The organism is Rosenbergiella collisarenosi (assembly GCF_018494085.1).
Taxonomy (GTDB): domain Bacteria; phylum Pseudomonadota; class Gammaproteobacteria; order Enterobacterales; family Enterobacteriaceae; genus Rosenbergiella; species Rosenbergiella collisarenosi.
This window is the reverse complement of record NZ_JABBFP010000003.1, coordinates 173,015-230,685: the sequence shown is the minus strand read 5'-3', so window position 1 is coordinate 230,685 and position 57,671 is coordinate 173,015. Positions and strand designations below refer to the sequence as shown.

The 57,671-nt window shown below is 46.8% G+C and carries 59 protein-coding genes, 1 tRNA gene, 1 pseudogene and 1 other annotated feature (2 of these 62 running past the window's edge); of the genes and pseudogenes, 33 read left to right on the top strand and 28 right to left on the bottom strand.

Annotated elements, in window-relative coordinates; genetic code table 11:
• A protein-coding gene (kdsA, locus tag HGT70_RS06815; RefSeq protein WP_214195371.1) for a 3-deoxy-8-phosphooctulonate synthase crosses the window boundary here: on the top strand, positions 1–660 show its 3' portion. It extends 195 nt beyond the left edge of the window; 660 of the gene's 855 nt are visible here — the last part of the coding sequence; its start codon lies off the left edge, out of view; its stop codon occupies positions 658–660.
• Between the two features lie 84 nt (positions 661–744).
• Here the strand turns inward: kdsA and chaA are convergent, their stop codons facing one another.
• Positions 745–1,836: a sodium-potassium/proton antiporter ChaA gene (gene chaA, locus HGT70_RS06810; RefSeq protein WP_214195370.1), complete on the bottom strand. Its 1,092-nt coding sequence runs from the start codon at positions 1,834–1,836 to the stop codon at positions 745–747.
• A 420-nt stretch (positions 1,837–2,256) separates the two neighbouring features.
• Between chaA and HGT70_RS06805 the strand changes: the two genes are divergently transcribed.
• The 3 genes from HGT70_RS06805 (at position 2,257) to HGT70_RS06795 (ending at position 5,074) form a co-directional block, all read left to right on the top strand.
• The gene (locus HGT70_RS06805; RefSeq protein WP_214195369.1) at positions 2,257–2,916 is read left to right on the top strand and encodes a gamma-glutamylcyclotransferase; all 660 of its coding nucleotides are present in this window, start codon (positions 2,257–2,259) and stop codon (positions 2,914–2,916) included.
• 101 nt (positions 2,917–3,017) lie between these two features.
• The gene (locus tag HGT70_RS06800) at positions 3,018–4,418 is read left to right on the top strand and encodes a YchO/YchP family invasin (protein WP_214195368.1); all 1,401 of its coding nucleotides are present in this window, start codon (positions 3,018–3,020) and stop codon (positions 4,416–4,418) included.
• A gap of 182 nt (positions 4,419–4,600) precedes the next feature.
• Positions 4,601–5,074 (top strand): Spy/CpxP family protein refolding chaperone, encoded by a 474-nt coding sequence (locus HGT70_RS06795; protein ID WP_071430312.1) that lies wholly within the window; start codon positions 4,601–4,603, stop codon positions 5,072–5,074.
• Between the two features lie 43 nt (positions 5,075–5,117).
• Here the strand turns inward: HGT70_RS06795 and nadE are convergent, their stop codons facing one another.
• Together nadE and HGT70_RS06785 are read right to left on the bottom strand one after the other, a co-directional pair.
• The gene (gene nadE, locus HGT70_RS06790) at positions 5,118–5,942 is read right to left on the bottom strand and encodes an ammonia-dependent NAD(+) synthetase (protein WP_214195367.1); all 825 of its coding nucleotides are present in this window, start codon (positions 5,940–5,942) and stop codon (positions 5,118–5,120) included.
• Between the two features lie 64 nt (positions 5,943–6,006).
• Positions 6,007–7,209, bottom strand: coding sequence for a multidrug effflux MFS transporter (locus HGT70_RS06785; protein WP_214195366.1), 1,203 nt, complete (start codon positions 7,207–7,209; stop codon positions 6,007–6,009).
• 186 nt (positions 7,210–7,395) lie between these two features.
• On the opposite strand from HGT70_RS06785, the gene osmE reads away from it, so the two are divergent.
• Entirely contained in the window at positions 7,396–7,737 is a 342-nt protein-coding gene (gene osmE, locus HGT70_RS06780; protein WP_071430307.1) for an osmotically-inducible lipoprotein OsmE, read from the top strand.
• Between the two features lie 257 nt (positions 7,738–7,994).
• On the opposite strand, the gene HGT70_RS06775 is transcribed toward osmE, so the two are convergent.
• The 4 genes from HGT70_RS06775 to hxpB form a co-directional block, all read right to left on the bottom strand.
• A complete protein-coding gene (locus HGT70_RS06775; protein ID WP_214195365.1) occupies positions 7,995–8,219 on the bottom strand; it encodes a hypothetical protein in 225 nt (74 codons plus the stop codon).
• A 298-nt stretch (positions 8,220–8,517) separates the two neighbouring features.
• On the bottom strand, positions 8,518–9,909 hold the full coding sequence (locus HGT70_RS06770) for an L-cystine transporter (protein ID WP_214195364.1): 1,392 nt from the start codon (positions 9,907–9,909) through the stop codon (positions 8,518–8,520).
• 119 nt (positions 9,910–10,028) lie between these two features.
• The gene (locus tag HGT70_RS06765; RefSeq protein WP_071430300.1) at positions 10,029–10,613 is read right to left on the bottom strand and encodes a metal-dependent hydrolase; all 585 of its coding nucleotides are present in this window, start codon (positions 10,611–10,613) and stop codon (positions 10,029–10,031) included.
• An 89-nt stretch (positions 10,614–10,702) separates the two neighbouring features.
• Positions 10,703–11,374, bottom strand: a complete 672-nt coding sequence (gene hxpB, locus HGT70_RS06760; protein WP_071430298.1) for a hexitol phosphatase HxpB — start codon at positions 11,372–11,374, stop codon at positions 10,703–10,705.
• Positions 11,375–11,484: 110 nt separating this feature from the next.
• Between hxpB and HGT70_RS06755 the strand changes: the two genes are divergently transcribed.
• The 3 genes from HGT70_RS06755 to HGT70_RS06745 all read left to right on the top strand — a co-directional run bounded on the left by HGT70_RS06755 (position 11,485) and on the right by HGT70_RS06745 (position 13,661).
• Entirely contained in the window at positions 11,485–12,018 is a 534-nt protein-coding gene (locus HGT70_RS06755) for a YniB family protein (RefSeq protein WP_214195363.1), read from the top strand.
• Between the two features lie 239 nt (positions 12,019–12,257).
• Positions 12,258–13,019: a DUF481 domain-containing protein gene (locus HGT70_RS06750; RefSeq protein ID WP_071430293.1), complete on the top strand. Its 762-nt coding sequence runs from the start codon at positions 12,258–12,260 to the stop codon at positions 13,017–13,019.
• Between the two features lie 123 nt (positions 13,020–13,142).
• Entirely contained in the window at positions 13,143–13,661 is a 519-nt protein-coding gene (locus HGT70_RS06745) for a hypothetical protein (RefSeq protein ID WP_157725296.1), read from the top strand.
• A gap of 28 nt (positions 13,662–13,689) precedes the next feature.
• Here the strand turns inward: HGT70_RS06745 and hmpA are convergent, their stop codons facing one another.
• A complete protein-coding gene (hmpA, locus tag HGT70_RS06740) occupies positions 13,690–14,919 on the bottom strand; it encodes an NO-inducible flavohemoprotein (protein WP_214195362.1) in 1,230 nt (409 codons plus the stop codon).
• Positions 14,920–15,137: 218 nt separating this feature from the next.
• Complete coding sequence (locus HGT70_RS06735; RefSeq protein WP_071430289.1) at positions 15,138–15,335, bottom strand: hypothetical protein; 198 nt, start codon at positions 15,333–15,335, stop codon at positions 15,138–15,140.
• Positions 15,336–15,687: 352 nt separating this feature from the next.
• Here HGT70_RS06735 and HGT70_RS06730 point away from each other — a divergent pair, with 352 nt between their 5' ends.
• The 8 genes from HGT70_RS06730 to HGT70_RS06695 all read left to right on the top strand — a co-directional run bounded on the left by HGT70_RS06730 (position 15,688) and on the right by HGT70_RS06695 (position 19,020).
• Positions 15,688–15,840 (top strand): hypothetical protein, encoded by a 153-nt coding sequence (locus tag HGT70_RS06730; protein WP_214195361.1) that lies wholly within the window; start codon positions 15,688–15,690, stop codon positions 15,838–15,840.
• Positions 15,841–16,039: 199 nt separating this feature from the next.
• On the top strand, positions 16,040–16,312 hold the full coding sequence (locus HGT70_RS06725) for a hypothetical protein (protein WP_244968852.1): 273 nt from the start codon (positions 16,040–16,042) through the stop codon (positions 16,310–16,312).
• Positions 16,313–16,417: 105 nt separating this feature from the next.
• Positions 16,418–16,663, top strand: coding sequence for an AbrB/MazE/SpoVT family DNA-binding domain-containing protein (locus HGT70_RS16835; RefSeq protein ID WP_214195360.1), 246 nt, complete (start codon positions 16,418–16,420; stop codon positions 16,661–16,663).
• 13 nt (positions 16,664–16,676) lie between these two features.
• Positions 16,677–17,024: a GNAT family N-acetyltransferase gene (locus HGT70_RS06715; protein ID WP_214195359.1), complete on the top strand. Its 348-nt coding sequence runs from the start codon at positions 16,677–16,679 to the stop codon at positions 17,022–17,024.
• A gap of 267 nt (positions 17,025–17,291) precedes the next feature.
• Complete coding sequence (locus tag HGT70_RS06710) at positions 17,292–17,630, top strand: type II toxin-antitoxin system RelE/ParE family toxin (RefSeq protein ID WP_214195358.1); 339 nt, start codon at positions 17,292–17,294, stop codon at positions 17,628–17,630.
• Positions 17,627–17,917: a NadS family protein gene (nadS, locus tag HGT70_RS06705; RefSeq protein WP_214195357.1), complete on the top strand. Its 291-nt coding sequence runs from the start codon at positions 17,627–17,629 to the stop codon at positions 17,915–17,917. The genes HGT70_RS06710 and nadS overlap by 4 nt, the downstream gene beginning before the upstream one ends.
• A gap of 468 nt (positions 17,918–18,385) precedes the next feature.
• A complete protein-coding gene (locus HGT70_RS06700) occupies positions 18,386–18,559 on the top strand; it encodes a hypothetical protein (RefSeq protein ID WP_214195356.1) in 174 nt (57 codons plus the stop codon).
• Positions 18,560–18,825: 266 nt separating this feature from the next.
• Complete coding sequence (locus tag HGT70_RS06695) at positions 18,826–19,020, top strand: hypothetical protein (protein WP_071430281.1); 195 nt, start codon at positions 18,826–18,828, stop codon at positions 19,018–19,020.
• A 505-nt stretch (positions 19,021–19,525) separates the two neighbouring features.
• On the opposite strand, the gene HGT70_RS06690 is transcribed toward HGT70_RS06695, so the two are convergent.
• The gene (locus HGT70_RS06690; RefSeq protein WP_214195355.1) at positions 19,526–20,110 is read right to left on the bottom strand and encodes a histidine phosphatase family protein; all 585 of its coding nucleotides are present in this window, start codon (positions 20,108–20,110) and stop codon (positions 19,526–19,528) included.
• Positions 20,111–20,321: 211 nt separating this feature from the next.
• On the opposite strand from HGT70_RS06690, the gene HGT70_RS06685 reads away from it, so the two are divergent.
• The 12 genes and pseudogenes from HGT70_RS06685 (at position 20,322) to HGT70_RS06630 (ending at position 32,375) form a co-directional block, all read left to right on the top strand.
• On the top strand, positions 20,322–20,813 hold the full coding sequence (locus HGT70_RS06685) for a hypothetical protein (protein WP_214195354.1): 492 nt from the start codon (positions 20,322–20,324) through the stop codon (positions 20,811–20,813).
• A 385-nt stretch (positions 20,814–21,198) separates the two neighbouring features.
• A complete protein-coding gene (locus HGT70_RS06680; RefSeq protein ID WP_214195353.1) occupies positions 21,199–21,405 on the top strand; it encodes a hypothetical protein in 207 nt (68 codons plus the stop codon).
• A 967-nt stretch (positions 21,406–22,372) separates the two neighbouring features.
• Positions 22,373–22,942: pseudogene (locus HGT70_RS06675) on the top strand (integrase core domain-containing protein); the annotation flags it as partial.
• A 289-nt stretch (positions 22,943–23,231) separates the two neighbouring features.
• A complete protein-coding gene (gene thrS, locus HGT70_RS06670; RefSeq protein ID WP_214195352.1) occupies positions 23,232–25,160 on the top strand; it encodes a threonine--tRNA ligase in 1,929 nt (642 codons plus the stop codon).
• Between the two features lie 3 nt (positions 25,161–25,163).
• Positions 25,164–25,706 carry a translation initiation factor IF-3 gene (infC, locus tag HGT70_RS06665; RefSeq protein WP_157725451.1) on the top strand — a complete coding sequence of 181 codons (543 nt, stop codon included), beginning with the start codon at positions 25,164–25,166 and terminating at the stop codon, positions 25,704–25,706.
• A gap of 90 nt (positions 25,707–25,796) precedes the next feature.
• Positions 25,797–25,994, top strand: coding sequence for a 50S ribosomal protein L35 (rpmI, locus tag HGT70_RS06660; protein ID WP_004157374.1), 198 nt, complete (start codon positions 25,797–25,799; stop codon positions 25,992–25,994).
• 44 nt (positions 25,995–26,038) lie between these two features.
• On the top strand, positions 26,039–26,395 hold the full coding sequence (gene rplT / locus HGT70_RS06655) for a 50S ribosomal protein L20 (protein ID WP_071430269.1): 357 nt from the start codon (positions 26,039–26,041) through the stop codon (positions 26,393–26,395).
• Between the two features lie 58 nt (positions 26,396–26,453).
• Positions 26,454–26,578 (top strand) — a sequence feature (Phe leader region).
• 71 nt (positions 26,579–26,649) lie between these two features.
• On the top strand, positions 26,650–27,633 hold the full coding sequence (pheS, locus tag HGT70_RS06650) for a phenylalanine--tRNA ligase subunit alpha (RefSeq protein ID WP_071430267.1): 984 nt from the start codon (positions 26,650–26,652) through the stop codon (positions 27,631–27,633).
• Positions 27,634–27,647: 14 nt separating this feature from the next.
• Entirely contained in the window at positions 27,648–30,035 is a 2,388-nt protein-coding gene (pheT, locus tag HGT70_RS06645) for a phenylalanine--tRNA ligase subunit beta (protein ID WP_214195351.1), read from the top strand.
• Between the two features lie 4 nt (positions 30,036–30,039).
• The gene (gene ihfA / locus HGT70_RS06640; protein ID WP_048912075.1) at positions 30,040–30,339 is read left to right on the top strand and encodes an integration host factor subunit alpha; all 300 of its coding nucleotides are present in this window, start codon (positions 30,040–30,042) and stop codon (positions 30,337–30,339) included.
• Between the two features lie 120 nt (positions 30,340–30,459).
• Positions 30,460–30,918, top strand: a complete 459-nt coding sequence (locus HGT70_RS06635) for a C40 family peptidase (protein ID WP_071434989.1) — start codon at positions 30,460–30,462, stop codon at positions 30,916–30,918.
• A gap of 20 nt (positions 30,919–30,938) precedes the next feature.
• The gene (locus HGT70_RS06630) at positions 30,939–32,375 is read left to right on the top strand and encodes a protein adenylyltransferase SelO (protein ID WP_214195350.1); all 1,437 of its coding nucleotides are present in this window, start codon (positions 30,939–30,941) and stop codon (positions 32,373–32,375) included.
• Here HGT70_RS06630 and HGT70_RS06625 read toward each other — a convergent pair.
• Together HGT70_RS06625 and ydiK are read right to left on the bottom strand one after the other, a co-directional pair.
• On the bottom strand, positions 32,359–33,420 hold the full coding sequence (locus HGT70_RS06625) for a 3-deoxy-7-phosphoheptulonate synthase (RefSeq protein ID WP_214195349.1): 1,062 nt from the start codon (positions 33,418–33,420) through the stop codon (positions 32,359–32,361). The genes HGT70_RS06630 and HGT70_RS06625 overlap by 17 nt on opposite strands.
• A gap of 236 nt (positions 33,421–33,656) precedes the next feature.
• Positions 33,657–34,802: an AI-2E family transporter YdiK gene (gene ydiK / locus HGT70_RS06620; protein ID WP_071430259.1), complete on the bottom strand. Its 1,146-nt coding sequence runs from the start codon at positions 34,800–34,802 to the stop codon at positions 33,657–33,659.
• 175 nt (positions 34,803–34,977) lie between these two features.
• Between ydiK and ydiJ the strand changes: the two genes are divergently transcribed.
• Positions 34,978–38,031 (top strand): D-2-hydroxyglutarate dehydrogenase YdiJ, encoded by a 3,054-nt coding sequence (ydiJ, locus tag HGT70_RS06615; protein ID WP_214195348.1) that lies wholly within the window; start codon positions 34,978–34,980, stop codon positions 38,029–38,031.
• Between the two features lie 7 nt (positions 38,032–38,038).
• Here the strand turns inward: ydiJ and HGT70_RS06610 are convergent, their stop codons facing one another.
• The 8 genes from HGT70_RS06610 to HGT70_RS06575 all read right to left on the bottom strand — a co-directional run bounded on the left by HGT70_RS06610 (position 38,039) and on the right by HGT70_RS06575 (position 47,631).
• Positions 38,039–38,452, bottom strand: a complete 414-nt coding sequence (locus tag HGT70_RS06610) for a hypothetical protein (RefSeq protein WP_071430255.1) — start codon at positions 38,450–38,452, stop codon at positions 38,039–38,041.
• A gap of 129 nt (positions 38,453–38,581) precedes the next feature.
• A complete protein-coding gene (locus HGT70_RS06605) occupies positions 38,582–38,818 on the bottom strand; it encodes a major outer membrane lipoprotein (protein ID WP_048912082.1) in 237 nt (78 codons plus the stop codon).
• A gap of 523 nt (positions 38,819–39,341) precedes the next feature.
• A complete protein-coding gene (gene pykF, locus HGT70_RS06600) occupies positions 39,342–40,754 on the bottom strand; it encodes a pyruvate kinase PykF (RefSeq protein WP_214195347.1) in 1,413 nt (470 codons plus the stop codon).
• Between the two features lie 446 nt (positions 40,755–41,200).
• Positions 41,201–42,490 carry a maltoporin gene (locus HGT70_RS06595; protein ID WP_425328682.1) on the bottom strand — a complete coding sequence of 430 codons (1,290 nt, stop codon included), beginning with the start codon at positions 42,488–42,490 and terminating at the stop codon, positions 41,201–41,203.
• A 94-nt stretch (positions 42,491–42,584) separates the two neighbouring features.
• On the bottom strand, positions 42,585–44,246 hold the full coding sequence (locus tag HGT70_RS06590) for an alpha,alpha-phosphotrehalase (protein WP_214195345.1): 1,662 nt from the start codon (positions 44,244–44,246) through the stop codon (positions 42,585–42,587).
• 37 nt (positions 44,247–44,283) lie between these two features.
• Positions 44,284–45,708, bottom strand: a complete 1,425-nt coding sequence (treB, locus tag HGT70_RS06585) for a PTS trehalose transporter subunit IIBC (RefSeq protein WP_214195344.1) — start codon at positions 45,706–45,708, stop codon at positions 44,284–44,286.
• Positions 45,709–46,056: 348 nt separating this feature from the next.
• Positions 46,057–46,133, bottom strand: a tRNA-Val gene (locus HGT70_RS06580).
• Positions 46,134–46,257: 124 nt separating this feature from the next.
• Positions 46,258–47,631 (bottom strand): MATE family efflux transporter, encoded by a 1,374-nt coding sequence (locus HGT70_RS06575; protein WP_214195343.1) that lies wholly within the window; start codon positions 47,629–47,631, stop codon positions 46,258–46,260.
• A 161-nt stretch (positions 47,632–47,792) separates the two neighbouring features.
• Here HGT70_RS06575 and HGT70_RS06570 point away from each other — a divergent pair, with 161 nt between their 5' ends.
• A complete protein-coding gene (locus HGT70_RS06570; RefSeq protein WP_214195342.1) occupies positions 47,793–48,407 on the top strand; it encodes a riboflavin synthase subunit alpha in 615 nt (204 codons plus the stop codon).
• 31 nt (positions 48,408–48,438) lie between these two features.
• On the opposite strand, the gene cfa is transcribed toward HGT70_RS06570, so the two are convergent.
• Positions 48,439–49,587, bottom strand: a complete 1,149-nt coding sequence (cfa, locus tag HGT70_RS06565) for a cyclopropane fatty acyl phospholipid synthase (protein ID WP_071430241.1) — start codon at positions 49,585–49,587, stop codon at positions 48,439–48,441.
• 210 nt (positions 49,588–49,797) lie between these two features.
• The gene (punC, locus tag HGT70_RS06560) at positions 49,798–50,967 is read right to left on the bottom strand and encodes a purine nucleoside transporter PunC (RefSeq protein ID WP_071434987.1); all 1,170 of its coding nucleotides are present in this window, start codon (positions 50,965–50,967) and stop codon (positions 49,798–49,800) included.
• 101 nt (positions 50,968–51,068) lie between these two features.
• Here punC and punR point away from each other — a divergent pair, with 101 nt between their 5' ends.
• A complete protein-coding gene (gene punR / locus HGT70_RS06555; RefSeq protein ID WP_214195341.1) occupies positions 51,069–51,989 on the top strand; it encodes a DNA-binding transcriptional activator PunR in 921 nt (306 codons plus the stop codon).
• Here punR and purR read toward each other — a convergent pair.
• Both purR and HGT70_RS06545 read right to left on the bottom strand, forming a co-directional pair.
• Positions 51,970–52,995, bottom strand: coding sequence for an HTH-type transcriptional repressor PurR (purR, locus tag HGT70_RS06550; protein ID WP_214195340.1), 1,026 nt, complete (start codon positions 52,993–52,995; stop codon positions 51,970–51,972). The two genes, punR and purR, sit on opposite strands and share 20 nt — an antisense overlap.
• Before the next feature lie 207 nt (positions 52,996–53,202).
• Positions 53,203–53,994 (bottom strand): C40 family peptidase, encoded by a 792-nt coding sequence (locus tag HGT70_RS06545; RefSeq protein ID WP_214195339.1) that lies wholly within the window; start codon positions 53,992–53,994, stop codon positions 53,203–53,205.
• Between the two features lie 345 nt (positions 53,995–54,339).
• On the opposite strand from HGT70_RS06545, the gene HGT70_RS06540 reads away from it, so the two are divergent.
• Positions 54,340–54,672, top strand: coding sequence for a Grx4 family monothiol glutaredoxin (locus tag HGT70_RS06540; protein ID WP_071430233.1), 333 nt, complete (start codon positions 54,340–54,342; stop codon positions 54,670–54,672).
• Between the two features lie 15 nt (positions 54,673–54,687).
• On the opposite strand, the gene rnt is transcribed toward HGT70_RS06540, so the two are convergent.
• The 3 genes from rnt to nemA all read right to left on the bottom strand — a co-directional run bounded on the left by rnt (position 54,688) and on the right by nemA (position 57,004).
• A complete protein-coding gene (gene rnt, locus HGT70_RS06535; protein WP_071430231.1) occupies positions 54,688–55,365 on the bottom strand; it encodes a ribonuclease T in 678 nt (225 codons plus the stop codon).
• A gap of 76 nt (positions 55,366–55,441) precedes the next feature.
• Entirely contained in the window at positions 55,442–55,852 is a 411-nt protein-coding gene (gene gloA / locus HGT70_RS06530) for a lactoylglutathione lyase (RefSeq protein ID WP_071430229.1), read from the bottom strand.
• A gap of 39 nt (positions 55,853–55,891) precedes the next feature.
• A complete protein-coding gene (gene nemA / locus HGT70_RS06525) occupies positions 55,892–57,004 on the bottom strand; it encodes an N-ethylmaleimide reductase (RefSeq protein ID WP_071430227.1) in 1,113 nt (370 codons plus the stop codon).
• 133 nt (positions 57,005–57,137) lie between these two features.
• On the opposite strand from nemA, the gene HGT70_RS06520 reads away from it, so the two are divergent.
• On the top strand, positions 57,138–57,377 hold the full coding sequence (locus HGT70_RS06520; protein ID WP_214195338.1) for a DUF1289 domain-containing protein: 240 nt from the start codon (positions 57,138–57,140) through the stop codon (positions 57,375–57,377).
• On the opposite strand, the gene HGT70_RS06515 is transcribed toward HGT70_RS06520, so the two are convergent.
• On the bottom strand, positions 57,369–57,671 hold the 3' portion of the coding sequence (locus HGT70_RS06515; RefSeq protein WP_071430225.1) for an FUSC family protein. Its footprint extends 1,713 nt past the window's final position; the window shows 303 of its 2,016 coding nt (coding positions 1,714–2,016); its start codon lies off the right edge, out of view; the stop codon is at positions 57,369–57,371. The genes HGT70_RS06520 and HGT70_RS06515 overlap by 9 nt on opposite strands.

Genomic DNA, 57,671 nt, shown 5'->3' with positions numbered 1-57,671 from the left:
ATCAATTCTTACCGTGGACCGGGTTTAGAGGAAGGGATGAAAATCTTCCAAGAGCTGAAGGCGACCTTCGGTGTGAAAATCATCACTGATGTTCACGAAGCAAGTCAAGCGCAGCCCGTTTCTGAAGTGGTAGACGTTATACAATTACCGGCATTTCTCGCTCGTCAGACCGACTTGGTAGAGGCGATGGCGAAAACTGGCGCAGTCATCAACGTTAAGAAACCACAATTTGTTAGCCCAGGACAAATGGGTAATATCGTCGATAAATTTGCTGAGGGCGGTAATGACAAGGTAATCCTTTGTGATCGCGGCAGTAATTTCGGTTACGATAATCTAGTTGTCGATATGCTCGGATTTAATGTGATGAAAAAGGTGACGAATAACTCCCCCGTTATCTTCGATGTGACACATGCGCTGCAGACTCGCGATCCGTTTGGTGCAGCTTCTGGCGGCCGCCGTGCGCAGGTTGCAGAACTAGCCCGTGCCGGTATGGCAGTAGGGATTGCGGGGTTATTTATCGAAGCGCACCCACAACCTGCTCAAGCACGATGCGACGGGCCGTCTGCCTTACCGCTAGATAAGTTAGAACCGTTTTTAGTACAGATGAAGGCGATTGATGACTTAGTGAAGTCTTTCCCAGCCTTAGACACCAGTAACTAATAAAAAAGGGCCTGAATAGGCCCTTTTTTATTTAACTATATTCCCTTCAAACTCATCGAGAGAGTTCACTTCTTGCTGGACAGATCAAAGCATGACCGTCATTAAATAGGCGACAAACAGTACTAAGTGCGCTACGCCATTGAGGACGTTGGTTCTCCCCGTTGAGAACGATATCTGGCTGAGGATTAATACGCTCGCCAAAACGACCATCTGTGGAGCATCCAGTCCAAAATGCAGTTCACTACCAGTCAGCGTCGCGAGGATAGTAATCACGGGTACCGTCAACGAGATTGTCGCAATCACCGAGCCAAAAAATAGGTTCATGGCACGCTGCACCTGATTTGCCAGGACCGCTTTAATTGCCCCCAAGCCTTCAGGCGAGAGGATCAGTAAGGCGATTAGGAAGCCAGTAAATTGTTGTGGGGCATGGAGGGCGTGAAGTAAGTTTTCCAAAACCGGAGCATTAAGTTTTGTCACGCTAATAACGGCGATCAGATGAATCACCAGCCAGACACTGTGCCAGCCGCTGCTATGTGCGGAAGGTTTGCCATGGTGGGGGTCACCATCGTCACTATCGTCTTCGTGTTCGTACACGAACAGACTTTGATGGGTTTTAGTCTGTATTAACAAGAAGACCCCATACATGACTGCGGATAGGGCAGCGATAAGGAGAGCCTGACCGGTAGTAAAGTTTCCGCCAGGGAGTGCATTTGGAAAAATCAATACGAGTACTGCGAGAGGAAAGATTGCGATCAGATACTGTTTTACACCCGCCAGATTGACATATTGTGTAGCAAATTTGCCTCCCCCTAGTAGCAAAGCAAAACCCACTAAGCCCCCGATCACAATCATGATAATGGAATAGAGCGTGTCACGCATTAAAGTCGGCTCTGCACCGCCGGTGGCCATTAGCGCTGAGATTAAGCTTACTTCTAAGATAACGACGGAGAGAGTAAGAACCAGTGAGCCATAGGGCTCTCCCAAGCGATGGGCCAGCACATCTGCGTGGCGAACGACACTGAAGGCACTAGATAAGATAGCAACGAGCGCGATGATGTTCATGCCGGTGGTCAATAATAGCCCCTCCGGTTGTCCAAATCCTATTAATAAACCGATGGCGAGAATAGGTAGCGCTAGGCTAAATTCCTTATGACGAGTCTTTTCGGTAGCTGGCATCAGATCTCCTTATGATGTGGGCGGCTTTACACTTTACCCATGAGTATTTCTACTAAGGGTTAACCTTAACTATAGCAAATAATTAATCCTGATCACTTTGTTTTACTTTGCTTTACTCTCCGGTTTAATACCAAAAAGTAAATTTATCATCACAACAATATGATTATAAAGGATTAAATTAATTTATTTTAGCACATATCTGTGTTTTTGTTACCTCATTTTAAATTGATAACCTACAGTTATACGGGGTTAAGAGTGAATTAAGTTCCAGTGTGCCAATAATCACCTTTAGGTCGTTTAATGAACAAGTTTCTTTTTTATTACGAAACGATTATTTGCTGAAATTTAACATTATAGGCTTTCCACCTTAAGGTGACTTTGTCATGATAGTCGAGTAATGATTAACCACTGGGAGTTTTTGTGTTAACCCGAGAGTTCTTGAAAAACGCTGATTGCCAATCGTCGTTTGGACCGATAGAGGAATGCTTAGTGCTATCGGCTGAGCAACGAGCGGCTTCACTGCAAGATTTTCTTGCCCGTAAACCGAGTTCAGGGCCGTTATGGATTTTCGGTTATGGATCGTTGATGTGGAACCCGTTATTAGACTACGATCAAGTGGAAACTGCCTACTTAGCGGGCTGGTCGAGAGACTTCTGTCTCACATTAGTGGCGGGAAGAGGGACCTCGGCTAACCCCGGTCGTATGCTGGCGCTGGTGGAAGGCGGTCATACAGTAGGGCGTGCTTTTAAACTGAGCTGCGATAGTTGGGAGGCTGAGCTGGCTCTACTCTGGAAGAGAGAGATGATAACGGGCTGTTATCGACCACTGTGGCAAACCTTAACCTTGGAAAGTGGGCGAACTGTCGATGCACTAGTCTTCGTTGCGAATACTGAGCATACGCTATTTTGCGCGAACGAATGCCTTACCCATAAAGCGAAGGTTATTACAGCAGCTAAGGGGCCCCTAGGTAAAAACCTCTCTTATTTCGAAGAGATGATGGCGACGTTACAACGCTTCGGGATCGAGGAGCCCAGCATGCTCGCCCTAACCGAGCAACTCGTAAAGTTATCGCGCGAATAGAAAAGCAAAACTTCGGAATACGACGATATTGTGATACACATCTCAACTTATATACTTAAGGAGCTGATCGAGGAGCGATAGCCAAAGAGGGGATACTTATATTGTTAGATTCAAAGCGTAATTTTACATCTTTAATCACGGTAGTTGCCGTGCTTTCTCCGTCACTGGTGGTGCTCAATGCAAAGGGTAGCATGCTTCATCCTGATGCGTCGAGTCCCTCTTACGCCAGTACTCTCCCCGATTTGGGATCTGCACAATCGTCAGGTAACCCGGTCGATCAGCGACTCACTGATATCGCGACGAGCTTAGGTAAGTCATTACAGAGCACCGATGACACGACAAGTACTGGCCGCAGTGCGAGTGAGTGGGCGTTCAATCGCGTGCGCGATAAACTCACTGAGAAAGTCGATAATACTGGCGAGCATCTTCTTTCCCCCCTAGGTCAGGCTAATTTAAACCTAAACGTGGATATGGAGGGTAAATTTACCGGTTCGACAGGCTCGCTATTTACTCCGCTACTCGATAATGGTCATCGCCTCACTTTCAGCCAACTCTCCGTTAACGAGAGCACGCTAGGAACGGTCGGGAGCGCAGGGGTGGGGCAGCGCTTTTCTAACGACCGCTGGCTATTTGGTTATAACGCCTTTTTGGACCACCTCTTTACCAATGATCAGCAACGCGGCTCGGTAGGTACCGAACTGTGGAGCCATTTTTTGCGCTTCTCAGCCAATTACTATACGCCGCTCTCCGGTTGGCGTAATACGACGGCGAATCAAGCGCAGCGTATGGCTCGCGGTTATGATATTACTAGCCAAGGTTATTTACCCTTCTATCAACAACTGGGTGTCACGCTTTCTTGGCAACAATATCTTGGCGATGGGATCGATATTTTCAATGACGGTAATTACTATAACAACCCCCGTAGCATGTCGGTAGGGGTTACCTATACGCCAGTCCCATTGGTGACGGTATCGGCTTCACATAAAGAAGGTTCAGGCGGAGAGAGCCAAGACGTATTTGGACTCAACCTTAACTATCATTTTGGCCAGTCTCTCGCTCAACAGTTATCGCCTTATGCGGTGGCTGATGCCCGCTCATTATTTGGCAGTCGTTATGATGTCGTCACGCGTAATAATTTACCAGTAATGAGCTACCGTAAACGCCAACGTTTTACTGTTTACCTGGCAACACCGCCATGGCAATTAAATGCCGGTGATTCGATTAACCTTGTGATACAGGCCACGCCTAATAAGGCAATTAAACAGGTGGTCTGGCAAGGTGATACGCGAGAACTTAGTTTAACGCCACCGAGTAATCCCCAACAATTGACGGGGTGGACGATTATATTACCACCTTGGAACGATACGCCTGGCGCGAAAAATGAGTACCATCTAGCGGTAACCGTCGATAATGGGAATCAACGGGTGACCTCTAATACTATTACGCTGAAATCAGAGCCGCCAGCACAGCAACCTGACTACTTTAATCAGGGGGAGGGGTAAGGTAATTTACACGTTCATTACAGAATAACGTCGTGGTCTTAGCAGTGATTGCAAAAACGAACGAGATGATAGGGATTTATTTTCAAGGGTTTACTGTACTGCGCGTTGCTTGACATTGGATCATTTACTCTTGTTTTCGTGTTCACGACATACTCGTGGTTGTATAAGTTAAGGAAACTAAAATGCGTAAAGTCACTTCATTACTCCTTGCGAGCTCGTTACTGATGGGTTCCGCGTCAATGGTTTATGCCGAGACGGCACCGTTAAGCACTACGCCAACCGAGCACCCGGCTATGCAAAAGCGTCCTCATGGTGGCCCAGAAATGATGTTGATGAAAGGGATCGTATTAACGGATGCCCAGAAACAGCAGATCCATTCGATTTTAGAAGCGGGGCGTAAAACGATGACTCCTCCTTCTAAAGCTGATCGCCAAGCGGCCTTCGACCTTATCACCGCTGAGCAGTTTGATTCGGCGAAGGCGCAATCGTTAGCCGATAACCGCGCAGCGCTGGATAAGCAGCGTATGGTAAATCGCTTACAAACGGATAATAAGATTTATAATTTATTAACCGCTGACCAGAAAAAACAGTATCAAACAAATTATGAAAAAATGAAGAGCGCGAGACACCCTGCACCTGATGCAGCGGCTAAGTAAGACGTCATAGAGGCTGCGGAGTTAATCTGCGCAGCCTTATTTTTTATTGCCAAAAATCGTCAAAAACGGTGATAGGCGGGCGACGCTTATGTTCCGTTTTCAGGTACCAGCCCTCGATAATCTCAGCGCGTTCTGCGGCAATTTTCTCTCCCTCTAAATAAGCATCAATATCCGCGTAGGTGACGCCTAGTGCGACTTCGTCTTGTAAGCCTGGCCGATCATCTTCTAAATCGGCAGTGGGTTGCTTCAAGTAGAGATGCTCTGGACAGCCTAAAGACGCGAGGATTTGTTTACCTTGTCGTTTATTCAGGCGGAATAATGGATTAATATCGCTGCCGCCATCACCGTATTTAGTAAAGAACCCTGTCACCGCTTCGGCAGCATGGTCGGTACCCACCACGACGCCTTTCGACATCCCAGCAATACTATATTGCGCCTTCATTCGCTCGCGAGCCTTCTCATTACCGCGCACGAAATCGGTAAGACTGATTCCGGCATCCCGTAACGCGCGCTCACTTGCTAAGATAGCCTCTTTGATATTTACGACCAATGTCTTATCGGGTTGGATAAAGGCGAGGGCATCCTGACAATCTTGCTCATCGGCCTGAGTCCCATAGGGGAGACGCACCGCAATAAACTGGTAATCATTATCGCCGGATTCTTCGCGCAGTTCATTGATGGCGAATTGGCAGATCTTACCGGTGAGTGTTGAATCTTGTCCGCCACTAATCCCTAACACTAAGGATTTTAGGCCGGGATACCGTTTCAAATAATTCTTTAGAAAATCAACACTACGTCTAACTTCCTCTTCGGGATTAATACTCGGTTTGACCCCTAAGGCTTCAATGATTTCTTGCTGTAAAGACATGGCAAAACCTCTGTGTAAGCGAGTGAGAGTTCTGACGCCCTTCGCGATGAGGGGCGCCGGAAAATTAGTGTTGTTTGGTGTTAGTCACCGGCTTTTTTGCCACAAAGAGAAACATGACAATCGCCAGCATAAAGCAACCAAAAATGGTAGCGCCCATTGCCAGTGCTGAAGAACCGCCGAGTCCAGTGATCGGTATCGCAATCGAGCCCAAGGTAAACATCGTGACACCGATTACTGCGGAAGCGCTTCCAGCGCGATGCCCTTGACTCTGCATTGCGAGCGACGAGGCGGTAGTAGAAATAATGGCATTACTAGCAATACTAAAGAATAGCGCAACTAAAAACGTCGTTAAGCTTGCATGTAAAAGTCCGCTGATCAGTAAACAGCTGGACGCGATAAATGCGATAACAAGGCCACAGCGTAAAATGGCATATTCACCAAATTTAGGGCAGAGGCGCGAGCTAATCTGTGAGGCGAGAATCAAGCCAACGCCGTTTAATGCGAAACAAAAGCTAAAGCTCTGGGGTGAGAGGCCATAGGTTTCCTGAAGCACAAAAGGGGAAGCGCCGATGTAAGCAAACATGCCGGACATCATAAAGCCTTGTGTCAGACAGAATCCCATAAATGGACGATGGCGAACGACGTCGATTAAGAGTTTCCACGCCGTAAAGACAGAGCCTTGGCTCCGTTTTTCAGGGACTAGACTTTCTTCGATTTTGGTTTTAGCAAGAATGATGAGTACGACGGTGATGCCCGCGAGGACGATAAAAATCCCACGCCAACTCATATAGCTCGTAAGTAGCCCGCCAATAATCGGCGCGAGGATCGGCGCTAGGCCATTGACCAACATAAGCATTGCGAAGAACCGCGTTAATTCATGACCGCTAAATCGGTCACGGGCAACGGCTCGTGATAATACCGCGCCGCCAGCTCCGCCGAGCCCTTGGAATAATCTCGCCGTCAATAGCTGTGGCAGAGTGTGTGCAAAGGCACAGGCGATGGAGGCGAGGAAGAGAATACATAACGAGATCAGTAAGGGTTTGTTTCGTCCATACTTATCACTAAGTGGACCGAAAAGAAGCTGACCCAACCCTAAGCCTAAGAGTCCTGCGGTAAGGCTAAGCTGCGCACTCGCGGTAGGTACCGCTAGATCGTTGGCCAATTGCGGCAGTGCCGGTAAATATAAGTCGATACAGAGCGGCCCCAGGCCGGCCATTAAACCAAGGGGGATGGCAAGCGCCATTCGGGGAGTATGAGTTATTGACATGGATCCTCAATCATAAGATTTGCTAACAAAGCGCCGTCAGAGCACTGTAGAGAAGAGGATAACGGCTTAGCCCGTAAAGATCTATGTTAACTATTTGTTTTGCTGGAAATCTATGTCTACACTTATTAGTGACTAATTTATCACGAATGATTCTAACTGAATGATTGATACTTGCAGAGGGACTTTATGAAGAAATTAACGGGTATGATTGTAAGCGGCTTGGCATTAGCGGTACTGAGCGGATGTACAACCTACCGTCAGGCAGAGAGCTACGTGACTCAACCGGTAGTTAAAAATGTTAAGAAAGGAATGACTCGTCAGCAAGTGCACCAAATCGCGGGCACACCGTCAACGGACATCACCATGGTGCATGCTCGTGGAACTTGCGAAACCTACGTTATCGGTAAAGGTACAGACAATAAGCCTGTAACCTATTTCGTGAGCTATAGCGGCAGTGATCGTGTCATGAACTATGGCTTCCAAAGCTGCCAAGAATACGATACTGATCCCCAAGTTGCCCAACAATAATATCGAATAGCTTGCGCCTTAGCAGGCTTACTAGAAGGGGTTCATAGTCCTTGTGAATCCTTTCTTTTCCACACAATACCTCCTATCTGCAAACCCTCTATATTGCTTGGAATAATTGACTCAAGCAGCACCAGTCTGTTTTAGTATAAGGCGCGTTAGCTGCGAACATAACGAGTTATTCAGGCTAAGAATCTTACATCAAAAAGTAGGTAGGGAAAGGATATAGAGGGGGAGAGTCTATACCCTTTCTTTCGATATTAATGTTTTTGTGCGGCCTTGTTATCGTCATTGGCCTGCTTTTTGTTAGCCTCATGATGGCCCACTGCGCAGCCCGCTGCCGCACCGAGTACGCCATGATGGTGGGCAACGTGACCTGCAACGGCCCCTACAGCTGCTCCTTTGATACATCCTTTTGCCTCAACCTGAGAGCTTACCGCCATTAGCATGCCTAGCGTCAAAACCAGCGTCGAAAACTTTTTCATCTCATTTCCCTCGATTATAATTAAAAATACGATTGTTTGTCTGAGTGTAGTCAAAAACACAACTATTGCTGTTGATGGTTATATAAATAGGATTATTCAGTGAGTATAGAAATGCTAGGAAGCTATCGCTCAATTTCATCCGCTAGGGAGTGGCATAGGGAATGGGTAGACGTTTGGGTTCTCTACCCAAGTACGGAGTGTTACTGCACCTATTCCTAACAAAAACGCCAGTCGTAATAACCGACTGGCGTTAATCACTAAGTTTTTCATTCTTAGTGAATGCTCTTTAATCTATCTCTTAGTGCAATGATTTTTCTTCGTGAGCGTCTCGCTCCATCACGCTTTGATCCGTCTGACCTAGCCAGCGGCTGGTTAACGTTCCTGCTGTCATGGAACCGTTGACGTTCAATGCCGTTCTGCCCATATCAATCAGCGGTTCAATTGAGATCAAGAGTGCGACTAAGGTCACCGGCAATCCTAGGGTCGGTAGTACAATCAGTGCAGCAAAGGTTGCTCCTCCCCCCACACCGGCTACGCCGACGGAGCTTAGTGTCACTAACCCCACCAGCGTTGCGATCCACATCGGCTCAAAGGGATTGATACCCATCGTCGGCGCGATCATCACCGCAAGCATAGCAGGGTATAACCCTGCGCAGCCATTTTGGCCAATCGTAGCACCAAAAGAGGCCGAGAAGCTGGCAATCGATTCAGGTGTCCCTAAGCGTTTTTGCTGAGCTTCAATACTTAAGGGGATCGAGGCTGCGCTCGAACGGCTGGTAAAGGCAAAGCTAATTACCGGCCAAACTTTACGGAAATAGCGTAGAGGGTTAATACCATTGATGGCTAGCAAGAGCGCATGTACGCCAAACATGATGAGTAATCCTAGGTATGAGGCAACGACAAAGGTCCCTAATTTCACGATGTCATGGTAATTCGATGTTGCCACTACTTTGGTCATCAGCGCCATAACGCCATAGGGAGTGAGTCGCATTATTAGACGAACTAATTTCATCACCCAAGCTTGTAGAATATCGATCGCTGCAAGCACCCGATGGCCTTTCTCCGGACTATCTTTTACTAGCTGAATAGCCGCTGCACCTAAAAATACCGCAAAAATCACAACGCTGATAATCGAAGTCGGGCTTGCACCGGTTAACTCGGCAAATGGATTTTTAGGAATAAAAGAGAGGATGAGTTGTGGCACGCTAAGATCGGCGACTTGTCCGACGTAGTGACTCTGAATCGCGTTCAGGCGTGCGGTTTCTTTCACCCCTTGCACTAAGCCTTGTGCATTAAGGTTAAATAACCCGGTGACGAACACGGCAACCAGCGCCGCAATCGCGGTCGTAAAGAGTAGAACAAAAATCGTAAGGAAACTGATTTTGCCTAAGGCGCTAGCGTTGTGTAAGCGGGCAACCGCGCTAAGAATGGACGCGAAGACTAATGGCATCACAACCATTTGCAGTAATTGCACATAACCGTTACCGACGATAGTAATCCAACTAATTGAGGTGGCGAGTGTCGGATTCTCTACGCCATATACAGCCTGTAAGCCAATCCCAAATAGTACGCCGATGATCAGCCCGCTGAAAACGCGTTTGGATAAACTCCATTTATCATTACCTATTGCGCAGAGCAACAGCAACAATAAAATGAAGATCCCTATATTAATGACTACCGACCATTCCATGAATACCCCTTATATCTTACCAACGTGTTGGTGTGACCGAGTGAAAAAGGCGCAAACTTTACCATGGCGACGTAATGAATCTCTTATAACTAGAAGATCTATTATATAACTTTACGACATTAATGGGTGACCCCTGAAAACAGGGGAGACCACTGTTGCCAAGTTTGATTGACCTGTTGTGAACCCAGAGCAATCCACTGCTTGGTAAGGTTTTCTGGGGTGAGTACGGCAAAGGTCAATAGCGCAATACAAAAATAGCGTTCCGGCTGTGGATGTTTAGATGAAGGAAGCAGAGGTAATCGGAATCTCCAGCGACAAGGCCAAAGGAGAGGAACGCCGGCTGGAGTGAGCATATCCGCAAGAATATGGCTCAAATAACCCAATACCATTCCTTGAATGACATCGTTAGGAATAAATAAATCAGCAGGTAGTTTGTTCACCAGTAGAAAAATACCCATCGCCACGGCGATCAAACTATGGGTGAAGCCGCGATGTCCGAATATGCGAGAAATCGGTATAGAAATCCAACGCAGGCGTTGGCCAAGTAGCGACTTAGGGTGGTCAATATCCGGGAGTAAGCTGGTGAGTAGACACGCCGGGATCAGATGCCACCAGTCGGCAGCACTGAGAATAGGGGTGAGATCATAGCGCTTTGCGGCAACGGCGGTCGCTAAAGCAAAGAGTAAGTGGCCTTCGGCGGTCATGAGTTAATACACTTAAAGCTGGAAATACGTCCAGTATAGATAAGTATACAGTGTTTGTGAATAGTGACGTTGTAACAAGAGGTATCGTTTTATTTACCCTGTAGTAGGTCGAGTGTTAAGGCGTTGAGGGACGGGAGCTTACTATCTGCTAATGCCCAGACTGGCCAGTCGGTCTGCTCAAGCGCGGGAACGGTAAAGACGCGCATCCGAGCAGCTTTTGCTGCAACCATGCCGTTGACCGAGTCTTCAATGGCTAAGCAGTTGAGGGGGTCGACACCTAAGGCCTTCGCCGCATTCAGATAAACCTGGGGATGAGGCTTGCTATAGGGGAGCATTTCAGCCGAAGAGAGCGTCACGAAGTAGGGATGAAGTTCAAACAGGCTGACTACGGTAGTAATCATGGACATTGGCGATGCCGAGGCGAGCCCAATTTTCATCCCGGATTGTTGGCAGAGCTGTAATGCGTGCTTTACGCCGGGGAGTAACGGACGTTCATCCTTAATTTTATCAATCACAAAATCAATGATTTGTTGAGTGATAAGCGTAGCGCTAGCGCTCTTATTACCTGCCACGTGTAGCCATAGCTTTACCACTTGATCGATACGAAGGCCGGTGGTATCCGGGAGGCGCTGCGAAATCGCCGGGTCGATGTCGTGAGCTTCAAAGACGACCTGTTCCGCTGTCTTCCAGTAAGGCTCTGAATTAATCAGGATCCCATCCATATCAAAAATAACGGCTTTCGTAGTATGAAGTGTCGGCATTGTGTCTCCTAAAGAGGGGTCGTTAATGATGGGTATTGTTTCAACTAAGATCGATTTGTCAAATCAGCTGTGTTATTTAATACCAATTAATCACATTGATAGGTGAAGTTATGACACTCACTCAGGCTCGAAACAACGCGACGATGAAAAAAGGCGTTGGATGGATTATTTTTATACTAAGCACGTTATCGACAGCGATCTCACTCCTTAACTATCTGAGCACCCAGCGCGATAAACTTGCAGGTGTGAATGCGGTGCTAGCAGACTTTGTGCGAGTCATCGTCGATATGATCCGCTTCAATACTCGGTTTCTCGATGTCTTTTGGCATCATTCACCGGTCCCTAATTTTAGCGACAGTACCAACGTAACGTTCTGGTTAATCTTTTTCCTGATTTTCTTTGGCATGGCGCTTAACGCTGCGGGTTCACGGCAATGGCGGCAATATCGTTATGTCAAAGAGCAACTTGAAGATCAACGTGTGGTTGATCGCGCACAAGGTGAGGGCAAAGCGGTAGAACATAACGCACCACGCGTGATGTTAACGGCCCAAAATCCTTTCAGACAATATTATCTGCTATATATTTTGCCGATAATTGTCGTGGTCATCGGCTATGTGCTGCTTCACTGGCTGACGCTAGTATGAGACTTATTTTCGGTTAAAGCGCTTTGCGGCGCTTTCCCGATTATACTCGGAAAAGTTATTCCTCTGATTTACACTTTACCCTCTTTTAATTTCTAAATTCATCGTTATGATACGCACCCAGCCAAGCCCTCCAACCGTAATAAGAAATCGGAGGCTTAACAGGCTACTTTTTATCTTTTACATTCAGGTATGCAGGCATTCTGCATTTTTGGACCCATTTCGTTAGTACAGGTCATTTAATGAAAGTTTTTAATAAAGTCGCATTCACGGTATTGTTGGGCTTAGGTGTATTGGGTCAGCAAGCATTGGCTGATACGGTTGTGTTCACTTCTATGGATAACCCTGCAACCGCTAAAAAGCCTTTCGATGGAAGTGCATCTGCAGGCTACCTTGCGCAGAGTGGCAACACCAAAAGCTCTAACTTCACCGCTCAGACCAATATGACTTGGTTTCAAGACACCATGGCTTATAGCCTTTATGGAAATGCCTCGAATACCTCTTCAAACGATGAGCGCTCTTCCGAGACTTATAGCATTGGTGGTCGTACCCGTCATAACTTAAATGCAGACGATTACCTGTTTGGCCAAGCAACATGGCTAAGCGATCGCCTAAATGGCTACGATAGTCGTGATACCGCAGTAGCTGGCTACGGTCGCCAAATTCTTAATGGTCCAGTGCATTCGCTGCGCGCAGAATTAGGTCCAGGTGTTCGTTACGACGATTATCATGAGGGGGGTCATAAAACGACTGCTCTGGCTTATGGTGCATTAAGCTACCAATGGCAGCTGACGGATACGACGAAATTCATTCAAGGTGTGTCAGTACTTAGCTCATTTGGTGAAGACACCACGGTGAACTCCGAAACAGGATTACAGGTCGCGATTAACTCGAACTTCTCACTGAAGCTTGCTTATAACGTGACTTGGAACAATAACCCGCCTTCTTCTGCTCCTGATCGTACGGATACCAAAACCTCGGTCATGCTCTCTTACACCATGTAAGGAAGACCCCCATATTGGTGCAATATGGGGGGTATTTATTGGCTCTAAGAACTAAAAAATCGGCGTGACGATGATTTACCACTATGCTTAAGTTAAATTTAACTTTTCTAGTAAGGAATCAGTGTGGATCCTGCAATGGGCAACACGCCGCCTGAAATCGATGAGCGCTCATCTGCTCTGTTTACGACAGCGCGCGAAAGACTGACGTTTTATAGGCAAGAGATACATCAAGAAATTTCGTCACTAGCACAACGGACCAATGCTTTTTTTACCGCTCAGTCATTCATGGTAATTGCCTACTGTTCGGCGATGAATAATACCAACCCACACTGGGGAAACTTGTACACTCTGTACATTCCCGTACTGCTGACTATTTTTGGCGTATTTAATTGTGTGAATTCCTATATTGAAATCAGCGCCGTGTATCGCGCGCTCGACCACTGGCAAGAGAAACAGGACTCCTTACTCAATTCCGATATCGTTATAGGCCAAGCCTTTGATGAGCGGCCTTTATTTACCCAGCAGTATTACGCAAATAAAGCGCACCGTTATTCTATTTTCTTCTCAAGACGCTCGACTATCTTACTCGCGATATTATGGTTGGTTTTAGGGGGCATCACGCTCTATTTCCACTTTTGGTGAGGCCCGCAGTCACAAGTATTGGACTCAACTAGGAGGCCGTCCCCCCCGTAGAGAATACTTCATAATGGATCTGGTCAATGGGAATACCAAGCTCCTGTAAATTATTATTGATGACCTCCACAAAGGGGACGGGTCCACAAATATAAAAGTCGGCATCGATTGGGAGCAAAGAAGGGGGGAGTTCACGTAGTATTAAGCGTCCAACTGCATGACCCAACGGGCAATCATGTCGTGCATGTTCTACAGTGACAAAGGTTTGCACTGCTGGGTGCTGCTCTGCGAGCGCTCGCACTTCTTCGCCTAATGCACAATGCTCAGCGTCGCGCGCGGCATGAATGAAAGTTACTGTCGGCGAAGTTGAGGGTAACTTCTGCTGTAGGTTATTTTCTAAAAGGCCTTCAAGCATCGCAACCATCGGAGTGATACCGATGCCCGCGCTAATGAGCACATTATGTTTATTAGGATCAGCAATGGTGAAGTTACCAGTCGGTGCGCTTAATTCGACACGATCGCCAACGTTTAACTGGTGATGCAGTGTTGTTGAAACATAACCTGCTTCGCGCTCCCCAACGCCCCCCGTTGCTTCTTTTACCGATATTCTAAAAAACTGACCATTAGGGGCAGTGGACAGACTGTACTGCCGCGGTTGTTTATAGCCAAGCGTCGCAATCTCTGTTCGTAACGTAATGAACTGCCCAGGAAGATAGTGGGGTAATGGCAAATGGTCAGTTGGGGTTAAGTAGAACGACGTCACCTCTGGCGTCTCGATGACTTTACGATCGAGAGTAAATTGTCGCCATCCAACCCAACTCCCTAAAGTCTGCTTATGCTGCTCATAAATTTTGCGTTCAGTCGCGATAAAAATCTCCGCGAGGTCCTGATAAGCACTGCCCCAAGCGCTAATCAATTCATCCTCCATTGAAATACCCAACACTTCACTCATCGAATGCAGCAGGTGTTCACCGACAATCGCATAATCCGGTGCTTGAATATTCAGACTCACATGCTTATGGCAGATTAATTCGATAACAGGTAACAGAGGGCGAGGGTCGTCAATATGTTCAGCATAAGCAAGGACCGCATTAGCTAATGCCTTAGCTTGGCGTCCGTCTCGCTGGTGGCCCATATTAAACGTCTCTTTCAATTGAGGTACATGGTTGAGCATGCGCTGATAAAAATAATCAGTTAGCGATTGACCACTAGCCTTAAGAGTTGGAATGGTCGCTTTTACCAGCGCTTTCTGTTGTGACGTAAGCATTATTGTTTTCTCCCTGAATCATCTTAATGATGTATTCTATATACATCTTTAAGATTAGCAAGAGTTCAAAGTGGTGATCAATAATGAGGAGAGTGAAACAGGTGATGTAAAGGGCAATTGAGCAGCTGAAGTTGATGCCTCTGTAAGTCTTCAGAGGCTATTGAATTTTGGGGGGCATTGGGCGTAAAGTAGGGAACCGCAAAGGCTAGCGGTGGTAGCTATTGCATCCAAGTTCCGGTCGGCTCCATATCGTCAGGGAAATCCATATAATGACTGACGAAGCCTTTTTTAATAATGCGGGTGTTGCCCTGGGGTTCAAATTCAAAGCGAGCTTCGATGATATTGTAGTGAACAAGATAAACGGCAAAGGTTTTCTTGTTTCTCGCATAAAATGGCCGCCCATCACGCCTTATCATAATTGACTCCTTTGATTTCCTCTGTGACCATCACATTGACGAATTGACAAGCGGGTAGTCTTCACCGCGCTGTGCAAGTTAATAACCTCATTATAGTGCAATCTAGAAAATTGTATAAATATCGGCCAAGGAAAGCCTTGTTTTCAATTTGTGTCGCTAGCGGTATCACTGCTTGCTCTAAGCAGGCTGTCAGCAAATGAATGGCGTAATGGGATCGGCGAATAGTAGCTTAGACCAGCTTAATTCTGCTTTGGAGCCGACATCTAGAGCTGTCAGCTGAAAAGAGATCGGTAAGGACTATCACGATAACGAAATAGCAACTAATAAAAAGTGGGTTGGCCAATGGGTAACTATGACCGGGAAAACCGCAGTCATTTCTGACGATCAATATGGCTATGTGGCTCAGTCAGTGATTCTTCAATTGAACAGCAACCATGATGCAGCGTTCCGGCTAAAGCCGACGGAAGAGAGCAAGGTGCTTAAATTAAAAAAGGCCAGCGTTTGACGATGAAAGGCCAAATAACCGGCTTTTCACAGACTACGGGCTGTTTAATCCATCTCGATAAGGGTTCAATTTAGTCGTAATGGTTTAAAGAGGGCTGAGCAATTCTGAAAGTATCGATTGTCTTAATCGTTCAGCTTTCACCCAAATAAAAAGGAAGACAAACCAGATCCAAAGCCTGGCAATTAAGGAGCGAGTGATTGTGGTACGACTTTATTACAATGCTGCCGATTATCGCGCCAAAGCAAGCGATGAATGGCACGATAAATGGATCAGCAAGAGTGGATTTATAGCTCGGTACTGGACTGATAAAGCCATTGCTCAATTCCTTGGCGAGCCTCAAAAAGCGGGTCCTATAATGGCCTGGACTCAGAAAGAAGTGAGGCAAGTCGAGCGAACCATAGGGTTTAAGCAATGGATGGTAAAACGCGGCGAGTGGCTTATAGTACGTGGGAAATTACCTGCTGGGGAATGAATACCTTCGCTATTTTCTGAAAATATATGTCTCGGAACAAATTTCGAGAGTGATTCACTCCAGATCTTTTTGTCATAACACAATCTATTACAGGTATTCAGAAGTATGACTAAGACAACGATAACAGCTTGCGGTGATTGTGCTACTTTGTGTCTGTCTGAATCCATCCTAAGCGCGTTAAATCTAAGGGTAGGGGATTCATTAGAAATTGAGGTTGATAACGGGAGAATCGTTCTCACGCCTAATAAAGAGCCGGTTTCACCGCTAGATAGATTGATGCACGGGGTAACTGAAGACAATATTCATCGGCACATAGACTTTGGACCTGTTGCAGGTAAATATATGGGATGAAAAGGAGCCAGCAGTGAAAAAATTTACGGTACGGCGCATTACAGAAAGCGTTCTCAGCGACTTTAGAGAATTGAGGCTGGAGGCTTTGCGGCTTTATCCGAACGCTTTTGGTGCATCCTATGACGAATGCACACTAGAGCCTCTGCCTTTTTTTGCCGAGCAGTTACGAAATAGTTATATTTTTGGCGGGTTTGATCTTCATAATACCTTACAAGGCATGATCGGCGTTAGCCGCAGCTCGTTACCAAAACTGAGCCACGTTGCAAATATTTGGGTAATGTATGTTCGCCCGGAGATGAGAGGTACCGGGCTGTCATCTGGACTCATGGAAGCGGCGCTTGAAGCCACCAGTTCAGCCTAAACCGTGAAACTCTCAGTGGTTACTACTAACCGGGCTGCGTATGCGCTCTATCGTTTCTTCGGGTTCACCAAGTGGGCAACGGACACCGCTGCGCTATGCATTGACGGGGTGTTTCATGACGAGTACCTCATGAGGCGGGACTCAGAGACCGATTCATAACACAACGCCTTATATCCAATGCTGACTTTTACAGTTTAACCAACACCCTCTCCCTTGTTGAAAGTCCTACCCTGTAAGAGTATAATTTAATCATACACTGTGCTAGTTATGGGGCGTACTCTGCTACACTTTATCGAAACACCGATTTTTCAACGCTTAATTGATGAACTTCTTACAGCTGAAGAGTATCAAAAATTTCAGGCGTACTTACTTTTAGACCCTAATATCGGATCAACGATTGCTCATACGGGAGGATGTCGAAAAATTCGATGGGCATTACCAGCTAAGGGTAAGAGCGGTGGAATTAGAGTGATTTACTACTACGTAGCGAGAGATGGGAAGATTCATTTGCTTTATGCCTATCCAAAATCAGAACAAGAAAACCTAACGGATAAGCAAAAAGCAGTGATGAAGCATTTCGCACAACAAATTGAGGCCAAAAAATGAAAGATGAAATGTTTGATGAGCTTATTGAAAGCATGAAGCAAGCCGTGTCCATTCGTCGAGGTGAGATTGACCCTAGCCGAGTTACGTCGTACTCGATACCAGATGTTAAAGCTATCAGGGATAGTGTTGGCATGAAGCAAAATGAATTTGCGCAAGCAGTTGGTGTCTCGCCGTCTCTAGTGCAGAGCTGGGAGCAGCATAAGCGGATTCCACATGGTTCTAACTTGAAGATGTTACGTGTTATTGAGAAGCACCCTGATGTTTTGCAAATGTTTATCCAAGCATAAACTCAGTAACGGTTTACACTTAGAAGCCTGCCTTGAGCGGGCCTTTTCGTGTTTAAATATTTTTTCCATCGCACAAAAAAAGAACCAGAAAAATTATATCAAATATGAATTTAAAAACTCCCATTTATGGGTTTTATCGTGCCAAACATCTTATAAATGAACCAGAAAATATCGAAATGGAATGTTCAAATCTAATTAGTGAACATATCTTCGAGATAATCGCTAAACTTCAATAGAATCCATCATTAAATTCCACCAGCCTCGACCTTTCACGATTTTGACCCACTAATTACTTAACGTAGAATGCCATTAATTCGTCATATCCTGGATAAGTACATAAGGACAAAAATTATGTCATTGGGAGAAAGTAAACGGTTTTTTAGTCGGCCACTTATGGCTTATGCCGTCATACAGTTGAGTACCTATCTAATAGCTTTTTAAGGCCTATAAGCGCTTAATAAGACCTATATGAGTGGCCCTTGGTGGCGCGTGGTCACTTTAGTTGTAATTGTTACCGGTCTGTATAGCGCGTTGTCGCCTGCGCTGCTCAGAGAAGAGAGTAAAGAGATACGAATTCATGGTGATAGGAACCCTATTTACTACGTTCCTGTGGCGGTAGTGTTGTTGGGGGGAGCCTGTTAATTAAAATGTACTACTTCTGGTCCCTTGAAGTCACTCGACATGACTTAAGTATAGGGCTGTTTGGATACCCTGTGGCAGTGCCTATGTTTAGCACGATGCTCTATTTGTTAGAGAAAGATGTCTAAATATAGGTGGGGAAAATATGACTTCGGATATTGTGTTCATCGTTATCGGCATTGTTTGTTTTTTATCTATGATCATGTAGTCGGTAAATCTGTGGCATTACTTTATCTCTTATTGGGTATAGGAGGGTTAGTTCTCTGAATATGGATTCTGAACCAACGACAGAAGAATATGAAAACGCGAAGAAAATAATGGCATGCAAAATAGTCGAAGAAAACATCAATAACGGATTTCTAGCTGCAAAGGCCAACAAGATGAAATGTGGCGATGTGATCAAGAATATCGATGTATCTGATTACGAGAAAGCTAAAGAGATTGCTGCCAGTAGCGATAAGTAACATCCCCTCAAAAGTAGCCAGTCGCACAAGAATACGCCCCAGAATGGCTTTAAGGCGTTTATCTGTATATGAGATACGTATAAAGGCATGGAACTCGCAATCTTCTCACTTGACCTTTTTGTTTGTAAAAAACGAGCTACAGGCCTGCTTACGGTTTAGTGTAGCGACAATCTATAAGCTCACCAGGTTATGGTGTCACAGTACACCTAGCGACTTTTTACATCCTCTTCAAACAAAAATGAAAAGCGGTCCGTTTCACTGATTATGTCTTCTCACGTTAGTTGGAAATCACTACATTCTTCTACATTTTTAAAGAAAGAAAGCCAGCCATAACGTATCTTGGCGATATTATCCTCGTTCAGGGAATAGGGCGCATTAGGCCAGGCTACTAAACGAAAACGGATCTGTAAGATATGCATAATTGCCCCCGCAGGTAAGAGAGCCTTTCATTCGGTAAAGGAAGTAAAAGGCGATAAGGAAAACTTGGCCACGATACGTTCTAGTTTTAGCGCAAGATATGTTGTGAGCAGTTATCCGGATGATGTTCTGTTAGATATGAGACAAATTCTTTCATTTCTGCCGAGGTAACGCTGGTGGTGAAGTTGGTTTCCTGCAGCCAAGAGAAGACCGAGAACCACATACCATGACCAAACACTAGGCTATGATCAACAATCTCACCCTGCGTGAATAACGAGATGAAATCGCGTACCTGAGAACAAAACTCGTTAAAGGATTGCCCACCCTGGCCAAAGTTCGCATCGGGATCACAAGCCTTCCAGTAACGCTTTGCGAGAGGCAAACGCTGAGCACCTGTCATACCTTCTACAATGTCAAAGCCGAAAACGTTGAACTCATTCAGACAGGGAAGTATGACCGACTGTAGTGAGAATTTATCAAGAATGGGAGCTGCCGTCTGATGGGTACGTATAAATTCAGACACATACACTTGGGTTGGTTTTTGAGAGAACTGTGTGGCCAGTTCAAGAGCCTGTTGTTGGCCTACAGGACTTAGTTCAATAGTAGAGTTTGGCTTACTCACCCCGCCTACATTAGCTTCACTTTGGGCGTGGCGTATAAATGTGATACTCATAAGTAGGAATCCTTAAAGGTGGCTTGAACCAGTGAGGTATCATTTTTCGGAAGGATAATTTTAGTCGAGCAATTCATGGTAACTTGGTCAAGGAACTCACCAAAGCGTTACTATTAATAGCATCGTTGCTAGAATCCATGGCAGTTCTACTGCACATCCCTTGGTAACAGTTCAAGATCTCCTTTCGGCCACCGGAATCATGGCGTCAACGATGAGTAAGTTACTTACTGAGCTAGATAAAAACGGTGTGATAAAAAGGGCTAGGATAGGTCGTAAATACGCAATTGAGCCTAGTATTCCGTTAATGATGACCAATCGCTCTGCGGTTGAAAAGGGCGCGAATAGAAGTAAAGCACTTTCTGGCTGTCAAGAAGCATTATTTAACCTCATCGTGACCAAAGCAAGAAAACTTAAAAGCATAACGCTAAAAGAGATATTCGAGGAAAGCCCTACAGGGCTTGATGTATTCATAGATGATCTATCGCGCTTAGAGATGCTGAACTACATCATTACTCACCGTAGTCATAAGGCTTGTCAATGCTTCACTATCCCTAACCACCATAAGTCGATGGACGTGTGGCCAACCACACCTTTTAAAGCATTTAGGTATTCAAATAAATACTGCTCAATAAAGCCTATTATTGTTTTACGAAATGCATCTCATGAAATATGGTTCAGCCCCACCTGTCGGCAAGTTAGATAAGAACACTACGGTCGCTCTGGGGAAAAAACATGTGCTGGTCAATAAAGGGCGAAGGGGGGGAACACCTATTTAGGTCGTATCCTAGCCATATTGCCGACATCGAGCCACCCCATTTAACTGTTGAGAACTTAGAGGTTTTGCGTCAGATGAGATCTATCATTGGCGAACGATTTATTGGCAAATATTCCAATATAGAGGACGTATTTAACAATGAGTTTCTTCGTGATCGTCATATATGCCCAAGAGAGCTGGCCGCAAGGTTGTATATGACGCAAGAAGGCCTGCATAAGCACCTGAAAACACTTAGACTGTTTAGTAAGATAAAAAAAACCGCAGAATATTACCCAGATTGGGACAAAACGCTCCTTTACTTTTAAGGTACAGAATGAAGCAGGAAAAAGTGGCTACCGGCCAATGGGCGTTTGACGAACATTTATTATCTCGGTTTCAACAGGTCGTTCATCGAGCAGGAATGAATAATGCACAGTTTGCAAATCACTTGGGCTTATCAAGGGGCTTTATTAGTGACGTGAGCCGTGGAACTCAGCGACCAGGCTTAACCTTTTTGCCCAACAGTTTGGGGTGTCATTAGATTGGCTGCTATATGGGGAAGTAGGGGGAGCTTGTATGTCCTCCAAAACGAGTGCCCTATACCAATTAATTTGTTCGTTTATCGAGTGTGCAAAGGCCAATAAGCAACAGCCTAGTCCGCCCTATAATATTCTCATCCCGGCAATTTCGTAGGGAGCGGGTGAAAAAGGCGAAGAGGACCCATTGCTAGTGTCATTAAAAAAGAACTATCCTTGCGAAGTACATAACGAATTTGCGTTTGAACCGTATCAAAAGATTATCCGGCTTGGCTATCCCTACTGGAATCTGGGTATGGCCATCGCTGAAGTCCAAGTATTTGTAGACAAAGAGTAGAGGCATGAGAATGAATACATTACAGATAAACTACTATGCTGGGGACTACTTCTAGGTACTGTAAACCTATGAGGTAGTTCTGTGAAAACAAAGAAATTAAAGTCTCATTTCCAATTTGGAAGAAGTAGTTCGACTCGCAAACGTTTCGAGAGGATTGATACGTATCCTCAGCTGAGGAACCATATTTTCCGTTACTTCAGCACCTTCTCTGAGAAAAAAGCGACCCTAGGCCATATAGCGGATTACCCTGAATACGGGATACGTTTTAGAGCTTGCCGGGGAAAAAATATTATCGATCACTATGATGACATTCCCACCGACATCCTTAAATTGAGTCGTAACTGGAAGCATAACAGCCGTAGAAAGAAACAATATTACCGTTAATATTTTGCTCCGACCGGGGCATTATCCACCCTATAAATGCGGACTAAATGCCGAGAACAATCACCACACACTCATTTTGTGACAGCGTGACGTGATTCGTACTTTCCAATTAGCCTACAGGCTAATTTTAGCTTGAAGGGAATTAGCCTGTAGGCACTTATTAATATAAGTGGGAGGTCACATGTTTAGTGTTGTTTATCACCTCTAAGCTCAGGAAGAAGCCACCGCATTGCCTGTAAATTTAGGGTGAAAGGCGTGAAGGAAAGCAACGTTTGCCGGTGCGTAATCCAAAGCGGCTGGCAACACCTGAGGCGATAAACCAGGGCTGGTCGATTGATTTTATGCATGATGCTCTGATTAATGGCAGACGTTTTCGGACATTTAATAGGGTGGATGACTTAACCGTGAAGCACTATCCATAGAAATTGACCTGAACATTCCCGCCCAGCGGGTCATTAGAGTCTTGGATCGCATAGTTGCCAGCCGTGGTTATCCGCTGAAACAGAGGATGGATAACGGGTCGGAATTTATTTTCACTGACGCTGGCTCAATGGACTGAAGATCATGGTGTGCAACTGGAGTTTATTAAGCCTAGTAAACCCACTCAGAATGCTTTTATCGAACGAATTAACCGGACTTACAGGACTGAAAAATTCGATTTTTATCTGTTCAGATCTCTGAATAAAGTACGGGAAATTACAGATCGCTGGCTAAGGGAATATAACAGTGAGCGACCTCATGAATCCCTGAATAACCAAACGCCTAAAGAATACCGATTGATGGCTGAAAATCCGGCAACCTCAAAAAGTGTCTGGAACTAAAACAGGTCTACTTACCTCTATTTATCCAGTAACTGTACCATAACTTTATATAAGTCTCTGTTATACAAAGTTGATAAGAAATTAAAGCCACCTCTTTAAGTCATGTTGCTTAACCTGTAACATTACTCTTGCAAAATCTAAGGGTAGGGAATGACAAAATGGTGTACCAAGTTGTGTACCAAATGAAGATAATTCTCGGCCTGATTTCGACAACGAATTGAATTTACGATAAAACCAAACATAGCATGTAGCCTGTCGTGTGGGTTACCACTGCAATTAAGGATATAGAATGCCAGTTATTACTCTTCCTGACGGAAGCCAACGTAGTTTTGATCATGCCGTGAGCGTGATGGATATAGCCCAAGACATCGGTCCTGGACTAGCTAAAGCTTGTATAGCCGGACGTGTGAATGGCGAACTGGTTGATGCCGTCGATCCGATTACCCACGATGCGAATGTCTCTATCATTACCGCAAAAGATGAGGAAGGGATCGAAATCCTTCGTCACTCCTGTGCGCACTTACTCGGACATGCGATCAAACAGCTGTGGCCAAATACCAAGATGGCCATCGGGCCGGTTATCGATAATGGTTTCTACTATGACGTCGACCTGGACCATACGCTGACTCAAGACGATCTCGAAAAGCTCGAGAAACGTATGCACGAGCTAGCCGAAAAGAATTATGACGTCGTCAAGAAGAAAGTAAGCTGGCAAGAAGCGCGTGATGCCTTTGCAGCACGCGGCGAGAGCTATAAAGTAGAAATTCTTGATCAAAATATTAGTCACGATGACAAGCCTGGGCTTTATCATCATGAAGAATACATCGATATGTGTCGCGGACCACACGTTCCGAACATGCGTTTCTGCCACCACTTTAAGCTACAGAAGTTAGCAGGCGCGTATTGGCGTGGTAATAGCGACAATAAAATGCTGCAGCGCATCTATGGCACGGCATGGGCGGATAAAAAGCAGCTTGCCGCTTACCTTAAGCGTCTTGAAGAAGCGGCAAAGCGCGATCACCGTAAAATCGGTAAGCAGCTTGACCTCTATCATATGCAAGAAGAAGCACCGGGCATGGTGTTCTGGCATCACGATGGCTGGACCATTTTCCGTGAACTCGAATCGTTTGTTCGTAGCAAACTGACCGAATATGATTACCAAGAAGTTAAAGGTCCTCTGATGATGGACCGAGTGCTATGGGAAAAAACCGGGCACTGGGAAAACTACAAAGAAGCGATGTTTACGACTTCATCAGAAAACCGTGAATATTGTATCAAGCCCATGAACTGTCCGGGTCATGTTCAGATCTTTAATCAGGGATTAAAGTCTTACCGCGATCTGCCATTGCGTATGGCTGAGTTCGGTAGCTGCCACCGTAATGAGCCTTCTGGTGCATTACATGGTCTGATGCGCGTACGAGGATTCACCCAAGATGATGCGCATATCTTCTGTACCGAAGAGCAAATCTTAGACGAAGTAAATAGCTGTATTCGTATGGTCTACGATATGTACAGCACTTTCGGATTTGAAAAGATCGTTGTTAAGCTATCTACTCGTCCTGAAAAACGTATCGGAAGCGAAGAGCTATGGGATAGGGCGGAGCATGATCTGGCCCAAGCATTAAAAAATAACGATATCGAATTTGACTATCAGCCAGGCGAAGGCGCGTTCTACGGGCCGAAAATCGAATTTACTTTATATGATTGTCTGGATCGTGCATGGCAATGTGGTACAGTACAGCTCGACTTTTCCCTGCCTGAGCGTTTAGATGCAACGTACGTGGGTGAAAATAATGACCGTCAAACACCGGTTATGATCCACCGTGCTATACTAGGGTCTGTTGAACGCTTTATTGGCATCCTAACCGAAGAATTTGCAGGGTTTTTCCCAACTTGGTTAGCGCCGACACAAGCAGTGGTGATGAATATCACCGACAGTCAGGCAGAATATGTCACTGAATTGACCAAAAAACTACAAAATGCGGGTATTAGAGTTAAAGCAGACTTGAGAAACGAGAAGATTGGCTTTAAAATCCGTGAGCACACATTACGTCGCGTTCCCTATATGTTAGTATGCGGTGATAAAGAGGTAGAATCGGGCAAAGTAGCCGTTCGTACCCGCCGCGGTAAAGACTTAGGTGTTTTTGATGTCGATGTATTGATTGAGAAGCTGCAAAATGAAATCCGCAGCAGAAGTATTCATCAGTTGGAGGAATAAGGTATTAAAGGCGGAAAAAGAGTACAACCTACGCGTCCGAACCGCATCAATAGCGAGATTCGCGCAAATGAAGTACGTCTAACGGGAATCGAAGGCGAGCAGCTCGGTATCGTTAGTCTGCGTGAAGCTTTAGAGAAAGCCGAAGAATCGGGTGTTGACTTAGTTGAAATCAGCCCGAATGCCGAGCCGCCAGTTTGTCGAATTATGGATTACGGCAAATTCCTCTACGAAAAAAGCAAGTCTTCTAAGGAACAGAAGAAGAAGCAGAAAGTTGTTCAGGTTAAGGAAATTAAATTCCGTCCTGGCACTGATGATGGCGACTATCAGGTCAAACTACGCAACCTGATTCGCTTTCTCGAAGATGGCGACAAAGCTAAAATCACTCTACGTTTTCGTGGACGTGAAATGGCACACCAGCAGATTGGTATTGAAATGCTTAACCGCGTTAAAGAAGATCTGTCTGAACTGGCAGTGGTCGAATCCTTCCCTTCTAGGATCGAAGGCCGCCAGATGATAATGGTGCTTGCGCCGAAGAAGAAGCAGTAGGCCATCAAGTAATGTGCTAGCTACCTCGGTAGTTAGCACGTTCGCCTAGTGCTTTATATTATTAACAATGCGAAGTGGATATTTGTAAAAATGCCAAAGATTAAAACTGTACGTGGCGCGGCTAAGCGCTTTAAAAAGACTGCCTCTGGTGGTTTTAAGCGTAAACATGCGAACCTGCGTCATATTCTGACTAAGAAATCAACTAAGCGTAAACGTCACCTACGTCCGAAAGGCATGGTGTCTAAAGGCGATTTAGGTCTAGTTATTGCCTGCCTGCCGTACGCATAAGTTACTTTTTTTTTAATTTCAGAATATAAAACAGGAGAGCTAATATGGCTCGTGTAAAACGTGGTGTTATCGCCCGTGCTCGTCACAAAAAAATCTTAAAACAAGCTAAAGGTTATTACGGAGCACGTTCACGTGTTTACCGTGTTGCCTTCCAGGCAGTCATCAAAGCAGGTCAATATGCTTACCGTGACCGCCGTCAGCGCAAACGTCAATTCCGTCAGCTGTGGATCGCGCGTATCAACGCAGCAGCTCGCGTAAATGGCATGTCTTACAGCCGTTTCATCAATGGCCTGAAAAAAGCCTCAATTGAAATCGACCGTAAGATTCTGGCTGATATCGCTGTATTCGACAAAACAACCTTCACTGCGTTGGTCGAAAAAGCGAAAGCAGCACTGGCATAAGTCAGTAGAAAAGGGAGCTTGCTCCCTTTTTTATTTTAATCACGCCGCCCTGGACACACATTATGACAACGTTTTTTTTTCGTTTCTTTATTTCCTTTAGCTTCTAATCGAGAGGGGCTTTTGCGCAGGAAATGAGAAACGAAAAAACGCGCGAAAAGCCTCCATTAAGGAGGCTTTGTCGTTTTTAAGACTTGTCGTTATTAACTGTTCTTATAGCATAACTTCCCAGACAGACTGGATAAAAGAGGAAAGACATGTCCCAACTCGCAGAATTGGTGTCCCAAGCAAAGGGCGCGATTGACGAGGCGACGGATATCGCCACATTAGACACGGTGCGTGTCGAATATTTAGGTAAGAAAGGGCATCTAACGTTACAGATGACAGGACTACGTGAATTGCCTGCGGAAGAACGTCCTGCGGCTGGAGCGGTAATTAACGAAGCGAAAAGCCAAGTCCAAGAACATTTAAACGCCCGCAAAGCGGCACTCGAAAGCGCAGCGCTTAATGCTCGTTTAGCAGAAGAAACGATCGATATCAGCTTACCTGGGCGTCGTATTGATAATGGTGGGCTTCACCCGGTCACGCGGACTATCGACCGGATACAGGGCTTTTTCAGCGAACTTGGATTCAGCGTCGAAACGGGACCGGAAATCGAAGATGCTTACCATAACTTCGATGCTTTAAATATCCCTGCCCATCACCCTGCACGTGCAGACCACGATACCTTTTGGTTTGATGCTGATCGCTTATTGAGAACACAGACCTCTGGCGTGCAAATTCGAACCATGAAGACACAACAGCCACCTATCCGTATCATTGCGCCGGGTCGTGTCTACCGTAACGATTACGATCAGACCCATACTCCGATGTTCCACCAAATGGAAGGGCTGATCGTCGACAAAGACATCAGTTTCACCAATCTTAAGGGGACGCTACACGACTTCCTGCGTAATTTTTTCGAGGAAGATCTGCAAGTTCGTTTCCGTCCTTCTTATTTCCCCTTCACAGAACCTTCAGCTGAAGTGGATGTGATGGGTAAAAATGGTAAATGGTTGGAAGTTCTAGGGTGCGGAATGGTCCACCCGAACGTGCTGCGTAGTGTCGGTATCGATCCTGAGGTGTATTCCGGTTTTGCCTTCGGAATGGGAATGGAACGTCTAACCATGTTGCGTTATGGTGTCAGCGACCTCCGTGCATTTTTTGAAAATGATCTTCGTTTCCTCAAACAGTTTAAATAAGGGCAGGTTATCCAATGAAATTCAGTGAACTCTGGTTACGTGAATGGGTAAATCCGGCCCTGACTAGCGAACAACTCTCTAATCAAATCACAATGGCGGGTTTGGAAGTCGATGGCGTTGAACCTGTCGCGGGAAAATTTAACGGCGTTGTAGTTGGGGAGGTCGTTGAATGCCAACAACATCCTAATGCCGACAAACTACGGGTGACCAAAATCAACGTCGGCGGCGAGCGCCTCCTTGATATCGTGTGCGGAGCACCAAATTGTCGTCAAGGATTGAAGGTGGCCGTCGCGACAGTAGGCGCGGTACTACCTGGCGACTTTAAAATCAAGGCCGCTAAGCTACGCGGAGAGCCTTCTGAAGGCATGCTCTGCTCATTTGGTGAGCTGGGAATTGACGTCGAATCTGAAGGGATCATCGAACTTGCCGCTGATGCGCCCGTCGGTCAAGATATTCGTGACTATTTACAGCTTGATGACAATACTATTGAAATTAGTGTCACGCCCAACCGTGCGGATTGTCTGGGGATCATGGGGATCGCGCGTGATGTTGCGGTAGCCAATGGCATGACCTTGACCACGCCGGTCATCACGCCGGTCGTTGCCACGAGTGATCGCCAGTTTCCAATTGAGGTCGTTGCCGCCGACGCGTGCCCACGCTATCTTGGACGTGTTATCGAAAATATCGATATCAACGCACCAACACCCTTATGGATGCAAGAGAAGCTGCGCCGCTGTGGTATCCGTTCAATCGATGCAATGGTCGATATCACTAACTACGTTCTGCTGGAACGTGGCCAGCCGATGCATGCCTTCGACTTAGCGACATTAAACGAGAAGATCATCGTGCGCCATGCTACGGCTGGCGAGACATTGACGCTTCTAGACGGTAATGACGTGACGCTGAGTGACGATGTTTTAGTGATCGCTGATCAACATAAAGCATTAGCGATGGCCGGAATATTCGGTGGGGAAGAATCAGGTATTACCTCAACCACACAGCATGTACTACTCGAATGTGCTTACTTTTCTCCGCTGGCCATTACGGGCCGTGCGCGTCGCTTTGGTCTGCACACCGATGCGTCACACCGCTATGAGCGCGGCGTAGATCCTGCCGGTCAGTACGCGGCGATGGAACGTGCAACAGAATTACTGTTAGCGATTTGTGGTGGTGAAGCCGGTCCGATTGTCGAGGCCAGTCACGAACAGTCTCTTCCTAAGCCTGCGACAATTACGCTACATCGTCACAAGCTTGACCGTATCATTGGTCACGTTATCGCTGACGAGACTGTCACAACCATCCTGACGCAGCTTGGATGCGACGTGACCGCCTCAGCTCAACAGTGGCAAGTCGTAGCACCGAGCTGGCGCTTCGATATGGAAATTGAAGAAGATCTGATCGAAGAAGTCGCGCGGGTCTATGGGTATGACAACATCCCAAATATTCCCGTGAAAGCCAGTTTGATCATGCCAGAACACCGTGAGGAAAACCTCTCACTGCAACGTGTTAAACTGCTACTGGTTGATAAGGGCTACCAAGAAGCGATTACTTACAGCTTCGTCGACCCTAAGACACAGGCGTTGCTACATCCACAACAGTCGCCATTAATTTTACCAAGCCCGATCTCTGCAGACATGTCTGCGATGCGTCTTTCGTTATGGACTGGGCTACTTGATGCGGTTGTCTATAATCAGAATCGCCAGCAAAGCCGTGTGCGCCTGTTTGAAAGTGGCCTACGATTCATCCCTGATGCCCAAGCCCCATTAGGTATCCGTCAAGAAATGATGTTAGCCGGCGTTATCGCAGGCTCCCGTTGTGATGAGCACTGGCTAATCGAACGTCAAAATGTCGATTTTTATGATCTGAAAGGGGATCTGGAAAGCCTATTAGAGCTAACCGGTAAAACCGAACAAATAAGCTTCCGTCGTACAGAGCATAGCGCTCTGCATCCAGGGCAAAGTGCCGAAATCGTTCTCGACGAGGAGGTGATTGGTTGGATCGGTGTCGTGCATCCTGAGCTTGAACGCAAACTGGATCTGAATGGTCGTACCGTCGTGTTTGAGCTATTGTGGGACAAGCTTGCCACCCGTGAAATTCCTCAGGCTAAGGCGATTTCGAAGTTCCCAGCGAACCGTCGCGACATTGCCGTTGTCGTCAGTGAATCCATTAATGCTGCTGATATCATCGCTGAGTGTAAGAAAGTTGGCGTAAATCAGTTGGTTGGCGTAAACTTATTCGATGTATACCGTGGGAAAGGGGTTGAACCAGGCTTTAAGAGCCTTGCAATCAGCCTGCATCTACAAGATTCCACGCGTACACTGGAAGAAGAGGATATTGCTGCCACGGTAGCTGACTGTGTTGCAGCGTTAAAAGAGCGATTCCAGGCAACCTTGAGGGATTGAACCGATGGCGCTTACAAAAGCTGAAATGTCAGAATATTTGTTTGAAAAATTGGGTCTTAGCAAACGTGACTCGAAAGAGTTAGTCGAACTTTTCTTCGAAGAGATTCGCAGTGCGCTGGAAAAGGGAGAGCAGGTCAAGTTATCTGGATTTGGTAACTTCGATCTTCGGGAGAAAAACCAACGTCCAGGAAGAAACCCCAAGACTGGTGAAGATATCCCCATTACTGCTCGCCGAGTAGTGACGTTCCGGCCTGGTCAGAAACTGAAAAGTCGGGTCGAGACTGCAGTGCCAAAAAAAGGCTAATGCAACGACCCTAATAATAAAAGAAGCTGCCTTGGCAGCTTTTTTTATCTCTGACACTTTAATTATTTAGATATGAAGGAGTGGTGCAGGCTTATGTTGAATATGTTGCGGTCTCGAAGTATGCCAATCTTTGCGATGGTATTGGCCTTCTTAGTCGTCGGCTGTAGCAGCCATGCGCCACCGCCTGATGCGCGTCTCTCTAATCCTCGACAAGTCCATCTGGTACTTAGTGATCAGCTCGTTAAATGGCGCGGTACCCCATACCGCTACGGAGGATTAAGCCGTAGTGGCATCGACTGCTCGGGTTTCGTCTATCGCACCTTCCGAGAGCGCTTTGGAATCCAACTCCCCAGAACGACTCGACAACAAAGCGAGATCGGCACGAGAATCAGTAAGAAAGAACTCCTGCCTGGCGACCTAGTCTTCTTTAAGACCGGCTGGGGGGAAGGAGGGTTACACGTAGGGATCTATGATACGCAAAACCAGTTTATCCATGCATCAACAAGTCGTGGAGTCATGCGTTCATCACTGAGTAATGTCTATTGGCGTAAAGTCTTTTGGCAAGCACGTCGTTTATAACGACTAAGGTTAGGATCAGCATGAAATTTCAACAGCAATGGGGTCATAAGTTACCTGAACTGTGTAGCGAAGTGGCACCGACGCCCTTACGAGGCGGACGCTTACTCTATTTGAACCGCGCCCTCGCCGATGAGCTAGCCCTGCCTGATACTGAGACACTGCAAAAATCAGCGGTATGGTGGGGCGGTGAGCTGCTAGCCGGTATGCGCCCCGTCGCTCAGGTCTATAGCGGCCATCAATTTGGGGTATGGGCAGGGCAATTAGGTGATGGACGCGGATTACTCCTCGGTGAGCAGCAGCTCCCGACCGGGGATAGTGTTGAGTGGCACCTCAAGGGCGCAGGTAAAACCCCGTATTCACGCATGGGAGACGGCCGAGCGGTTTTACGTTCGACGCTACGGGAATTTCTCGCCTCAGAAGCGATGCACGGTCTAGGTATTGCGACGACCCGCGCGTTAAGTATCGCGACCGGTGAAGAGCTCGTTCAACGCGAAGTGGCTGAGCCAGGAGCAATGCTGATCCGCGTAGCGCAGAGTCACTTGCGGTTCGGACACTTCGAGCATCTCTTCCATCGGCAACAAGTTGAAGCACTGAAAAAGCTCGCCGATTACAGTATTGAAACATTTTGGCCGGAGTTGGCTTGCGAAAGCGATCGTTACTTCTTATGGTTTGCGGATATTGTACGGCGAACGGGCACAATGATCGGTCAATGGCAAAGTGTTGGATTTGCACACGGCGTTATGAATACCGACAATATGTCCTTGCTAGGGCTGACGCTCGATTATGGGCCCTATGCGTTTATGGACGACTATCAGCCCGGACTAATCGGCAATCATAGCGATTATCAAGGGCGTTATGCATTTGAGAATCAACCCACGGTCGGGCTGTGGAATTTAAATCGATTAGCCCATGCGCTTTCAGGACTCCTCTCTGCGGATAAGCTTAAGCTAGCGCTCAAAGAGTATGAGCCTGCCTTAATGGCCGCCTGGGGCGAGCGGATGCGTGGGAAGTTAGGTCTGTATGCGGCAGATACCCAAGATAATGACCTACTTATCGAACTCTTTACCCTCATGGCGCGTGAGAAAGCCGATTACACAAGAACCTTCCGATTACTCAGTTACGCGGCAGATAGTGACAAAGGCGGCCTATTACGAGATGAGTTTATCGACCGTCCGGCCTTTGAGAGCTGGTTCACGCGTTATCAACAACGCTTGGTGAAAGAAACCATCGACCCACAGACTCGGCAGGCGCGGATGCTAGCGATTAACCCAGCGCTAGTCTTACGCAACTATCTAGCCCAAGAGGCGATCAACGCGGCAGAACAGGGCGATACCACGGTATTAGCGTCCCTCCACGCTGCGCTACAGAATCCATTTGCGCAACATCTGGATGATAGCGCATTGGCGAAACCTCCCCCAGAGTGGGGGAAGCAGTTAGTAATTAGTTGCTCGAGTTAAGTCTCTGATGAGTCACTGCGTCGGCTAACATGGCCAGCAGTTGCTCGGTATCGTCCCAGCTTAGACAGGCATCGGTAATCGATTGTCCATAGCAATCCTTACCGTTGCCCTGCCAATCTTGTCGTCCTTCGACGATAAAACTTTCTACCATCACCCCAGCAATGCCATGGTCAGCTGCCTGTAACTGCTGAGCAATATCTTTCGCAACGTCAAGCTGACGTTTATGCTGTTTAAGGCTATTACCATGGCTACAATCGATAACCACGCGATCAGGTAACCTCACTGATGCTAGCGCTTGCTGGCACTCTTTCACCGATGCAGCGTGATAGTTAGGCTGTTTGCCCCCACGTAAAATAATGTGCCCATCTGGATTTCCTGAGGTTTGATAAATGGCCATTTGCCCGTCTTTATCCGGGGAGAGGAATAGATGAGCCGCCCGCGCTGCCCGCACGGCGTCGACAGCGATAGCACAATTACCATCGGTACCGTTCTTAAACCCAACCGGGCAGGAGAGGGCGGAGGCCATTTCCCGATGAATTTGGCTCTCTGTGGTCCGCGCGCCAATGGCTCCCCAACTGATAAAATCGGCGATATATTGACCGGTCACCATATCGAGGAACTCAGTTGCCGTAGGCACGCCGAGCGTATTAATATCGCAGAGAAGTTGACGTGCTACGACGAGACCGTGATTGATATCATGGCTACCGTCGAGATGTGGATCGTTAATAAGACCTTTCCAACCTACTGTCGTGCGGGGTTTCTCAAAATAAGTCCGCATCACGATTTCTAGTTGATCGCGATATTTTTCACGTAGCGGCTGTAAACGCTTTGCGTAATCGCAGGCCGCGACAGGATCGTGGATAGAGCAGGGCCCAATCACAACCAGTAAACGCGGGTCTGCGCCCTGTAAAATTTGGCTAATCGCTTGACGTGTTGTCAGGATCAGCTGCTGGCAGCTTTCGGTGATGGGGACATGTTGGTTGAGTTGGTGTGCCGTCATTAGTTTTCCAACCGGCACCGTTCTGAGTTCGTCGGTTTGCATCATGAATTGCTCAATAGGCTCTGCTCATCGGCAACATGCCGATAATTATCCTTAAACAATAAACGAAAACAGGCGTGAAGAACACCGCGAAGAAAAGGTAAAAAAAACCCGCCAATTGGCGGGTAAAGACTACACACAGCAATTCAATAATTAAGACAGGTGAAATAAACGCGTCTGGGAAAATAATACCCTGTCGTGCCAAGGTATTATGTAAGAATTCTCCCAGATGGTGCCTAGCCTTACTTTGGCATACGCGTTTGACGCTGGTTTTCGGCAATATGACGGGTGACTTCGAAGAGCTCTTCAAGGACCTCTTCGGGCGGTGCATCTGGACAAGGTGCTTCATGCATCCAGACATGCACCAATCGATAGGAAACGGCGAGAACGACCGGGCCAATGAAGAGGCCCAACATACCAAATGCGATTAACCCCCCAATGACGCCGGTAAGGATAATTAGCATCGGTAAATCCGCGCCTAAACGGATCAGCATCGGGCGGATCACGCTATCCATCGAAGCCACGACTACGCTCCATACCACGAGCACGGTTCCCCATGTCGTGTCTCCACTGTAATACAGCCAGATTATTGCTGGGATGAGGACTAATAGCGGGCCTATTTGGATCAGGCAACAGAGAATGATCAGTACCGTTAAGATGGTCGCATAGGGGATGCCTGCCAGCGCCAAACCTATACCTGCAACAACGCCTTGTAATAAGGCGGTCACCACTATGCCCAACGCAACGGCTTTAATCGCCTGATTGGCAAGGATCACAACCGCATCTCCCCGGCTACCGGCTAGCCAGAAGGCAAAATGGCGGATCCCCTTCGCGACACGCTCACCCCGCCAATAGAGCAGTGCACTGAAGAGCAACATCAGCGCGAGGTGGACGAGCAGACGACCAAAATGTCCGGCTTGTGCCACGAAGAAGCTCGTTGTGCGGCCGATATAGGGCTGGGCAGTGGCAAGTAGTTGAGCTCCGCCACCCGCAACCATTTGATGGTAATAACGAGCGGCCTTATGGCCAACTAAGGGAATGGCATCCAGCCAACTTAACTGCGGCATAGCGAGATGACCAGCACTAAGCCAATGGAGAACCGGTTGAGCGTTCTCTAACACACTACTGATGAGTAGCGCGACCGGAATAATAAAGACCAACAGAATAATAAAGGTCATCACGATAACCGCGAGTGTGCGTCGATTCCACAGTAGACGTTGAATACGTAGCATCATGCCCCAGGTGGCGATAACGACCATCCCTGCCCAGGCAAAGCCTAAAATAAACGGTTGTACGACCCAAAAACAGCTGATAATCATCAATGAGAAGAAGATTAAGGTTAATAGCCGTTGGGGAATACTTCGCTCCGGTTGAAGCGCTTTACTCATAGTTGATGTCCTTTTTTTATCTTTAGTCCAGCTTATCTGCCGACTATGATGCTTGATCCATGAATGGAACAACATCTCTTTTCGATAAATTTTGTATTCCCACAAGGAAGCGTCAACAAAATATGTTAAAACAAAGAGGTTGATCGAAGACCACTTTTAAATTGGCAATGGGCAAATGATTCCACAACTAAACCACACTCCTGGACAGACAGACGTTACCCGTAACTTTTTACAGCATCTCGTCACGCAAGGATTTGCGGGCGATATTGGTCAGCACTATGCTGATCGCCTAAGTATGGCGACGGACAATAGCATTTATCAGAATTTACCGGACGCCATTCTATTTCCTAAATCCCTGGCTGATATCGTGATGATCACCCAGTTGGCCGCCACCGATGAGTATCGTGACTTAACCTTCACTCCCCGTGGAGGAGGAACGGGCACCAATGGTCAATCGCTGACGCATGGTGTCGTCGTTGATCTCTCGCGACACATGAATAATATTTTAGAATTCAACGCCGAGGAGGGTTGGGTTCGCGTTGAAGCGGGAGTAGTTAAAGACCAGCTTAATGCGTGGTTAAAGCCACATGGATTTTTCTTTGCCCCCGAGCTTTCCACCAGTAATCGCGCAACGATAGGTGGAATGGTGAGTACGGATGCCTCCGGACAAGGCTCTTTGGTCTATGGCAAAACCTCTGACCATGTGTTGGGGGCCTGCGCAGTATTACTGAGTGGCGAGGTTATCCATACTTGCCCCTTAACGACCGAGCAAGCGTTGACACGTGGTCAAGGCGTCACTCAAGAAGCAGCGATCTATGGCGAAGTCCTGAGTAGTTGCCAAGATAATTACGCCTTGATTGAAGAAAAGTTTCCTAAGCTCAATCGCTTTCTTACCGGCTATGATCTGCGACATGTCTTTTCACAAGAAGAGCAGCGTTTCGACCTTACCCGTATCCTCTGTGGGGCAGAGGGGTCGCTCGCCTTTATTGCTGAAGTTAAACTCAATGTGTTACCTCTGCCTAAAGTCCGTCAGCTGATTAATATCAAATATGATTCTTTCGACTCCGCGCTGCGTAACGCCCCATTCTTGGTAGAAGCGAAAGCGCTTTCTGTCGAAACTATCGATTCCACTGTATTGAATTTAGCGCGTGAAGATATTGTTTGGCACTCAGTGAGTGAATTAATCACCGATGTTGAGGGCCATACAATGCAGGGTATCAACCTGGTCGAGTTCGCAGGGAATGATCTTAGTCAGGTCGAGCAACAAGTTTCCGCACTGTGCCATCAACTCGAGGAGTTGCGTGCTAGCGGGCAGGCCGGCGTGATTGGTTACCAATGTTGTCGCGAGCTCGAACAGGTTGAACGGATCTATGCCATGCGCAAGAAAGCAGTGGGATTGTTAGGCAACGCGAAAGGGCGGGCTAAACCGATTCCATTTGTAGAAGATACCGCTGTCCCACCTGAACACCTCGCTGACTACATTACGCAATTTAGAGCCATTCTAGATAGCCATAAGCTATCGTACGGGATGTTTGGGCATGTCGATGCTGGCGTCTTGCATGTGCGCCCGGCGCTGGACATGACTTTACCTGAACATCATCAATTGATGCTTACCCTATCCGATCAAATTGCCGAACTCACGCGTGCTTATGGGGGGTTACTGTGGGGAGAGCATGGGAAAGGCTATCGTTCAGCCTATAGTGCGGATTTTTTTGGTCCAGAGCTTTATCACCAGTTACGGCGTATTAAAACGGCCTTCGATCCCGATAATCGCTTAAATCCAGGAAAGATCTGTCAGCCCTTAGATAATACATCGCCACTATTACCCATCGATAGCCCAACTCGTGGTTCATTCGATCGTCAAATACCGGTGGTGGTAAGAGAAAGCTGGCGAGGCGCGGTAGATTGTAATGGTAATGGCCTGTGCTTTAATTTTGATGCGAATAGTCCAATGTGTCCATCAATGAAGGTCACGCGGGATCGTGTTCATTCACCCAAGGGGCGAGCGACACTCGTTCGCGAGTGGCTACGACTCTTGTCCGAACAGAATTTCAATCCACAGAGTCTTGATGATACCTCGAGTCTTTCCTTACGTTCACTCAGTCAGAAGGTAAAAAATAGCTGGCGAGCCCGCCAAGGTGAGTACGATTTTTCTCACGAGGTGAAAGAATCGATGAATGGATGTCTGGCGTGTAAAGCTTGCGCGACTCAGTGCCCTATTAAGATCGATGTGCCGGAGTTTCGTGCACGATTCTTAGAGTTATACCATACCCGCTATCTACGACCCGTTTCTGACCATATTGTCGCGAATATCGAACCCTTACTTCCCGTCATGGCTAAAGCCCCAAAAATGGTGAATTACTTATTATCACAACCCTGGGTGAATCAGCTAAGTCGACGCTCAGTGGGAATGGTGGACTTACCGCCTTTATCATACCCCACTTTACAACGTCAGCTCTCTGGGCATCCAGCTATGACTACGACGCTGGAAGACCTCCAAGCTATGACAGATGCTGAGCGCGAACATTACGTGGTGGTGGTGCAGGATCCCTTTACCAGTTTTTATGAGGCCACCTTAGTTCACGACCTTATTCAGCTGATCAGTCTTCTTGGCTATCGACCTGTACTATTACCGTTCGTACCAAATGGTAAGCCGCAGCAAGTTAAAGGGTTCTTGAAACAATTTGCACGGACGGCGCGGAAAAGTGCCGAGATCCTCAATCGTGTTGCTACGTTAAATCTACCGATGGTTGGCACCGATCCTGCACTGGTACTCTGTTACCGAGATGAATATAAGATGCTCGGGAATGAACGTGGCAGCTTCAACGTCCAGTTAGCTCACGAATGGCTCGCAACCGCAGTATTATCGTTGCAAGAGCCTACACAGACTAAAGGTGAATGGTATCTCTTCGCACACTGTACTGAAGTGACAGCTTTACCTTCATCGACTCAGCAATGGAAGACCCTATTTAGCCAGTTTGGAGCGACGCTCCATACAATCAATGCTGGGTGCTGTGGAATGGCTGGCACTTATGGGCATGAGGCACGTAATCTGGATAACTCTCGAAAGATATTCGGTCTGTCTTGGGAACTTCAGCTCGCGAATAAACCACTAGAACGATGTCTTGCCACCGGCTTCTCTTGTCGTAGCCAAGTAAAACGCTTTGGTGGGGAGAAAATTAAACATCCCCTCCAAGCCTTATTACAAATGGTGCGTGAACACCAATAAGCTAGCCTTAGCTCATTGAATCAGCGTATTGCAGGAACTCACGTTGCAATTCGCTGGCTTTCTGCCAATCCCCCTGGGCAATAAATACCTGACATAGCCCCGTCATCGAGTGACGGGCTAACTGGATTGTCTGTACCTTGAATAAGGGTTCACGCTGCACGTTACTATGGAGTTGTTCGAGTAATTTTTGATGTAAAGCCAATAGCACCGCGAAGTAATTATCGTCGTCCCCTTGGGTATAGCAATAATCGGCGATTTTCAGGCTCATATCGTTGAACTGACGCAGTTGACCAAGGGTACAGTGTTGATGATATAGCGGACGCTCTGCGAGGTAATACTCTACGCGTAAACGCTCTAGCGTCTCTTGATAAGCGTCGAGATTACGAGTTATCCAGAGCGAGAATGAGTGGGGGATAGGCATAATAGCTCCTTATTTAATGATAACAATTATCATTATCATAGCGAGTTATTAAGTCTTTGCAAGAGTTGTTTAGAAATACAATAAAAAAAAATGGCATCCCGAAGGATGCCATTTTCTAGTCCAAGACTCTTACTTACGGTAAGAGTGAGCTTGGTTGTCCAGACGCTGGTTAGCGCGAGCTGCATCATCTTTAGCAGCTTGAACGTCAGTACGTACTGAGTTCAGGTCGGTGCTTAGTTGATCAACTTTGGTGTTCAGAGTTTGAACGTCGCTTGACAGTTGGTCGATTTTAGCGTTGCTAGAACAACCAGCAAGCAGAGTTGAACCAAGAATTACCGCGCCCAGTACCAGTTTAGTACGATTCATTATGTTACCCTCATTATTAGGTTTAATATCCATGTAGCCAGATAAGTATTACACAAAGTTTTTTAAGTTGAGAAATAATTTTTTATAAGAAGATGCTTAAAAGCGCTTATTCGATTAAATAGTGCTCACGTCATTTATTTCGATAAGTTTTTTAGGCATAACTGTGCGATTCAATCGGGATAACCTTTGAAATAAGGGCAAAAAATGCTATCGCTAATCTTATTTATCGATAAATAAAACAAAATTAAAAGGATAAAGTAATTAATTTTGAAAGGATTCTTAAGAAATTTTTGGAAAGGGCTACTTAAATTTGCCGCTGTTAATTATTACGACAGAGTGAAAAGAAAATAGTTCGAAAAATAATTTAAAAAAAATTAATAGCGACTTTTTGACTGTTTTTTCTTTGCTAGGAATAGCTCCCTCGTCGTCAGGAAGTTGCTCTTTGAAGGAGTTACGTCGCGCAGGAATTTGGAAAAGGCAAAAAAAAAGGCCAGAAAGCTGGCCTTAGGGTATCGAGTTAATACTAGACGAGATGAACGGAAGCTGTATTGGTGGTACCGCTTGGTACTAACGCACCTGAAACCATAACCACAACATCTCCTTTCTGAGCAAAGCCTTCTTCGAGAGCGATTTCTTTACCGATGCGGTAGAAGTCGTCAGTGGAAGTGATCGCTGGCACGAGGTGAGTGGTAACTCCTTTAGTTAATAGGAGTTGGCGGCAAGTCGTTTCATTGTCAGTCAGTGCGAGGATGGTCGCGGAAGGGAAATATTTACGAATTGATTTCGCAGATTTACCGCCCTGAGTCGCGACGATGATCAGTGTCGATTCAAGTTTTTCTGCTGTTTCTACCGCGCCACGACATACCGCTTCGGTGATACGCAGCTTACGGCCTTCTTTCAATTCATCAATACGGCTCTTCATGACTGAGTCAGTGCGCTGACAGATAGTTGCCATGATGGTGACCGCTTCCAAAGGATATTTGCCTTTAGCACTTTCACCAGAGAGCATGACTGCATCTGTTCCATCCAAAATGGCGTTGGCAACGTCGCCCGCTTCAGCACGAGTAGGACGCGGGTTTTTAATCATAGAATCGAGCATTTGTGTCGCGGTAATGACCACTTTACGTGCCTGATTACACTTCTTCACCATCATCTTTTGAGCAAAGATGACTTCTTCAACTGGAATTTCAACACCGAGATCGCCGCGTGCCACCATAATCCCATCAGAAGCTTCTAAGATCTCATCAAAATTATTGAGGCCTTCTTGGTTCTCAATTTTCGAGATGATCTGAATATGCTCTCCACCGTGCTGTTTTAAATGCTCACGGATTTCGAGTACGTCAGAGCGTTTACGAATAAAAGAGGCCGCAACAAAATCCACACCCTGCTCGCAACCGAATACGAGGTCGCGTTTATCTTTTTCAGAGAGGGCAGGTAGTTGGATCGAGACGCCAGGGAGGTTGACCCCTTTATTCTCACCGAGGTCACCATTGTTAAGGACTTTACACACAACAGTGTTTTCGGCGACTTCTACCACTTCCAACCCTAACAAGCCATCATCGACCAAAACAGTATTACCAATGCTTAAATCTGCGGCAAAACCGGAGTAGGTAACGGCTACGCGTTCTTTATTACCAATCACTGATTGATCGGTAGTGAAAGTAAAGGTCTGGCCAGCTTGTAAGGAGACATCATTACCGCCTTCCAGCTTCATGGTGCGAATTTCTGGGCCTTTAGTATCAAGGAGTATCGCCGCATGGTGAGCGGTTTTACTCACGACTGCGCGCAGATTTGCGATACGTTGACCGTGTTCGTTGTAATCACCGTGAGAAAAATTTAGACGCATAACATTCATGCCCGCATCAAGCAGCTTAGTGAGCATCTCTTCTGATTCAGTTTTAGGGCCGATGGTACAGACGATTTTTGTCTTTTTCATGATAATTTTCTATTAGTTGAAATGGATGAACTTGTGCGGGGTAAAGCGAACGACGCCCGCTGGGAAAACTTCTATGGTGGAGTAAAACGAATTCTTTGAAATGAAAAGGAGATCTTTGAAACGAAGAAAGCAATATGCGTAGGAGAAGGCTTTACGCATTGAGCTAAAGATTTTTTGAGTGTAGTACACTCTGTACGTTAAGGATCTTATCACGCTATTCGTAAAGACCTTTTCAGTGGGTAACCGAGATATTATAGTCACTAAGAGTCCGGAAACCAACTAGAATTCGTTAACGGCTAAATAACAAATAATAGAAAAATGATGCAACTCAATCAATTGTAGCCTCTCGAAAGTCACTTATAGCATGTAACACTGAGAGGCCAGCGTCTTCTAAAGGGGTAAGACAAAGTGTGAGACCCTGGTAACTCACCCTGTAGTCGTCTTTATCACCACCAAATCTCCATTTGCGCGCCGACGCTTAATTCATCTCTGTTCCCACGACTCAATTTCAGGGAGGAGGTATCAGAATAGGCCATACCTTTACTCAGACCAAAGTCGTTCGACTCCGCATATCCCCATTTCTCTTTCCAGTCTGCATAAGTCACGTACAATCGTAGCGCAGGTCGGGCAAAATTCCCGGGCCCTGCTTGCCACTGTTGTGCGAGGGTTATTTTATATTGGCTATTAGTTTGTTGGGTTTTTTGCGATTTAACCTGGTCATAGCCTAACTCGACTAAGGTACTCATAGTCGGTGTCCAGAGATACATCGGACGGACGCCTGCAGTGAGCCAACGTGTCCCGTTATGATTATCACGTTGAATATCTTGATACATTGCGACATAGGTAAACCCCCAACGGTCATCGAACTCAACATTACCATGTTGAATGAGCCGTAGCATTTTCCCTCTATTATTGACTGCTGCGCCTTCAGCACGACCATTATTTAATGATGTCATGGCATCGGTCGCATACTGCAGCACCGAGGTACTCCATCCTTTTGGTAGCGTTTGTTGGTGCGATGCGGTAAAGAGGTACCCCTGTTTACTTGCATTGTTTGACAGGACGTAATTCTCGCTCGGATTGGCTTTGCCATAATCAAGTCCGATTTCAAGTGACCCACCAGGATTGACGTTCAGATTGGCGATACGGAAATCGAGGGTGTCAGTGATAACATCTTTTTCTCTCATTTGTTGTGAGATATAACCCTGTGAACCACCCGTTTCACTATTTCGCGTCACGGCAAAAGAGATCGAGCTCCAACCAGTATTAATATTTTCTATACCGGCACCAGGACCTGAAATGTCCCAATAGTAAAAATCGATCATATGAACATCATGGCGCTGGTAGAAACGTTTACCTGCCCAAAGCTTGGCGCCAGGGAGTGCAGGGAAGAGATTCTCGGCCTGAATATTTACCTCACGCAGCGCGGGGGAGACGGCTTCAAAATCAGCTCGTTGTGAAACGGCATAGGCTAAATTAGTATCGAAATAAAAACTCGCGTCATCTTGCTGCCAAACTTGTTGCCCCAGTTTCAATTCAGCATAGGTTTCACATTCATTGCCGAGACGATATTTACTGGCCGCACCGGTAACAGTTTGGCACTGTTGTTCTCCTCCGCGACTGCTCCAGCCAATACCGGACCTTGCATAGCCTTTAAAATCCAAGGCACTGACCGGAAAAACCATTGCTGTGGTGGCGATAAATACAACGAGGGAAACCCTTCCTTGAGTCATAATTGGTCACTCCTGTGTCAATCAAACAGTAAAAAAATTAGTGATAAAGGGAGGTGGTAGCTGGCAGCTTGGGCCATCAACCCGCCTCACCGGATTATTAGTCCTCTGTACATAGCCACCATGCGGCTTGATAAGGTTTTAACCGACCTGCGGTCGGGTAATTGGTGACTGTAGGGTAATTTGCCCACAGCAGTTGATAGGGTGAGTCAGGGACTGAGGTTGGTGGGGACCAATCGACGCAGAGAGACGTTAGATTAGCGACGACCAACAATAGTTGATTATTCCAACGGCGAAGATAGCACCAAATTTCTGGGTGTTCGGGGAGTAGGTCGGTGTAGTCACCCAACTGGATAACCTCGTACTGCTTACGTAAGCGAATGAGTGCGCGATAGGTATGTAAAATAGAATCTGGGTCGGCGATGGCCGCAGCAACATTAATTTGACGGTAATTGGGGTTAAGGCATATCCAGGGGGCGGTATGACTAAACCCCGCGTAGACCCCTTCATCCCACTGCATCGGAGTCCGACTGTTATCACGAGATTTCGTCGCAAGGATCGCCAGTGATTCAGCAGTAGGGATGCCGCGATTACCTTGTTCAGTATAAAATGAGAGGCTCTCAATATCCCGATAGTGTGAAATATCGGTAAAACCAGCATTAGTCATCCCAATCTCTTCGCCTTGAAAAATAAAAGGGGTACCTTGCATACCGTAGAGCACCATCGCGAGCATTTTTGCGGAGACGACGCGATAGTGTCTATCTTCACCGAACCGAGAAACGACACGAGGTTGATCGTGATTCCCCCAAAATAGCGCCGTGTTGGCGCGTTGATGCATCCCCTGTTGCCAGTAATTAATAATCTGCTTAAGTTCTACAAAATTAGGCCGGGCTAAACGCCACTTATTGCCTTGGGGATAATCCACCTTTAAATGGTGAAAATTAAAGGCCATGGTCAGTTCGCGGTGATCACGTGCTGCATAGTGTTGGCAATGCGATAAGGTGGTGGAAGACATTTCACCTACCGTAATGAGGCCAAGAGGCTGGAAGACTTCCCGGCTTAGTTCCTGTAAATATTGGTGCACCTTAGGCCCGTCCGTATAGAATTGTCGACCATCCCCGTTCGGGTCATCCACAAATTCAGCGGGTTTGGAAATGAGATTAATCACATCGAGTCGGAATGCATCAACACCTTTAGCTGCCCAAAATTGACAAATATCTTTGATGGCTTGACGCACTGGCGGATGTTCCCAATTCAGATCCGCTTGCTGCGGGCTGAATAGGTGTAAATAGTACTTTCCGGCGTCCTCTTGCCATTGCCAAGCACTCCCTCCAAATTTAGACAGCCAATTAGTCGGTAACCCCTTCTCAGAGGCTTCATGCCAGATGTAAAAAGGATGAAACTGGCTCGTTGGGTCACATGCCTGAATAAACCAAGGATGTTGGGTCGAAGTATGGTTAAACACCATATCCATCATAATGCGTATATTTCTGAGGTGCGCTTGTTGAACCAGTCGTTCAAAATCCTCCATAGAGCCGTACAGCGGATCTATAGTGTAATAGTCACTGATATCATATCCATTATCAATTTGGGGGGAGGGATAGATGGGCGTCAACCAAATAATATCCACTCCGAGAAACTGCAAATAATCAAGTCGCTGTATAACGCCCGCTAAATCGCCAAAACCATTGTGATCCGTATCTTGAAAGCTTTTAGGGTAAATTTGATAAACCACTTTGTCTTGGGACCAATTTATCTCCATGATGTGATGTCTCCTTAAGTCGTTGACGGGTGAATATTTACTCTTCAACAGATAAATTGGGTTGCCGACGGCTCAAATAGTTTGCGAACAATAAGGTCAGAATGATCGGTACGGCGATAGCGATAAGCATGGCGAAGAAAAAGGTTAACCAAAACTGCGGCTGGATAGAGAGGATGCCTGGAAGACCGCCGACACCAATACCATTGGCAAGTACCTGATTAACGCCACAGAGCAAACCGGCGAGAGCTGAGCCGATCATGGCGCAAAGCATGGGGTATCGGTACTTCAAGTTCACGCCATACATTGCAGGTTCAGTCACTCCTAGATAAGCGGCTATCGCTGCGGGAACCGCAACGTCGCGCTGTTGACGACGTTTATCCCTTAGGATTATTGCAACCACTGCTGAGGCTTGGGCGATATTCGATAGCGCAATCAATGGCCATACCGGTGTGCCCCCCATGCTTTGAATCATCTGCATATCAATCGCTAGCGTCGTTTGATGGATGCCAGTGATTACCAGAGGCGCATAAAGAAAACCAAACAGCGCTGCGCCAATCGGCGCTAAACTTCCGGTCATAACATACTGAACGATAAACGCCACGCCTTCGCCGAGTAAACGACCAAAGGGGCCAATGAGCGCATGGGCTAATGGGATGGCGAAGAGTAATGAAGTGACGGGCACTAACACTAAATTTAAGGAAAGAGGAACAATGCGGGTGAGCTGCCGCTCAATTAGGGCTAACATCATCCCCGCGAGTATTGAAGGGATGACTTGCGCTTGATACCCGACTTTTTCCAGACTAAACCAACCAAAATCCCAAATTTCTGGAATTTGTTGACCTAATAAATAAGAGTTCATTAATTGAGGGGAAACTAAGGTGATACCTAATATAATCCCTAATATGGGGGTTCCTTTCATTTTAGTGACTGTTGACCAACATACCGCTACCGGTAAAAACATAAAAATAGCTTCGCCGGGTAACCAAAGTAATTCATAGATAGTCTGCCAGACGGGATAGTGTTGAGCGAGGGTCAGACCATTCTGGAAAGGAATATCGCCAATAATATTTCTAAACCCCAATATTAGGCCGCCACTAATTAATGCAGGGAGTAGGGGAAAAAATATTTCGGCGATATGCGAAAAGGCGGCTTCTGAAAAAGACATATTTTTACGAGCGGCTTGGCGAATAGAGGACTTATCTGAACTTGAGAGATCAAGGGTTTCCATCAAGGCTTGATAATATTCCGTTACCTGCGGTCCGATCACGACCTGAAATTGCCCGGCATTAGTAAAACAACCCTTTACCATCGGCAACTTTTCAATCTCTTTGGGTTTGGCTAGGCTTGGGTCGTTAAGGACTAATCGTAGACGTGTAATACAATGGCTGACACTATTAATATTAGCCTGCCCGCCGAGTAATTTCACGAGGCTATCAATTTCCTTTTGATGCAGCTTACTCATAATTCATCCTTTAATTTTATAGCAGAGCTGACCTAACTTCAGCCAGAGGCAGAAGTTTAAGGCTGATAGATATCTCGCTAAAGTTTAGAGGTGGAATTTAACCTGCTCACGTTATAAAGGCTTGTTAACAATTGACGCTGTGGGATGAAGATCACTAAATTAGTCTTATCATAGGATTAATTCAGAGGGGAAGATATTTTAAATTAATTATAACTTTAATAGATATATTTAAGAGGGAGAGGTAATTATTTAATCGAGTGAACTAAAAGAAGTGACGGTAAAAGTAACTTTATTTTACAGAGAGGGTATAAACAGTAAACTGAGGCGTTTGAATGGTTCGGTGTTTTATGGTGCGTCCGAGTGGACTCGAACCACCGACCCCCACCATGTCAAGGTGGTGCTCTAACCAACTGAGCTACGGACGCACACGCTGCATTGCTGCAGCGGGACGAATAGTATCGATAACCTTAGTGACTAGCAAGCAGAAAAAATCAAATATCTGCTCAAGCGGTTGACATGTAACCATTTGAGCAGGAATTTTAATCATTTTTAGCGGCTTGCTCGGCTCAAGATGACTGTTGCCGGTTTTTTCTGCAGTTTAATGATGCGGATCACCATCATAATTGCCGCAGACGTGAGGCCAATGATAAAACCACACCAGAATCCTGCCGGGCCCATGCGTGGCACGATAAGATCGGTCAAGCCTAAAATATAACCACTCGGTAAGCCCAATAGCCAATAAGCGACAAACGTAATGAAGAATATTGCTCGGGTATCTTTATAACCTCGTAAAATACCGCTACCGATAACTTGCACACTATCTGAGCATTGGTAAATAGCGGCGAGGAACATTAATTGGCCGGCGAGAGTAACGACTGCCGGGTCACTATTATAGAGTCGAGCGATATCATGGCGAAAAACGACCGTAGCAATGGCGGTACAGATTACAAAACACAACCCAACGGCTTGGGAGGTCCATGCCGCGATCTGTGCACCTTGAGTCGAGCCGCGTCCCAGTTGATAGCCCACGCGAATGGTACTCGCAACACCCATAGATAAGGGGATTACAAACATTAGTGAGCTAAAGTTTAATGCAATTTGGTGGCCCGCAACATCGACTATCCCGAGAGGTGATACGAGTATGGCGACAACCGCAAAGAGCGTCACCTCGAAGAATAGTGCGGAAGCGATGGGTAGCCCCAACGCACAAATTCTCTTAATCTCCACAAAGTTAGGTTTTGCCCAGCGCACGCTCGGACGGATATCTCGTAAGCTACGGGATTTTTTGGTCCACGCCCAAAGGCCGAAAAACATTAGCCAATAGACCGAGGCAGTGGCGACACCGCAGCCTACGCCGCCCAACGCGGGCATACCGAAATGGCCATAGATAAAAATATAGTTAATAGGAATATTGCATAGCAGTCCGATAAAACCGAACACCATGCTGGGCTTTGTTTTAGAGAGGCCGTCACATTGGTCGCGGATAACCTGAAAGAAGAGAAAACCGGGTGCGCCCCACATCAGTGCGTGGAGATAGCGTTCCGCGATATCCGCCATCTTTGGGTCGATGCCTGACATGGCACGAATAAATATGCCCGCATTCCAAATCACGGCAATAACGATAACGGAGAGGAACGCGGCTAGCCACATTCCTTGCTGTATGTGGTCGCCGACCTTATCACGCCGTCCCGAACCCGCCAAATGGGCGACAGTCGGTGTAATCGCCATCAATATACCGAGCGCGAATAAAATAACCGGTAACCAGATTGATGTGCCCACGGCGACGGCAGCCATATCGGTAGCGCTGACTGAGCCTGCCATCGTCGTGTCGACGAAGCCCATCGCAGTTTGTGAGGTTTGCGATAGAATAACCGGTATCGCCAACACGAGTAGCTGCTTGGCTTCTTTGAAATATTTTTGCACTAGATATCCTTAATCGACAAATTTATCCTGTTCGTTAGCTATCATCGCTGAACTCCTAATATTCATAAAGGAGAAAAAACGAAATATTTTATGTCGTCGCATTTGCCAATCATTTTCGCCGTGAATTTTATGATAGTCTGAAGCAAAATAAGGGGGATAGGATGTTTACTGGTATAGTGCTCGGCACCGCTGAAATAATTGAAATTAGCGAGCAACCGCTATTTCGTACGCATAAGGTCAAGTTCCCATCTGCTTGGCTGACAGACTTACAAATAGGGGCTTCGGTCGCCCACAATGGTTGCTGTTTAACGGTTACCGAGATAACGGGTGATAGCGTAAGTTTTGATCTTATTAAAGAGACGCTAAGGGTCACCAATCTGGGAGACCTTGCGGTTGGCGATCGCGTGAACATCGAACGTGCGGCGAGATTCTCAGACGAAATCGGCGGTCACTTGATGTCTGGTCATATAATGACTCAGGCAACACTCTGTAAAATTATTCAATCAGAACACAATCGTGAGGTCTGGTTTGAACTTAATGATGCGTCATTAATGAAATATGTCCTCCATAAAGGCTTTGTCGGCATTGATGGGTGCAGCTTAACCATCGGTGACGTTTCCGACCGGCGATTCTGTGTGCATTTAATCCCTGAAACGTTGGAACGGACATTATTTGCCGAGCGTAAGTTAGGGGACAGCGTCAATATCGAAATTGATACGCAAACTCAAGCGATTGTCGACACCGTCGAACGGGTGTTAAACCAAACGAAAGCCTAATTATAAAGCTCCCTAGGGAGCTTTATGTCTCTTAGCGCGCTACGCGTATCCCGCCGTCTATACCACGACTAAATACTACCTGCCATAGTTGAATATCTCGAGAGCGAAATGCCCCCGCGCAGGCATTAAGATAGTACGTAAACATACGCTTGAATCGGTCGTCGTAACGTTGTGATAGCTCAGGCCATGCTGCAAGGAAGCGCTCATACCAAGCCATTAGCGTTCTATCGTAATCGGAGCCGATATTGTGCCAATCTTCCATGACGAAATGAGGTTCACTGTATTCAGCGATATGTTTGACAGAGGGCAGGCAACCGTTGGGGAAAATGTATTTATCAATCCACGGATCGACATGCAAATTGGTGGCGTTTGCCCCGATTGTATGTAAGACAAACAAGCCATCGGGCTTGAGGTTCCGCGCCGCTACATCAAAATAAGTTGCATAGTTTTTAGGGCCGACATGTTCGAACATTCCTACAGACACGATCCGATCGAATTTTTCATGTAAATCGCGATAATCCTGTAAGCTGATGTCAACATCCAATCCCTGGCAGCGTTGCTGAGCCATTTTTTGTTGTTCTGCCGAGATGGTTACACCGGTGACCCTAACCTGATAATGTTTGGCTGCATATTCACTCAATCCACCCCAACCGCACCCTATATCAAGCAATGTCATTCCAGGCTTGAGTTGTAATTTACGGCAAATCAGATCGAGCTTAGCTTCCTGAGCTGCTTCAAGGGTATCGGCAGTAGCCCAGTAGGCACAAGAGTACTGCATGTAAGGATCGAGCATCAAAGCAAATAAATCGTTACCGAGATCGTAATGCTCTTTCCCGACGATCCAAGCACGCTTTCTTGATTGAAGATTAGTTAACCTTGCGGTAGCGATACGTAAGGTATCTTTAAAATGGTGGGGGAGTTGCTGATCTAATTTGTGCCGCAAAACCTTAGTGAAGAAGATGTCTAACCGGTCGCACTGCCACCAGCCGTCCATAAAACTTTCACCGAGGCCCAGCGATCCTTCTTGTAAAACACGTTTAAAGAATTGCGGGTTAACGACGCGTATATCACCAGGCCGAGACCCATTAATCTGGATATCAGCACTTTCGAGCATTTCCTGCGCAATACGAAACCAATGATCTTCTTTGAAACTCGCTTTTTCGAGACATGACGTAGACATATGCGTATATCACCTGTTCAAATAACACACTACGCTCGGGCGCGTGGGTATGAATTTCGTGGAAAAGCAGACAGCTATTCATCAGGGACAATCAATTTTTTTTATAATAGGACGGGTTTGTAAAGTTCTGTCTAACTCGCTCCGCCGAAATCAGTATAGGACTGACTTCAGCAGAGTTCAATACACAAAAAGTGGGATGTTGACGACCGATCAGTCAGCAGAGTCTGTGCGTGAGTATTGGCAAAAATAGCCGACGAATGCCAAAAGCGCGGTGGTGGCCATTGCAGTCACTGTAACCGTTAAGACATGCGATATATGGGACGATACCCACAAGCTGAAGATAAAGCATAATCCTAGTTGTACAAAATTCTGCACGGAGGCGGCCTTACCGCTATGCGCTGGGAAGACTTTTAAGGCCTTAGAGACCACTATGGGATAAATAGCCCCGTTCGACATCGCCATCAAGCTGAAAGGAACCAGCAGTAGGGTGAGGGACGGTGTCATCCACCATCCCACGATCATTAACGCCAATACACTCAAACAGTAAACCAATAGTAACCAAGGCAGAAGTTGGTCGCCGGTAAAACGATTTAATAACGCCCGGCAACCAAAGCCACCGATTAAGAAAGTGACCGTTTGTGGAAGGTAGCTGAGGCCAATCTCGCTTGGCGTTAAGCCCAACTGCCCCATAATAAAGGGTGAGCCGGTTAACCAAGCAAAGAAACTCGCCGAACAGGCGGCGTAAATCAGGATATTCCCGATAAAGGTCGGCTGCAACAGCAATTGCTGGTAAGGAAGGCTTTTGATGTCCTCAGTGTGGCTCGGGCGTTGAGCCGGGATGAGATAACAGGTCAACACCAATAATAACCCGCCGAGCAATGCCAGCGTCAAAAAGATTGCTTGCCAGTCGAAATGATTGATTAACCAAGCGCCAAGTAGCGGTGCGAGAGCGGGCGACAGCGCAACAAGAGGCATGATCGCGGCGAACATTTTATGCGCTTTCTCTTTGGGAAAGTGGTCAAGAACTAAAGACTGCCAGCACACTGCAGCCGCACAAACTCCTGTGGCTTGAAGAAACCGCAATACGAGTAACACCCTTGCATCGCTGACCCACGCGACCGCCAAACAGCTTAGTGTAAAGAGTGCAAGCCCACAGCACAGTACCGACCGACGGCCAATTTTATCAGATAGCGGCCCCCAAAAAAGTTGTGCACAGCAAAAGCCGGCGAGAAACAGACTTAGACTCGCGCTGACCTTATTAGCTGTAGTACTTAGTGATTCCTGGATCGCCGTAAATGCTGGCAGATACATATCGGTGGCAAGAAATCCAAGCATGCTCAGTAAAGCCAAATAAACAAAGAAGAGTTTAGGATGTTGCATGGTAAGTCCCAGTATAAAGAATCCGGCGAGTGTAAAAGGGTGCATAGTTATTTGTAAAACGGTAATATTTGCCATCATCCATCAAAAAAATTGAAAGCAAAATGTGGTCAGAGTATACCTTAACCGTTATCGATAGCGTGGCAAGAAATGGAAGCTTCTCTGGCGCGGCTCAGGAGCTACATCGTGTACCCTCGGCCATAAGCTATTCGGTCAAGCAAGTCGAAGAGTGGTTAGCCACGGCGCTTTTCGAGCGCCGTCATCGGGACGTGGTATTAACCGCTGCGGGCAAGCATTTTCTGACAGAAGCACGTGGTGTTATCAAAAAAATGAATGGCACGCGCCAGCAGTGCCAACAGCTTGCTAATGGGTGGCGTGGGCACTTTTCCATTGCAATAGATAGGATCGTCAAACAAACGCGCGTCGAGCAGCTGGTAGTCGATTTTTACCAGCATTTTCCCGATATTGAGCTGCATATTAATGATGAGGTATTCAATGGGGTATGGGATGCACTGGCTGATGGACGTGTCGATATGGCTATCGGTGCTACACAGGCTGTTCCTGTGTCTGAACGCTTTACAGTGCGAGATATGGGTAAGTTATCGTGGAGCTGCGTTGTGGTCAACGGGCACCCGCTTCATATGCAGGAAGACCTCAGTGAAGATGAACTGCGCGCTTGGCCGTCACTCGTTATCGAGGATACCTCGCGAGTACTCCCTAGGCGCGACACGTGGACACTGGACAACCAACGCAGACTCGTCGTCCCTAACTGGCAGGTGGGACTGCGCTGTGTACTCGCAGGGCAGTGTGTGGCGATGATGCCTACTCACATAGCGTCGCCCTTATTGGCTGAGGGGAGGTTAGTGAGTTTACCCATCAGTTTTCCTGATAGCCCTTGTTGTCTAAGCTGGCGGGAGAATCGCTTTTCACCCGCCTTACAATGGGCCTTAGAGTATCTAGGGAGCACTACCACGTTACATCAAGAGTGGCTAGCGTCGCCTTTGATTAACGGCGGTAATCGATAAATGGGCCATCAGTGACTGAGCGACGCTCAACGAGTTGCGGGTGAATTTCGAGGCGTTGTGCTTCATCGCGTTTATTAACGATACGATCGAGCAGCATTTCAAGCGCCTTCTCGCCCAATTCGATTTTGGGTTGGTGAATGGTGGTGAGCGCCGGGGTGAAGAAGCGCGAATTACGTATATTATCGTAACCGATCACCGAAATATCCTGCGGAACACTCAGGCCCTGTTCATTGGCTGCGCAGATAGCCCCCATCGCCATCACATCGCCACCACAAAATACAGCAGTCGGCCTCTGTGGCTGTGACAAAATCTGCTGCATAGCGTTATAGCCTGATTCAGACTCGAAATCGCCCTGAACTATCCACTCATCGCGCGGCGTAATGCCGGCATCCTCTAATGCTTTGATGAATCCCGCGAGGCGCCCCCCACCGGTATGACGCTCCATTTGCCCTGGAATACAACCAATATCGCGATGACCGCGTTCTAGTAAATAGCGCGCAGCTAAGTGGCCGCCAGCAAAAGCATTATCTTCAACCGTATCAGTGAAACTAGCTTGTGAACTTCCCCAATCCATTACCACCATTGGCATTTGGCTATGCGCTTCCAATATCTTTAGGAGAGAGTCGGGATATTCAGCACACATCACCATTAATCCGTCTACACGCTTTTGTGCCATCATCGAAAGGTACGCGCGTTGTTTATCGAAATCAGTATGCGCGTTAGCGAGTAACAGCGTATAGCCATGTTCGAAGCATTTCTTTTCGATAGCTTCAATAATCTCTGCCCAGTAAGGTGCTTCTACTGAGGTCGATAGTAAGCCGATGGTCTTAGTCGTGTTAACTTTTAAGCTGCGTGCAACGGCGCTAGGAGAATAATGTAAGGTATTAATTGCCTCCCATACCGTCTGTTGCGTCTGTTCGGCAACAAACCGTGTTTTGTTGATGACATGAGAAACAGTGGTGGTGGAAACCCCGGCGAGTTTTGCTACATCTTTGATCGTTGCCATAAGGGGCATTCTCCTAGGAAAGCGTTTGCGTGTTGCGCAACTAAAAATAAAGGGGGTGGATTCTAGCAGGCTGTTGGCGGTAAAACGAGCTTTTTGCGCAACAATGCAAAAGTGTTTTTGCCGAGGAGGTCGGTTAGCGAAAGAGAAACAGTACGCAGGACATAAAAAAACCCCGACGTGCGGGGCCTATTGAAATAGCGAGAGAGGCTAGCGTACGGAGCTGGGAGTCATCACCCTACGTGCACCAATATAGTGTTTTTGCCAGTATTCGCCCGTAAGATCGGTGATTTGGATATCTTTGCCGGTACGCGGTGATTGGATAAATTTACCATTGCCTACGTAGACTCCAACGTGGTCAGCGGCGCCGCGACGGTGGATCCTGAAGAAAACTAAATCGCCTTTTTGCAGGGAGTTTCTTTTCACAGGCGCTGCGTCACGTAAGTGGTACATCTCATTAGCGGTACGAGGGATCTTAAATTTCACTAAGTCTTTATAGGCATAGTACACCAAGCCACTACAATCAAAGCCAGTGTGTGGAGAGGTGCCCCCCCATTGATAAGGCTTACCCAGTTGATTCATTAATTTACTCATCGCAGTCTGGCGCGCTTTTTGATATTTCTGATGGTGGGTAGCACTCATCACCATTGCAGCGGAAGTTGGAGAGGCGATACGCGTATTGTGTCGGGCAAGCACTTTCTGGCCGGCATAGAATTTCTTTCTCGTTAAGCGTGCGTTGGCCAATTTATGTGATTTAGATGAGCGTGTAGTAGACGCTTTAGTCGAACTTCTAGCAATGTGCTTAATTTTCTGGGGTTGGGGGTGTTTGGAACGTTTAGAGGCTGTTTTTATCGGTTTTCGCTTACGGCGAGTATCATCCGCAGCCACTTTTTTTACAGATTTGTGGGCGGTTGCATTAAGATGCCGATGCGGAGCCGCTTCAGCGATATTGAAAAAAAGCTGCATAAAAGCAAGAATTGAAAGCGTAATTATTAGCCGCATAGTTATTATTTAGTCAGTGATGTACTCAAAAAAGAGTCAGTGAGTAAAAAAACCTCTGACAGTGTCGTCAGCCCCATAAGCCATTCTAATCCAGAACTTTTCGAAAAGTTAAGCTAGAATTTTAATAAATCTGTTACTAAGCATGAGTGTCCTGCCCAGTTATCCTCTATTTCGTCTATGGTAGGGGAAATAGGGACCTTTTATGTGATCTTAATCACATTATTAGTGGTGATTAAGAAAATTCTTACTCCGAGAGCCATTTGCGGGATATCACCTCAGGCTATTTCACTCTATGCACGATAAACGCTACAATACCTGAAACTACGTAGTCGTTAAGGAAGCAAAATGAGCACTCTTGAAAAAATTAAGACACAAATTTCTGAAAACCCAATTCTTCTTTATATGAAAGGGTCACCAAAATTACCGAGCTGTGGTTTTTCTGCACAAGCGGTTCAAGCGCTATCCGGCTGTGGTGAGCGTTTCGCTTACGTAGATATCCTACAGAATCCAGATATCCGTGCTGAGCTGCCTGCTTATGCGAACTGGCCTACCTTCCCACAACTTTGGGTAGACGGTGAGCTGGTAGGGGGCTGTGATATTATCATGGAAATGTACCAGCGGGGGGAACTGCAGCCACTTATTAAAGAGACTGCAGATAAATATCGCGAAGCAGAATAATTTGTTCTGACAGTATTATAGTGGTGGGCAGGTTTCCACCACTTCTGATGCCTCTTCGTTAATAGGTAACGGCCAGCCGCCTAATCGCTTCCACCTATTGACTAACTCGCAGAATAAGCTCGTCGTCTGTTCAGTATCATAGAGTGCGCTATGCGCTTGTTCGCTATCAAAACTAATCCCCGCACTAATGCAGGCCTTAGCTAGCACCGTTTGCCCTAACACCAAGCCACTCAGCGCGGCGGTATCGAAGGTGGCAAAAGGATGAAATGGGTTGCGTTTTAAGCTTGCGCGCTGTGCAGCAGCCATCGTAAAGCTATGATCGAAGTGTGCATTGTGCGCCACGATCACCGCCCGGGAACAATCCGCCTCTTTCATACCTTTTCTTACCATCTTAAAAATAGCGTGAAGCGCATCATATTCGCTGACGGCGTGTCGCTCAGGGTCATCTGGGTTGATCCCAGTGAACGCTAATGCTTCAGGGTGCAAAATAGCCCCTTCAAACGGTGTGATATTAAAATGAATTTTCTGGTCTTCGACTAGCCAGCCATCCTCGTCCATTCGAACGGTTATTGCCGCAATTTCAAGCAGCGCATCTGTCTCAGCATTAAAACCGGCAGTTTCGACATCGATAACAACGGGGTAGAAGCCACGAAAGCGGTGTTTGAGCAGGTTTGGGTTGGCAGTGTCTGACATCTGTCTCTCAATAACAGTAAAAAAGGGTCGGCAAGTATGACAAAAACAGGGCTGCAACGCAGCCCTTAATCAACGATTAATCGTTATTTAGTCCAAGACCAGCGTCTTTTTTCTCGATTAATTCAATTTTGTAGCCATCAGGATCTTCGACAAAAGCAATGACCGTCTTGCCGCCTTTAACAGGACCAGCTTCACGAGTGATGTTACCACCCGCTTGACGGATACGCTCACACGTCTCTGCAGCAGAGTCGACTTCCAAGGCGATGTGTCCATATCCTTTACCAAGGTCATAACTCTCCACGCCCCAGTTATAGGTTAGCTCTAAAACAGCGCCTTCGCTTTCATCGGTGTATCCAACAAACGCTAACGTATACTTATATTCGGTATTTTCGCTAGTGCGTAGTAAGCGCATGCCGAGTATACGAGTGTAGAAGTCGACGGCACGATCTAAATCGCCGACACGGATCATTGTATGTAAAAAACGCATAAAACCTCACAACTTAACGTGTAAATAATAAGTAGGGTATCAGTTTTTCACGTCGTGCAAAAAGGGATAATCGATATATCCACGTGCATCACCGCCATAGAACGATTCTGGGTGCTGCGTGTTCAGCGGTGCATTCTGTGCGAAACGCTCCACGAGGTCAGGGTTAGCAATAAAGTCACGTCCAAAAGCGACGGCATCGATAAGTCCCTGTTTGACGAGTTCGTTACCTTTTTCCAAGGTATAGGCACCAGCACCGATAATCGTGTTGCTAAAGGCTGCCCTAACCGCTTGCCGGAATTCTGCGGTATAAGAGTTACCGCCAGCCCAGTCTGGCTCTGAGAGGTGGAGATAAGCGAGGTCGAAGCGGTTAAGCTGTTGGATTAGCCATACCGCATCCTCTTCCTCATGTGGGCCATTGCCTAGCGCTTGAAAGGTTCCGACTGGAGAAAGGCGGATCCCGATGTGGCGTGGGCCCCAAACGCGTGAAATCGCCTCGATAATTTCAAGGACAATGCGCGCACGATTTTCTCGGCTGCCACCATATTCGTCAGTCCGCTGGTTTGACTCTGGCGATAAGAAGGCATGAAGTAGGTAGCCGTGTGCAGCGTGTAACTCCAACAGGTCAAAGCCTGCTTGCTGAGCGTTAATCGCGGCCTGCTCGAAATCTTTAACAACTTGTTTAATCTGCGCCAAGCTCATCGCTTGCGGCAGAGTTGTTTCGCTGCGGTAAACCTCGCCTTGCTCATTTTTGAGCGAGGTACGCGTTTGAGAAGGCAGCGCGGAAGGAGCTTGAGGTGCCGCGCCATTAGGCTGGAGCGAGGAGTGGGAGATACGACCCGTGTGCCACAACTGGACTCCAATTTTACCCTGCTTTGCATGCACGGCTTGTGTGATTGTTTGCCAAGCAGCCACTTGTTCCGCTGTATGTAAACCCGGCGCGCCAGCATAGCCTTTAGCTTCGAAGGAAATTTGCGTAGCTTCAGTGATAATCAATCCCGCCGAGGCACGTTGTTGATAGTAAGTTTCCATCAATTTTGTCGGGATATCTCCTGGCTCTACGCTTCTTAAACGCGTTAAAGGTGCCATGAAAATACGGTTGTTAGTCGTTATTGCGCCGAGATCTAGAGGCGAAAAGAGGGACAACGTAGACATAATACTCTCCTGCTATAATAAGTGGTATGAAACACAGAGTAGATTTCGCAGCGCTGATCGACAAGAGGCAAAACCTACTATCGCACAGAACAACAAGTCGGCGTAATGACGGCCCTGAAAAGGAGCGCCAAGCATGTCACAACAACTCGAAATGTTTACGCTGCCAAATCCTTGTCGAGGACTATGCCAGACCAATTCTCGGGGATATTGCAAAGGATGTTATCGTAGTCGTGAAGAGCGTTTTGGGTGGCAAACATTCAATGACGCAGAAAAACACACTATATTACGACTCTGCACACTGAGACGGCGTGCAGCCCATCGTCCTCACGCCACTCCCCACGAAGAGGTCATCCATCAGGGGGAACTATTTTAGCTCTTGCGGGGGTAACGCATGGCTGAGCTGAGCGAGCGAGCAATAGAGCCGCCACAGAATACCGGCAAGGCGTATTGAATCTGGATCAGAGCTGGCAGCCAGCTCAGCTTGTTGGCGGGTCAATTCAGTTAACACGGATTTTAGTTGTGTCGCGTGGACACCACGTTCGCTAATAATACTCTCGAGTATTTGAAAGCAGCGGTCGCGTTGCGCCCGCAGAGCGGTAGAGGAAGTACGCCATGCGCGCAGCTCCCAGACTATGTGCGCACTATTTTGTAGGACAACGCCCCAACG

Coding starts and splice junctions, on each gene's coding strand:
- chaA (WP_214195370.1), bottom strand. CDS start 1,836: ATGCCAGCTACCGAAAAGACTCGTCATAAGGAATTTAGCCTAGCGCTA.
- HGT70_RS06795 (WP_071430312.1), top strand. CDS start 4,601: ATGCGTAAAGTCACTTCATTACTCCTTGCGAGCTCGTTACTGATGGGT.
- nadE (WP_214195367.1), bottom strand. CDS start 5,942: ATGTCTTTACAGCAAGAAATCATTGAAGCCTTAGGGGTCAAACCGAGT.
- HGT70_RS06785 (WP_214195366.1), bottom strand. CDS start 7,209: ATGTCAATAACTCATACTCCCCGAATGGCGCTTGCCATCCCCCTTGGT.
- osmE (WP_071430307.1), top strand. CDS start 7,396: ATGAAGAAATTAACGGGTATGATTGTAAGCGGCTTGGCATTAGCGGTA.
- HGT70_RS06775 (WP_214195365.1), bottom strand. CDS start 8,219: ATGAAAAAGTTTTCGACGCTGGTTTTGACGCTAGGCATGCTAATGGCG.
- HGT70_RS06770 (WP_214195364.1), bottom strand. CDS start 9,909: ATGGAATGGTCGGTAGTCATTAATATAGGGATCTTCATTTTATTGTTG.
- HGT70_RS06765 (WP_071430300.1), bottom strand. CDS start 10,613: ATGACCGCCGAAGGCCACTTACTCTTTGCTTTAGCGACCGCCGTTGCC.
- hxpB (WP_071430298.1), bottom strand. CDS start 11,374: ATGCCGACACTTCATACTACGAAAGCCGTTATTTTTGATATGGATGGG.
- HGT70_RS06755 (WP_214195363.1), top strand. CDS start 11,485: ATGACACTCACTCAGGCTCGAAACAACGCGACGATGAAAAAAGGCGTT.
- HGT70_RS06750 (WP_071430293.1), top strand. CDS start 12,258: ATGAAAGTTTTTAATAAAGTCGCATTCACGGTATTGTTGGGCTTAGGT.
- hmpA (WP_214195362.1), bottom strand. CDS start 14,919: ATGCTTACGTCACAACAGAAAGCGCTGGTAAAAGCGACCATTCCAACT.
- HGT70_RS06735 (WP_071430289.1), bottom strand. CDS start 15,335: ATGATAAGGCGTGATGGGCGGCCATTTTATGCGAGAAACAAGAAAACC.
- HGT70_RS06730 (WP_214195361.1), top strand. CDS start 15,688: ATGACCGGGAAAACCGCAGTCATTTCTGACGATCAATATGGCTATGTG.
- HGT70_RS16835 (WP_214195360.1), top strand. CDS start 16,418: ATGACTAAGACAACGATAACAGCTTGCGGTGATTGTGCTACTTTGTGT.
- HGT70_RS06710 (WP_214195358.1), top strand. CDS start 17,292: ATGGGGCGTACTCTGCTACACTTTATCGAAACACCGATTTTTCAACGC.
- nadS (WP_214195357.1), top strand. CDS start 17,627: ATGAAAGATGAAATGTTTGATGAGCTTATTGAAAGCATGAAGCAAGCC.
- HGT70_RS06700 (WP_214195356.1), top strand. CDS start 18,386: ATGAGTGGCCCTTGGTGGCGCGTGGTCACTTTAGTTGTAATTGTTACC.
- HGT70_RS06695 (WP_071430281.1), top strand. CDS start 18,826: ATGGATTCTGAACCAACGACAGAAGAATATGAAAACGCGAAGAAAATA.
- HGT70_RS06690 (WP_214195355.1), bottom strand. CDS start 20,110: ATGAGTATCACATTTATACGCCACGCCCAAAGTGAAGCTAATGTAGGC.
- HGT70_RS06685 (WP_214195354.1), top strand. CDS start 20,322: ATGAGTAAGTTACTTACTGAGCTAGATAAAAACGGTGTGATAAAAAGG.
- HGT70_RS06680 (WP_214195353.1), top strand. CDS start 21,199: ATGAAGCAGGAAAAAGTGGCTACCGGCCAATGGGCGTTTGACGAACAT.
- thrS (WP_214195352.1), top strand. CDS start 23,232: ATGCCAGTTATTACTCTTCCTGACGGAAGCCAACGTAGTTTTGATCAT.
- rpmI (WP_004157374.1), top strand. CDS start 25,797: ATGCCAAAGATTAAAACTGTACGTGGCGCGGCTAAGCGCTTTAAAAAG.
- rplT (WP_071430269.1), top strand. CDS start 26,039: ATGGCTCGTGTAAAACGTGGTGTTATCGCCCGTGCTCGTCACAAAAAA.
- pheS (WP_071430267.1), top strand. CDS start 26,650: ATGTCCCAACTCGCAGAATTGGTGTCCCAAGCAAAGGGCGCGATTGAC.
- pheT (WP_214195351.1), top strand. CDS start 27,648: ATGAAATTCAGTGAACTCTGGTTACGTGAATGGGTAAATCCGGCCCTG.
- ihfA (WP_048912075.1), top strand. CDS start 30,040: ATGGCGCTTACAAAAGCTGAAATGTCAGAATATTTGTTTGAAAAATTG.
- HGT70_RS06635 (WP_071434989.1), top strand. CDS start 30,460: ATGCCAATCTTTGCGATGGTATTGGCCTTCTTAGTCGTCGGCTGTAGC.
- HGT70_RS06630 (WP_214195350.1), top strand. CDS start 30,939: ATGAAATTTCAACAGCAATGGGGTCATAAGTTACCTGAACTGTGTAGC.
- HGT70_RS06625 (WP_214195349.1), bottom strand. CDS start 33,420: ATGATGCAAACCGACGAACTCAGAACGGTGCCGGTTGGAAAACTAATG.
- ydiK (WP_071430259.1), bottom strand. CDS start 34,802: ATGAGTAAAGCGCTTCAACCGGAGCGAAGTATTCCCCAACGGCTATTA.
- ydiJ (WP_214195348.1), top strand. CDS start 34,978: ATGATTCCACAACTAAACCACACTCCTGGACAGACAGACGTTACCCGT.
- HGT70_RS06610 (WP_071430255.1), bottom strand. CDS start 38,452: ATGCCTATCCCCCACTCATTCTCGCTCTGGATAACTCGTAATCTCGAC.
- HGT70_RS06605 (WP_048912082.1), bottom strand. CDS start 38,818: ATGAATCGTACTAAACTGGTACTGGGCGCGGTAATTCTTGGTTCAACT.
- pykF (WP_214195347.1), bottom strand. CDS start 40,754: ATGAAAAAGACAAAAATCGTCTGTACCATCGGCCCTAAAACTGAATCA.
- HGT70_RS06590 (WP_214195345.1), bottom strand. CDS start 44,246: ATGGAGATAAATTGGTCCCAAGACAAAGTGGTTTATCAAATTTACCCT.
- treB (WP_214195344.1), bottom strand. CDS start 45,708: ATGAGTAAGCTGCATCAAAAGGAAATTGATAGCCTCGTGAAATTACTC.
- HGT70_RS06570 (WP_214195342.1), top strand. CDS start 47,793: ATGTTTACTGGTATAGTGCTCGGCACCGCTGAAATAATTGAAATTAGC.
- cfa (WP_071430241.1), bottom strand. CDS start 49,587: ATGTCTACGTCATGTCTCGAAAAAGCGAGTTTCAAAGAAGATCATTGG.
- punC (WP_071434987.1), bottom strand. CDS start 50,967: ATGCAACATCCTAAACTCTTCTTTGTTTATTTGGCTTTACTGAGCATG.
- punR (WP_214195341.1), top strand. CDS start 51,069: ATGTGGTCAGAGTATACCTTAACCGTTATCGATAGCGTGGCAAGAAAT.
- purR (WP_214195340.1), bottom strand. CDS start 52,995: ATGGCAACGATCAAAGATGTAGCAAAACTCGCCGGGGTTTCCACCACC.
- HGT70_RS06545 (WP_214195339.1), bottom strand. CDS start 53,994: ATGCGGCTAATAATTACGCTTTCAATTCTTGCTTTTATGCAGCTTTTT.
- HGT70_RS06540 (WP_071430233.1), top strand. CDS start 54,340: ATGAGCACTCTTGAAAAAATTAAGACACAAATTTCTGAAAACCCAATT.
- rnt (WP_071430231.1), bottom strand. CDS start 55,365: ATGTCAGACACTGCCAACCCAAACCTGCTCAAACACCGCTTTCGTGGC.
- gloA (WP_071430229.1), bottom strand. CDS start 55,852: ATGCGTTTTTTACATACAATGATCCGTGTCGGCGATTTAGATCGTGCC.
- nemA (WP_071430227.1), bottom strand. CDS start 57,004: ATGTCTACGTTGTCCCTCTTTTCGCCTCTAGATCTCGGCGCAATAACG.
- HGT70_RS06520 (WP_214195338.1), top strand. CDS start 57,138: ATGTCACAACAACTCGAAATGTTTACGCTGCCAAATCCTTGTCGAGGA.